57 protein-coding genes (1 of these 57 cut by a window edge) are annotated in these 54631 nt (G+C 71.9%); 30 read left to right on the top strand and 27 right to left on the bottom strand.

Annotation, left to right across the window (positions count from 1 at the left end; translation table 11 throughout):
• The 9 genes from ACIGXO_RS30940 to ACIGXO_RS30900 all read left to right on the top strand — a co-directional run.
• Window positions 1-955, top strand: the 3' portion of a protein-coding gene (locus ACIGXO_RS30940; protein ID WP_399793447.1) for a phytoene desaturase family protein. Its footprint begins 674 nt before the window's first position; 955 of the gene's 1629 nt are visible here — the last part of the coding sequence; its start codon lies beyond the left edge, outside the window; it ends in the stop codon at window positions 953-955.
• A gap of 158 nt (window positions 956-1113) precedes the next feature.
• On the top strand, window positions 1114-2235 hold the full coding sequence (locus ACIGXO_RS30935) for a Gfo/Idh/MocA family protein (protein WP_399793445.1): 1122 nt from the start codon (window positions 1114-1116) through the stop codon (window positions 2233-2235).
• A gap of 7 nt (window positions 2236-2242) precedes the next feature.
• The gene (locus tag ACIGXO_RS30930; protein WP_399793443.1) at window positions 2243-3190 is read left to right on the top strand and encodes a PmoA family protein; all 948 of its coding nucleotides are present in this window, start codon (window positions 2243-2245) and stop codon (window positions 3188-3190) included.
• A gap of 15 nt (window positions 3191-3205) precedes the next feature.
• The gene (locus ACIGXO_RS30925; protein WP_399793441.1) at window positions 3206-3952 is read left to right on the top strand and encodes a cupin; all 747 of its coding nucleotides are present in this window, start codon (window positions 3206-3208) and stop codon (window positions 3950-3952) included.
• 3 nt (window positions 3953-3955) lie between these two features.
• Window positions 3956-5230 carry an ABC transporter substrate-binding protein gene (locus tag ACIGXO_RS30920; protein WP_399793439.1) on the top strand — a complete coding sequence of 425 codons (1275 nt, stop codon included), beginning with the start codon at window positions 3956-3958 and terminating at the stop codon, window positions 5228-5230.
• Between the two features lie 11 nt (window positions 5231-5241).
• The gene (locus ACIGXO_RS30915; RefSeq protein WP_399793736.1) at window positions 5242-6198 is read left to right on the top strand and encodes a carbohydrate ABC transporter permease; all 957 of its coding nucleotides are present in this window, start codon (window positions 5242-5244) and stop codon (window positions 6196-6198) included.
• Entirely contained in the window at window positions 6198-7034 is an 837-nt protein-coding gene (locus ACIGXO_RS30910) for a carbohydrate ABC transporter permease (RefSeq protein ID WP_399793437.1), read from the top strand. Before ACIGXO_RS30915 ends, ACIGXO_RS30910 begins: the two co-directional genes overlap by 1 nt.
• Entirely contained in the window at window positions 7031-7699 is a 669-nt protein-coding gene (locus ACIGXO_RS30905) for a hypothetical protein (protein ID WP_399793435.1), read from the top strand. The genes ACIGXO_RS30910 and ACIGXO_RS30905 overlap by 4 nt, the downstream gene beginning before the upstream one ends.
• 111 nt (window positions 7700-7810) lie before the next feature.
• Window positions 7811-8857 (top strand): CDP-alcohol phosphatidyltransferase family protein, encoded by a 1047-nt coding sequence (locus ACIGXO_RS30900; RefSeq protein WP_399793433.1) that lies wholly within the window; start codon window positions 7811-7813, stop codon window positions 8855-8857.
• Window positions 8858-8873: 16 nt separating this feature from the next.
• On the opposite strand, the gene ACIGXO_RS30895 is transcribed toward ACIGXO_RS30900, so the two are convergent.
• From ACIGXO_RS30895 to ACIGXO_RS30885, 3 genes are all read right to left on the bottom strand, one after another.
• Complete coding sequence (locus ACIGXO_RS30895) at window positions 8874-9821, bottom strand: aldo/keto reductase (protein WP_399793431.1); 948 nt, start codon at window positions 9819-9821, stop codon at window positions 8874-8876.
• Between the two features lie 110 nt (window positions 9822-9931).
• The gene (locus ACIGXO_RS30890; protein ID WP_399793429.1) at window positions 9932-10717 is read right to left on the bottom strand and encodes an SDR family NAD(P)-dependent oxidoreductase; all 786 of its coding nucleotides are present in this window, start codon (window positions 10715-10717) and stop codon (window positions 9932-9934) included.
• Window positions 10718-10843: 126 nt separating this feature from the next.
• Window positions 10844-11668 (bottom strand): amidohydrolase family protein, encoded by an 825-nt coding sequence (locus tag ACIGXO_RS30885; RefSeq protein WP_399793427.1) that lies wholly within the window; start codon window positions 11666-11668, stop codon window positions 10844-10846.
• A gap of 197 nt (window positions 11669-11865) precedes the next feature.
• Between ACIGXO_RS30885 and ACIGXO_RS30880 the strand changes: the two genes are divergently transcribed.
• Genes ACIGXO_RS30880 through ACIGXO_RS30870 form a run of 3 tightly spaced genes read left to right on the top strand, consistent with a single transcriptional unit; the run spans window position 11866 to window position 14619 of the window.
• Window positions 11866-13227 carry a sugar porter family MFS transporter gene (locus ACIGXO_RS30880; protein ID WP_399793425.1) on the top strand — a complete coding sequence of 454 codons (1362 nt, stop codon included), beginning with the start codon at window positions 11866-11868 and terminating at the stop codon, window positions 13225-13227.
• 50 nt (window positions 13228-13277) lie between these two features.
• The gene (locus ACIGXO_RS30875) at window positions 13278-13805 is read left to right on the top strand and encodes a cupin domain-containing protein (protein WP_399793423.1); all 528 of its coding nucleotides are present in this window, start codon (window positions 13278-13280) and stop codon (window positions 13803-13805) included.
• Window positions 13806-13827: 22 nt separating this feature from the next.
• Complete coding sequence (locus ACIGXO_RS30870; protein ID WP_399793734.1) at window positions 13828-14619, top strand: SDR family NAD(P)-dependent oxidoreductase; 792 nt, start codon at window positions 13828-13830, stop codon at window positions 14617-14619.
• Here the strand turns inward: ACIGXO_RS30870 and ACIGXO_RS30865 are convergent.
• From ACIGXO_RS30865 to ACIGXO_RS30830, 8 genes are all read right to left on the bottom strand, one after another.
• On the bottom strand, window positions 14609-15577 hold the full coding sequence (locus ACIGXO_RS30865) for a LysR family transcriptional regulator (RefSeq protein WP_399793420.1): 969 nt from the start codon (window positions 15575-15577) through the stop codon (window positions 14609-14611). The genes ACIGXO_RS30870 and ACIGXO_RS30865 overlap by 11 nt on opposite strands.
• A 137-nt stretch (window positions 15578-15714) precedes the next feature.
• Window positions 15715-15966, bottom strand: a complete 252-nt coding sequence (locus ACIGXO_RS30860) for a hypothetical protein (protein ID WP_399793418.1) — start codon at window positions 15964-15966, stop codon at window positions 15715-15717.
• Window positions 15967-16161: 195 nt separating this feature from the next.
• Window positions 16162-17481 (bottom strand): SufS family cysteine desulfurase, encoded by a 1320-nt coding sequence (locus tag ACIGXO_RS30855; RefSeq protein WP_399793415.1) that lies wholly within the window; start codon window positions 17479-17481, stop codon window positions 16162-16164.
• The gene (locus ACIGXO_RS30850) at window positions 17468-18862 is read right to left on the bottom strand and encodes a family 2B encapsulin nanocompartment shell protein (RefSeq protein WP_399793412.1); all 1395 of its coding nucleotides are present in this window, start codon (window positions 18860-18862) and stop codon (window positions 17468-17470) included. Before ACIGXO_RS30850 ends, ACIGXO_RS30855 begins: the two co-directional genes overlap by 14 nt.
• Window positions 18863-19183: 321 nt before the next feature.
• Window positions 19184-21481 (bottom strand): glycoside hydrolase family 3 N-terminal domain-containing protein, encoded by a 2298-nt coding sequence (locus tag ACIGXO_RS30845; protein WP_399793409.1) that lies wholly within the window; start codon window positions 21479-21481, stop codon window positions 19184-19186.
• 117 nt (window positions 21482-21598) lie between these two features.
• Window positions 21599-23239, bottom strand: coding sequence for an MDR family MFS transporter (locus ACIGXO_RS30840; protein ID WP_399793407.1), 1641 nt, complete (start codon window positions 23237-23239; stop codon window positions 21599-21601).
• On the bottom strand, window positions 23236-24471 hold the full coding sequence (locus ACIGXO_RS30835) for a glycosyltransferase (protein ID WP_399793405.1): 1236 nt from the start codon (window positions 24469-24471) through the stop codon (window positions 23236-23238). Before ACIGXO_RS30835 ends, ACIGXO_RS30840 begins: the two co-directional genes overlap by 4 nt.
• A gap of 91 nt (window positions 24472-24562) precedes the next feature.
• Window positions 24563-25876, bottom strand: coding sequence for a UDP-glucose dehydrogenase family protein (locus tag ACIGXO_RS30830; RefSeq protein ID WP_399793403.1), 1314 nt, complete (start codon window positions 25874-25876; stop codon window positions 24563-24565).
• Window positions 25877-26032: 156 nt separating this feature from the next.
• On the opposite strand from ACIGXO_RS30830, the gene ACIGXO_RS30825 reads away from it, so the two are divergent.
• The 3 genes from ACIGXO_RS30825 (at window position 26033) to ACIGXO_RS30815 (ending at window position 28739) form a co-directional block, all read left to right on the top strand.
• Window positions 26033-26683, top strand: a complete 651-nt coding sequence (locus tag ACIGXO_RS30825; protein WP_399793400.1) for a TetR/AcrR family transcriptional regulator — start codon at window positions 26033-26035, stop codon at window positions 26681-26683.
• Window positions 26684-26847: 164 nt separating this feature from the next.
• A complete protein-coding gene (locus ACIGXO_RS30820; RefSeq protein WP_399793398.1) occupies window positions 26848-27981 on the top strand; it encodes an LLM class flavin-dependent oxidoreductase in 1134 nt (377 codons plus the stop codon).
• Window positions 27981-28739 carry a glucose 1-dehydrogenase gene (locus ACIGXO_RS30815; RefSeq protein WP_399793396.1) on the top strand — a complete coding sequence of 253 codons (759 nt, stop codon included), beginning with the start codon at window positions 27981-27983 and terminating at the stop codon, window positions 28737-28739. The genes ACIGXO_RS30820 and ACIGXO_RS30815 overlap by 1 nt, the downstream gene beginning before the upstream one ends.
• An 80-nt stretch (window positions 28740-28819) precedes the next feature.
• On the opposite strand, the gene ACIGXO_RS30810 is transcribed toward ACIGXO_RS30815, so the two are convergent.
• The 5 genes from ACIGXO_RS30810 to hsaA are packed head-to-tail and all read right to left on the bottom strand — an operon-like array spanning window position 28820 to window position 33968.
• Window positions 28820-30505: an FAD-dependent oxidoreductase gene (locus tag ACIGXO_RS30810; RefSeq protein ID WP_399793394.1), complete on the bottom strand. Its 1686-nt coding sequence runs from the start codon at window positions 30503-30505 to the stop codon at window positions 28820-28822.
• Window positions 30505-31005, bottom strand: coding sequence for a flavin reductase family protein (locus ACIGXO_RS30805; RefSeq protein WP_399793392.1), 501 nt, complete (start codon window positions 31003-31005; stop codon window positions 30505-30507). The genes ACIGXO_RS30810 and ACIGXO_RS30805 overlap by 1 nt, the downstream gene beginning before the upstream one ends.
• Window positions 30993-31886: a VOC family protein gene (locus ACIGXO_RS30800; protein ID WP_399793389.1), complete on the bottom strand. Its 894-nt coding sequence runs from the start codon at window positions 31884-31886 to the stop codon at window positions 30993-30995. The genes ACIGXO_RS30805 and ACIGXO_RS30800 overlap by 13 nt, the downstream gene beginning before the upstream one ends.
• Window positions 31887-31926: 40 nt before the next feature.
• Complete coding sequence (gene hsaD / locus ACIGXO_RS30795; RefSeq protein WP_399793387.1) at window positions 31927-32799, bottom strand: 4,5:9,10-diseco-3-hydroxy-5,9,17-trioxoandrosta-1(10),2-diene-4-oate hydrolase; 873 nt, start codon at window positions 32797-32799, stop codon at window positions 31927-31929.
• A complete protein-coding gene (hsaA, locus tag ACIGXO_RS30790; protein WP_399793385.1) occupies window positions 32799-33968 on the bottom strand; it encodes a 3-hydroxy-9,10-secoandrosta-1,3,5(10)-triene-9,17-dione monooxygenase oxygenase subunit in 1170 nt (389 codons plus the stop codon). The genes hsaD and hsaA overlap by 1 nt, the downstream gene beginning before the upstream one ends.
• Window positions 33969-34109: 141 nt before the next feature.
• Between hsaA and ACIGXO_RS30785 the strand changes: the two genes are divergently transcribed.
• The gene (locus tag ACIGXO_RS30785) at window positions 34110-34973 is read left to right on the top strand and encodes an IclR family transcriptional regulator (protein WP_399793383.1); all 864 of its coding nucleotides are present in this window, start codon (window positions 34110-34112) and stop codon (window positions 34971-34973) included.
• A 24-nt stretch (window positions 34974-34997) separates the two neighbouring features.
• Here the strand turns inward: ACIGXO_RS30785 and ACIGXO_RS30780 are convergent, their stop codons facing one another.
• The 5 genes from ACIGXO_RS30780 to ACIGXO_RS30760 form a co-directional block, all read right to left on the bottom strand.
• Window positions 34998-36014 carry a 2Fe-2S iron-sulfur cluster-binding protein gene (locus ACIGXO_RS30780; protein ID WP_399793381.1) on the bottom strand — a complete coding sequence of 339 codons (1017 nt, stop codon included), beginning with the start codon at window positions 36012-36014 and terminating at the stop codon, window positions 34998-35000.
• Window positions 36007-36249: a hypothetical protein gene (locus tag ACIGXO_RS30775; protein ID WP_399793379.1), complete on the bottom strand. Its 243-nt coding sequence runs from the start codon at window positions 36247-36249 to the stop codon at window positions 36007-36009. Before ACIGXO_RS30775 ends, ACIGXO_RS30780 begins: the two co-directional genes overlap by 8 nt.
• Before the next feature lies 1 nt (window position 36250).
• A complete protein-coding gene (locus tag ACIGXO_RS30770; protein WP_399793377.1) occupies window positions 36251-37399 on the bottom strand; it encodes a Rieske 2Fe-2S domain-containing protein in 1149 nt (382 codons plus the stop codon).
• Between the two features lie 132 nt (window positions 37400-37531).
• Complete coding sequence (locus ACIGXO_RS30765) at window positions 37532-38455, bottom strand: SDR family oxidoreductase (RefSeq protein ID WP_399793375.1); 924 nt, start codon at window positions 38453-38455, stop codon at window positions 37532-37534.
• Complete coding sequence (locus tag ACIGXO_RS30760; RefSeq protein ID WP_399793373.1) at window positions 38452-39261, bottom strand: SDR family oxidoreductase; 810 nt, start codon at window positions 39259-39261, stop codon at window positions 38452-38454. The genes ACIGXO_RS30765 and ACIGXO_RS30760 overlap by 4 nt, the downstream gene beginning before the upstream one ends.
• An 89-nt stretch (window positions 39262-39350) precedes the next feature.
• On the opposite strand from ACIGXO_RS30760, the gene ACIGXO_RS30755 reads away from it, so the two are divergent.
• From ACIGXO_RS30755 to ACIGXO_RS30715, 9 genes are read left to right on the top strand one after another with little or no spacing between them, the layout of a single operon-like run.
• Window positions 39351-40103 carry an enoyl-CoA hydratase family protein gene (locus ACIGXO_RS30755; protein ID WP_399793371.1) on the top strand — a complete coding sequence of 251 codons (753 nt, stop codon included), beginning with the start codon at window positions 39351-39353 and terminating at the stop codon, window positions 40101-40103.
• Window positions 40100-40966, top strand: a complete 867-nt coding sequence (locus tag ACIGXO_RS30750; RefSeq protein ID WP_399793368.1) for a CoA transferase subunit A — start codon at window positions 40100-40102, stop codon at window positions 40964-40966. Before ACIGXO_RS30755 ends, ACIGXO_RS30750 begins: the two co-directional genes overlap by 4 nt.
• Complete coding sequence (locus tag ACIGXO_RS30745; RefSeq protein WP_399793365.1) at window positions 40963-41739, top strand: CoA-transferase subunit beta; 777 nt, start codon at window positions 40963-40965, stop codon at window positions 41737-41739. The genes ACIGXO_RS30750 and ACIGXO_RS30745 overlap by 4 nt, the downstream gene beginning before the upstream one ends.
• Before the next feature lie 38 nt (window positions 41740-41777).
• A complete protein-coding gene (locus ACIGXO_RS30740) occupies window positions 41778-42827 on the top strand; it encodes an NAD(P)H-dependent flavin oxidoreductase (RefSeq protein ID WP_399793732.1) in 1050 nt (349 codons plus the stop codon).
• Between the two features lie 45 nt (window positions 42828-42872).
• Window positions 42873-43793, top strand: coding sequence for a tyrosine-protein phosphatase (locus tag ACIGXO_RS30735; RefSeq protein WP_399793363.1), 921 nt, complete (start codon window positions 42873-42875; stop codon window positions 43791-43793).
• Between the two features lie 13 nt (window positions 43794-43806).
• Window positions 43807-44724, top strand: a complete 918-nt coding sequence (locus tag ACIGXO_RS30730; protein WP_399793360.1) for a TIGR03619 family F420-dependent LLM class oxidoreductase — start codon at window positions 43807-43809, stop codon at window positions 44722-44724.
• On the top strand, window positions 44721-45065 hold the full coding sequence (locus ACIGXO_RS30725) for a hypothetical protein (protein WP_399793357.1): 345 nt from the start codon (window positions 44721-44723) through the stop codon (window positions 45063-45065). The genes ACIGXO_RS30730 and ACIGXO_RS30725 overlap by 4 nt, the downstream gene beginning before the upstream one ends.
• Entirely contained in the window at window positions 45062-45658 is a 597-nt protein-coding gene (locus tag ACIGXO_RS30720; protein ID WP_399793354.1) for a Dabb family protein, read from the top strand. Before ACIGXO_RS30725 ends, ACIGXO_RS30720 begins: the two co-directional genes overlap by 4 nt.
• Before the next feature lie 13 nt (window positions 45659-45671).
• Window positions 45672-46169: a GNAT family N-acetyltransferase gene (locus ACIGXO_RS30715; protein ID WP_399793351.1), complete on the top strand. Its 498-nt coding sequence runs from the start codon at window positions 45672-45674 to the stop codon at window positions 46167-46169.
• Here the strand turns inward: ACIGXO_RS30715 and ACIGXO_RS30710 are convergent, their stop codons facing one another.
• On the bottom strand, window positions 46170-46823 hold the full coding sequence (locus tag ACIGXO_RS30710; protein ID WP_399793348.1) for a 1,4-alpha-glucan branching protein: 654 nt from the start codon (window positions 46821-46823) through the stop codon (window positions 46170-46172).
• A 140-nt stretch (window positions 46824-46963) separates the two neighbouring features.
• Here ACIGXO_RS30710 and ACIGXO_RS30705 point away from each other — a divergent pair, with 140 nt between their 5' ends.
• Window positions 46964-47830: a GNAT family N-acetyltransferase gene (locus ACIGXO_RS30705; protein ID WP_399793345.1), complete on the top strand. Its 867-nt coding sequence runs from the start codon at window positions 46964-46966 to the stop codon at window positions 47828-47830.
• Here ACIGXO_RS30705 and ACIGXO_RS30700 read toward each other — a convergent pair.
• From ACIGXO_RS30700 to ACIGXO_RS30690, 3 genes are read right to left on the bottom strand one after another with little or no spacing between them, the layout of a single operon-like run.
• Entirely contained in the window at window positions 47817-48650 is an 834-nt protein-coding gene (locus tag ACIGXO_RS30700) for a rod shape-determining protein (RefSeq protein WP_399793730.1), read from the bottom strand. The genes ACIGXO_RS30705 and ACIGXO_RS30700 overlap by 14 nt on opposite strands.
• The gene (locus ACIGXO_RS30695; RefSeq protein WP_399793343.1) at window positions 48650-48922 is read right to left on the bottom strand and encodes a TraR/DksA family transcriptional regulator; all 273 of its coding nucleotides are present in this window, start codon (window positions 48920-48922) and stop codon (window positions 48650-48652) included. The genes ACIGXO_RS30700 and ACIGXO_RS30695 overlap by 1 nt, the downstream gene beginning before the upstream one ends.
• Before the next feature lie 47 nt (window positions 48923-48969).
• Window positions 48970-49308, bottom strand: a complete 339-nt coding sequence (locus ACIGXO_RS30690) for a TraR/DksA C4-type zinc finger protein (protein ID WP_399793340.1) — start codon at window positions 49306-49308, stop codon at window positions 48970-48972.
• Window positions 49309-49703: 395 nt separating this feature from the next.
• On the opposite strand from ACIGXO_RS30690, the gene ACIGXO_RS30685 reads away from it, so the two are divergent.
• The 3 genes from ACIGXO_RS30685 to ACIGXO_RS30675 all read left to right on the top strand — a co-directional run bounded on the left by ACIGXO_RS30685 (window position 49704) and on the right by ACIGXO_RS30675 (window position 52547).
• Window positions 49704-50666 carry a HAMP domain-containing sensor histidine kinase gene (locus ACIGXO_RS30685; RefSeq protein ID WP_399793728.1) on the top strand — a complete coding sequence of 321 codons (963 nt, stop codon included), beginning with the start codon at window positions 49704-49706 and terminating at the stop codon, window positions 50664-50666.
• Window positions 50659-51318 (top strand): response regulator, encoded by a 660-nt coding sequence (locus ACIGXO_RS30680; RefSeq protein WP_399793726.1) that lies wholly within the window; start codon window positions 50659-50661, stop codon window positions 51316-51318. The genes ACIGXO_RS30685 and ACIGXO_RS30680 overlap by 8 nt, the downstream gene beginning before the upstream one ends.
• Window positions 51319-51638: 320 nt before the next feature.
• Window positions 51639-52547: an aldo/keto reductase gene (locus ACIGXO_RS30675; RefSeq protein ID WP_399793338.1), complete on the top strand. Its 909-nt coding sequence runs from the start codon at window positions 51639-51641 to the stop codon at window positions 52545-52547.
• A gap of 14 nt (window positions 52548-52561) precedes the next feature.
• Here the strand turns inward: ACIGXO_RS30675 and ACIGXO_RS30670 are convergent, their stop codons facing one another.
• Complete coding sequence (locus tag ACIGXO_RS30670) at window positions 52562-53050, bottom strand: VOC family protein (RefSeq protein ID WP_399793336.1); 489 nt, start codon at window positions 53048-53050, stop codon at window positions 52562-52564.
• Window positions 53051-53561: 511 nt separating this feature from the next.
• On the opposite strand from ACIGXO_RS30670, the gene ACIGXO_RS30665 reads away from it, so the two are divergent.
• A complete protein-coding gene (locus ACIGXO_RS30665) occupies window positions 53562-53942 on the top strand; it encodes a nitrilase-related carbon-nitrogen hydrolase (protein WP_399793334.1) in 381 nt (126 codons plus the stop codon).
• Between the two features lie 437 nt (window positions 53943-54379).
• Here ACIGXO_RS30665 and ACIGXO_RS30660 read toward each other — a convergent pair.
• Window positions 54380-54631: adenosylhomocysteinase (locus ACIGXO_RS30660; protein ID WP_399793331.1), on the bottom strand; the 252-nt coding region annotated here is incomplete at its 5' end.

Genomic DNA, 54631 nt, shown 5'->3' with positions numbered 1-54631 from the left:
CGGCGGCTCCGGCGCGCTGACCGACGCGCTGGTCACCCGGCTGGCGGAGCGCGGCGTCGCCGTGCGCTGTGGGGAACGCGTGACCGAGGTCGTCGTGCGGCACGGCCGCGCCGTGGGGGTACGCACAACAGGCGGCGAAACGGTCACGGCCGGCCGGGCGGTGCTGGCGGACGTGCCGGCGCCGGATCTCTACCGCGAACTGGTCGGCGCCGGGCACCTGCCGGCGCGGATCTTCGACGATCTGCGCCGGTTCCAGTGGGACTTCGCGACGTTCAAGGTCGACTGGGCCCTGGCCGGTCCGGTGCCGTGGACCGCGCCGGAGGCCGCCCGGGCCGGCACCGTCCATCTCGCCGACGGGGTCGACGAGTTGACCCGGTTCGCCGCGCAGATCGCCATGGGGCTGGTGCCCGACCGGCCGTTCGCACTGTTCGGCCAGATGACGACGGCGGACGCCACCCGCTCGCCGGCCGGCACGGAGTCGGCGTGGGCGTACACCCATGTACCGCAGACCGTGCGCGGGGACGCGGGGCCCGACGATCTGACGGGGCGTTGGGATGCGGGCGAGCAGGAGGCGATGGCCGACCGTATCGAGGAGCAGGTGGAGCGGTTCGCGCCCGGCTTCCGCGGCCGCGTCCGGGCCCGCCGCATCCTCGCGCCGCCCACCCTGCAGGCCATGAACGGCAACCTGCACGGTGGCGCGCTCAACGGCGGTACCGCCAACATGCACCAGCAGCTGGTCTTCCGGCCGCTGCCCGGCACGGGCCGCCCGGAGACCCCGGTGCCCGGGCTCTACCTCGCCTCGGCGTCCGCCCACCCCGGCGGCGGGGTGCACGGCGCACCGGGCGCGAACGCGGCACGCGCCGCCCTGCGCGCGGGCGGCCCGGCCCGCTTCCTCGCCGCCGCACAGGGCGCGCTCGCCAAGCGGGGGCGCGGGGGCGAGAAGGGCCGCACGTAAGAGCCTGCGGCAAAGAGCCTGCGTCCAAGCCGTTCCAGCATTCGGTCACCGTTCGTCCCCCCGGACTTCCCTTGCTGCAGGGGTCTTGTCGTGATGCGCGGCGCGGGCCTAGTGTCGCCAGCCGGTAAGCGCTTTCTATCCGAAGGAGCTGTCCCTGCATGCCCGTTTCCGCCCCCGTCCGCGCCGCAGTCGTCGGCACCGGCGGCATCGTCACCGGCAGCCATCTGCCCGCCCTGCGCGAACTGCACGGCCGCGTACGGCTGGTGGCCGCCGTCGACACCGATCCCGCGCGGCTCACCGCCTTCCGCGAGCTGGCGGGCGACGAGGTGCACGGCTACGGCGACCTCGCCGAGATGCTCGCCGCCGAGCGCCCGGACCTCGTCCTCCTCGGCACCCCGCCCGCCCTGCACGCCGAGCAGGCGCGGGCCGCGCTGCGGGCCGGTGCCTGGGTGCTGTGCGAGAAGCCGCTGTGCCTCTCGCTCGCCGAGTACGACGCCATCGCGGCGGCGGAGGGCGCCGAAGAGGGCGGCCCGTACGCCTCCGTCGTCTTCCAGCACCGGTACGGTTCGGGCGCGGTGCACGCCCGCGAGCTGCTGCGCTCCGGGGAGCTGGGGCGGCCGCTGGTCGCGCACTGCCAGACCACCTGGTACCGGGACCGCGCGTACTACTCCGTTCCCTGGCGCGGCCGCTGGGCCACCGAGGGCGGCGGGCCGACCATGGGCCACGGCATCCACCAGATGGACCTGCTGCTGCATCTGCTCGGCGACTGGGCCGAGGTACGGGCGATGGCGGGCCGGCTGGTGCACGACGTGGAGAGCGAGGACGTCTCCACCGCGCTGGTCCGGTTCGCCGACGGCACCCTGGCCACCGTCGTGAACAGCGTGCTCAGCCCCGACGAGGTGAGCCGCATCCGCATCGACTGCGCGGACGCCACCGTCGAACTGACGCATCTGTACGGGCACTCCAACGACGACTGGGCGTACACCCCGGCCGTGCACGCCCGCGACGACGAGCGGCGCACCACCCACTGGCGCACCCCGGCCGCCGACGTGCCCAGCTCGCACGCCGCGCAGCTGGACGGCTTCCTGGACGCCATGGAGAAGGGCGTCCGCCCGCCCGGCAGCGGCACGGAAGCGCGCCGCACGCTGGAATTCCTCGCCGCGCTCTACAAGTCGGCGTTCACCGGACGGCCGGTCGGCGCGGGCGAGATCGGCCCGGACGACCCGTACTACCTCGCCATGCACGGCAACCACCCCGACTGGGCACCGAAGGAGCAGTGACCGCGGCATGAGCGCACCCACGAACGCAGGAACCCCGATCACCGTCACCCACACCCACGGCGAGCGCATCCGGGTCGCCGCCGGCGGCACCGAGCTGCTGTCGTACGTCTACGCCCCCGACCCGGTGGCCTTCGAGTCCCGCAAGCCGTACGTGCACCCGCTGCGCACCCTCGCGGGGCACACGGTCAGCGGCTACCGGCCCCACGACCACCGCTGGCACAAGGGCCTGCAGATGACCGCGAGCCATCTGTCGGGCCAGAACTTCTGGGGCGGCAACTCCTATGTGCACGGAGAGGGGTACCTGCCGCTCCACGAGCGCGTCGGTTCGATGCGCCACGACGGCTTCGACTCCTTCGAGGTGGCCGAGGACCGGCTGGACTTCACCGAAGCGCTCACCTGGGTCGAGAACGGCGGCCAGGAGTGGGCGCGCGAACGGCGCACGGTCGCGGTGCACTCGGTGGACGCCGAGGCCGGCGCATACGCGATCGACTGGTCGATCCGGCTGACCAACGTCCGTGATGAGGCGCTGCGCTTCGGGTCGCCGACGACGGCGGGGCGGGAGATGGCGGGCTACACCGGGCTGCAGTGGCGCGGCCCCCGGGCCTTCACCGGTGCGCAGGTGCTGACCCTGGCCGGCCCGAGCACCGACGAGGAGACGATGGGGCAGCCCGCCGCCGAGTACCCGTGGATCGCGGTCGTCGGCGAGCACGACGACGTGGACGGGCACGCCACCCTGGCCTTCGCGCACGCCCCGGAGAACGCGGATGCCGTGCACGCCTCGCACTGGTTCGTGCGCTCCGAGCCGATCCCGAGCGTCGCGTTCTCCTGGGCGTTCTTCGAGGAGTTCGCGCTCGAACCGGGCGAGACCTTCGCGTACCGGTACCGGGTGCTGGTGGCCGACGGGGCGTGGGACGTGCCCCGCATCGAGGCCCATCTGAAGTCGCTGGCCTGGTGAGGGAGGGAACTGATCATGGTCATGGACGCGCCGCTGCCGGGCGGCATCGGACTGTCGCACATCGGCGCCTATGAGTGGGAAGCCGCCGACGGCGTGTGCGGGGGCAGCCCGCATCTGCACCTCGCCTGCACGGAGGCGTACGTCGTCACCGGGGGCCGGGGCGCCGTACAGACGCTGAGCGTGGCGGACGGCTACCGCGAGACGCCGCTGGAGCCGGGCGTGATCGCGTGGTTCACGCCGGGGACGGTGCACCGCATGGTCAACGGCGCCGGGCTGCGGGTGACGGTGCTGATGCAGAACGGCGGGCTGCCGGAGGCGGGGGACGCGGTCTTCACCTTCCCGCCCGAGGTGCTGGCCGATCCGGCGGCGTACGCCGCTGCCGCCGCGCTGCCCGCGAAGGAGGGGCCCGAGGCAGAGGCCGGTGCGCGCAGGCGGCGGGACCTCGCCGTCGAGGGGTACCAGGCGTTGCGTACGGCGCTGGCTGATGGTGACGACGGGCCCTTGCGTGCTTTCCAGCAGGCGGCCGCCCGGCTCGTCGCCCCCAAGGTCGAGAGCTGGCAGGCGCGTTGGCGCGAGGGCGCGCTGGCCGCCGCCGAGCGGACGGGGCGGCAGCTGACCGCGCTCGCCGGGGGCGACGCGGCGCATCTGGCCGAGGGCGGGGTCCGGTCGGCGGGCCCGACCCGGCGCGGCGGATACGGCATGTGCGGCCGCCGCGACGAGTACGAACTGCCCGGCACGACGCTTCCGTACTACGGGGAGTGAGCCGTGCGGCGTCCGAGAACTCTCGCGGCCCTCGCGCTCGCGCTCTGCCTGGCCCTTACGGGCTGCGGCGGCGGTGGGGCCTCCACCGCCGCCGGCGGCAAGGTCACGCTCCGCTTCACGTGGTGGGGCAACGCGGACCGGGCAGCCCGCACCGAGAAGGCCGTCGCCGCCTTCGAGCGGGCGAATCCCGGCATCGACATCCAGACCTCCTACTCCACCTACGAGTCGTACAAGCAGAAGCTGGCCACGCAGGCGGCGGGCGGCGACGTCCCCGACCTCATCCAGCTGGACTACCGGCAGATCAGCCAGTACGCGGGCTCCGAGGTGCTGCTCGACCTGGGGACTCAGCGCAAGGCGCTGCCCACCGGCGACATGGACGCCGGGCTGCTGAAGACCGGGCAGGTGGACGGCGTGCAGTACGCGCTGCCGATGGGCGTCGGGACGCAGGCCATGGCGTACGACAAGGAAGCCTGGCGGAAGGCCGGGCTGCGCACCCCGAAGGCCGGCTGGACCTGGGAGGACTGGGCGAACGCGGTGCGGAAGCTGAAGGCCGCCGGGTACGAGCGGCCCATGACGGACCCGGGCTCGATGGAGGACTGGTTCGAGGTCTGGCTGCGCGGGCAGGGCAAGCGGCTGTACGGCGCCGACGGGCAGACCGCGTTCCGTGCGGCCGACCTCGCCCGCTTCTGGGCCTTCACCTCGAAGCTGCGCAAGGAGGGGCTGGTCAGCCGGGCCGAGGACACCACGCAGATGGCGGGCTCGGTCGAGGACTCGCCGATGGGCCGCAAGCGTGCGGTCGCGGAGTTCAACTGGGACGCCCCGTCTGCCGGTTACGAGGCCGTGTACGGGGACCGGCTGGCGCTCGCGCCGATGCCGGCGGGCCCGGACGGCACCCCGGGCCAGTACTTCAAGCCGTCGATGCTCCTCGGGATCGCCGCCGGCAGCGCGCACCCGCGCGAGGCGGCGAAGTTCATCGACTTCCTGCTCAACTCGGACAAGGCCGCCGACATCCTCGGCGTGGACCGCGGCACCCCGGTCAACAGCCGGCAGCGGACCCGCGTACTGCCGGAGGTCGCCGGCTTCCAGCAGCAGGTCGCCGGGCTCCAGGAAGCCCTGGAGGGCAGGCTGAAGGACCCGCCGGCCGCGCCGCCGCGCGGTGACAACGGCCTGCAGTCGACCTTCCAGCGCGACTACGACCAGGTGGCGTTCGAGCAGGCGTCCCCGCGCGAGGTCGCCGAGGACTTCCTCACCGAGGCACGGACGGAGCTGAGGCCGTGAGCACCCGAACGATGGACGAAGCGGCCGCGCTCCCCCGGCAGCGTCCGGCCCCCGTGGCGCAGCCGCGGAAGCGGCGGCCGAAGCGGGAGCGGGAGGGCGCCGCCTGGGTGTTCCTCTCCCCCTGGGTGCTGGGCGCCGCCGTCCTCACCCTCCTCCCGATGGCGGTCTCCCTCTACCTCTCCTTCACCGACTACAACCTCTTCGACCCGCCGTCCTGGGTGGGCCTGCGCAACTACAAACAGATGTTCACCGAGGACCCGCGGCTGCTCCGCTCGGTGGCGAACACCCTGCTGTACGTCCTGGTGGCCGTGCCCCTCCAGCTCGCCCTGGCGCTGGCGGTGGCGGTCGCGCTGAAGTCGATGAAGCGCGGCAAGGGCTTCTACCGCTCCGCCTTCTACGCCCCGTCGCTGCTCGGCGCCTCGATGAGCATCGCGCTGGTGTGGCGGGCGCTGTTCAACGACGGCGGCACCGTCGACAACGTCCTCGGGTCCCTGGGCCTGCACACCGGCGGCTGGGTCAACCGCCCCGGCTGGGCGCTGCTGTCCGTGGCGCTGCTGACGGTGTGGCAGTTCGGCGCGCCGATGGTCATCTTCCTGGCGGGGCTGCAGCAGATACCGAAGGAGCTGTACGAGGCGGCGTCGGTGGACGGCGCCGGGCGGTGGCAGCAGTTCGTCTCGATCACCCTGCCGATGCTGTCCCCGGTCCTCTTCTTCAATCTCGTCCTGCAGACCATCCAGGCGTTCCAGGTCTTCACCCCGGCGTTCGCGGTGAGCGCCGGCCGCGGCGGCCCCGCCGACTCCACCCTCTTCTACACGCTCTACCTCTACGACCGCGGCTTCACCGCCTCGCACATGGGCTACGCCTCCGCGATGGCGTGGGTCCTGCTGATCGCCATCGGCATCGTCACCGCGGTGCTCTTCCGCACCTCCCGCTCCTGGGTCTTCTACGCGAACGAGGAGGGCCGCTGATGACCGCCACCCGCTCCCGCATCGCCCTGCACGCCGGCTGTCTCCTCGTCCTGCTCGTCATGCTGTACCCGCTGGGCTGGCTGGTCGCGACGTCCTTCAAACCGGCCGACGAGGTCCTCGCCAGCCTCGCGCTGCTGCCCTCCCGGCTGGCCACGGAGAACTACACGACGGCCGCGGCCGGCATCGAGGGCGTCAGCCTGCTGAAGCTCTTCGGCAACTCGCTGACCATCTCGGTCGGCGCCGTGCTCGGCAACGTACTGAGCTGCTCGCTCGCCGCGTACGCCTTCGCGCGGCTGCGGTTCCGGATGCGCGGGCCGCTGTTCGCCTTCATGATCGCCACGATCATGCTGCCGCACCACGCGGTGCTGATCCCGCAGTACATCGTCTTCAACCAGCTCGGCATGGTGAACACCTTCTGGCCGATGGTGCTGCCGAAGTTCCTGGCCACCGACGCGTTCTTCGTCTTCCTCATCGTGCAGTTCATGCGCGGGCTGCCGCGCGAGCTGGAGGAGGCGGCGAAGATCGACGGCTGCGGGCCGTTCCGTACCTTCGCGCGGGTCGTGCTGCCGCTCACCAGGCCCGCGCTGATCACCACCGCGATCTTCACCTTCATCTGGACCTGGAACGACTTCTTCACCCAGCTGATCTACCTCTTCGAGCCGGACAAATACACGCTCACGCTCGCCCTGCGCACCTTCGTGGACACCTCCAGCCAGTCCGCCTACGGCCCGATGTTCGCCATGTCGGTCCTCGCGCTGCTCCCGATCGTGCTCTTCTTCCTCGCCTTCCAGCGCTTCCTGGTGGAGGGCATGGCGAACTCGGGGGTCAAGGGATGAGCGCCCCGACGGACACGGCGGCCGCGCGGCGGGAGCCCGGCGAGCTGTTCGGGCCGCGCTTCGCGTTCTTCGCCGATGTGCTCGCCATCGGGCTCGCCACGACGGTGGCCGCGCTGCCGCTGGTGACGGCGCCGGCCGCGCTGGCCACGGCGTGCACGCTGCTGCGGAGGCGGCAGTGGTACGACGAGCCGTGCACGGCCGGGCGGTACTTCGCCGCGCTGCGCGCCCGGCGGTGGCGCGCCGACCTGGCCGCGGGCGGCGTGCTGCTGGGGCTCGGCGCGCTGGTCGCGGCGGACGCGGCGCTGGCGGCCGCGGGGCTGCCGGGCGCGGGGCCGTTCGCGCTGTTCCTGGCGGCGGTGGGGGCGGTACTGGCGGTGACCGGGCTGCGGGCGTGTGCGCAGCCCGCCGCGGCGGAAAGCCTGCCGGACGGTGCGGCGGGCGGCTGGCGGGCCGCGGTACGGGCGAGCGCGGCGCGCACCGTGCAAGACCTCCCCGGCAGTCTCCTGGTGCTGCTGGCGCTGGCCACTGCCGCGGTGTGCGCGTGGACCGTACCGCCCCTGCTCTTCCTGCTGCCGGGGCCGTTGGCGGTGGCGCTGACGGCGGTCGAGGCGCGCCGGGCGGGCCCGTTCGCGACGGCGGACGCACCAAAGGCATCGACTCACTGATCACCTACGACCCTTATCCCCGGCAAAAGGTTGCCCCGGGCGAACCTTGTGCAATCACCAATTACTTCCTTAACTTCAGGTGAAGCCCGTATAAACACCAGGAAGACGAAGATGCGCAGAGACATACCGCCCCTCGCCGAGGTGCGTCGCCTTACCCAGAAGAAGCGGGACGCATGGTGGACCGTGCTGCTGGTCGACCCGGTCGCCACTCCTCTGGTGCGGCAGACCGCGATGCGCACGCGGATCACCCCGAACCAGATCACCTGGGGCGCGCTCCTCCTCGGCCTGGTCTCGGCGGCGTGTTTCACGCAGGGCGACTGGCGCTGGCTCGTCGCCGGTGCCGTGGTGTACCACCTGAGCTTCATCCTGGACTGCATGGACGGCAAGGTCGCCCGGCTCACCGGCCAGGGCTCCGTCTTCGGCGCCTGGCTGGACTACATCTTCGACCGCATCCGCGTGATGGCCTGCGCCGTCGCCCTGATGGGCGGTCAGTACCACCGCACCGGCGACACCTTCTACATCTGGCTCGCGGCGGGCGTGGTCGCGCTCGACGGCCTGCGGTACATCAACTCGCTGGAGATCTTCAAGACCCGGCACACGATGCGCAAGCAGATCAAGGCGCGCATCCGGGCGGCGCGGCGGGCCGAGGACACGGCGGAGGTCGCGTTCATGGAGGACCTGCTGCGCGACAACCCCGAGGCGGACATCGAGCAGGACATCCAGCAGAACCTCCAGCAGGACCGGGCGGAGGACGCCGCGACCACGCTGAGCTCGGAGAGCGCGCCGGTGCTGACCACGCTGAGCACGGAGAGCGCTCCGGTGCTGATGGCCGTTCCGGCGAAGAAGCGGCGGAAGAATGCCGACGTCATCGACCTGCAGCGGGAGTTCCGCAGCCGCTTCCCCGGCTATCTGCGGGCCCGCTCCTACCTGCTGCGGCACCGCGTCCGTACGCACCTCATCAGCGGCATCGAGTTCCAGATGGGCGTCTTCATCGTCGGGCCGCTCTTCGACGCGGTCATCCCCGTCACGGTCGTCTCCGCCGTCCTCCTGCTCGTCTTCGAGCTCGCCATCGTCTACAAGCTGCTCCTCTCCACCCGGGACTTCGCCCGTACTCTCGACTCCTTCGAGAACGCGAAGACACCGGCTGCGGCGGCCTGAGCGCCGGTACCGGTCCTCAGGGAACCGGTACGTACTCCGGGAGCAGTCCCTCCGCCCGGAGTTCCGCCCACATGTCCGGCGGTACGGGGCAGCGCAGGAGTCCGGCTGCGTCCCTCGCCTCGGCGGGTGAGCGGGGGCCGGTCAGGACGCTCGCGACGGCCGGGTGGCCGAAGGGGAAATGCAGGGCCGCGGCGCGCAGCGGTACGCCGTGCCGTTCCGTGACGGCCTTGAGGCGCAGGGCGCGCTCCAGTACGGGGCGCGCCGCGGGCGTGTAGTCGTAGGTCGCGCCGGGGCGCGGGTCGGCGAGCAGGCCGGAGTTGAGGACGCCGCCGATGACGACGCCACGGTGGCGCGCGGCGGCCTCGGGCAGGACCTCGTCCAGGCCCGAGGGGTCGAGCAGGGTGTAGCGGCCGGCGAGCAGGACCGCGTCGACGTCGGTGTCGCGGAGGAAGCGGGCGAGCATGGGGGTCTGGTTCATGCCCGCGCCGATCGCCCGGACCACGCCCTCGGCGCGGAGGCGTTCGAGCGCCGGGTACGCCTCGCCGAACGCCTGCTCCGCGTGGTCGTCAGGGTCGTGCAGATAGGCGATGTCGATACGTTCCAGGCCGAGCCGGTGCAGGCTCTCCTCGATACTGCGCCGGACGCCGTCCGCGCTGAAGTCCCAGACCCGGCTGTGGGTGGCCGGCACGGCGAACCCGTGGGCGAGGTCGTCGCCGCCCGGCCCGCCGGGGCGCAGCAGCCGGCCCACCTTGGTGGAGAGCACGTACGCGTCGCGCGGCCGCTCGCCCAGTGCCGCGCCCAACCGCCGTTCCGACAGGCCGAGTCCGTAGTGCGGCGCGGTGTCGAAGGTGCGGATGCCCTCGTCCCAGGCGGCGTCGACGGTGGCGGTGGCCTGGTCGCGGGAGATCGCCGTGTAGAGGTTGCCCAGCGCGGCGGCGCCGAAGGACAGGGCGGTGAGGGGCACTTGGCTGCGGCCGAGGGTGCGGCGGTGGCCGGCGGGGCCGGGTTGCGCCGCCCGTCCGGCCGGGCCGGGTGGCGCCGCGTTCCCCCTCCGCGCGTCCGGTGTGCCGCCGGTCACCGCTGCCCTTCCGGGCGCAGCCGCAGGCCCGCCATGCCGCCGTCCACGGCGAGCGAGGTGCCGGTGACCGAGGCGGCGGCGGGCGAGGCCAGGTACGCGATGGCGGCGGCGACCTCCTCGGCGGTGACCAGGCGGCCCATCGGCTGCCGGGCGTTGAGCGCGGCGCGCTCGGCCTCGGGGTCGTCGGCCGCGTCCAGCAGCCGCCCGACCCATGGGGTGTCGGCGGTGCCGGGGTTGACGCAGTTGACGCGGACGCCCTCGCGGACGTGGTCGGCGGCCATGGCGAGGGTGAGCGAGAGGACGGCGCCCTTGGAGGCCGAGTACAGCGCGCGCTGCGGCAGTCCGGCGGTGGCCGCGATGGAGCAGGTGTTGACGATCGCGGCGTGCGCGGACTCCCGGAGGTACGGGAGTGCCGCGCGGCTGGTGCGGACGATGCCGAGGACGTTGACGTCCAGGACGCGGTGCCACTCGGCGTCGGTGTTGTCCTCGACGGTGCCGGCCGCGCCGATGCCGGCGTTGTTGACCAGGATGTCGAGGCCGCCCAGGTCGCGGGCCGCGGCACCGACCGCCCCGCACACGGAATCGTCGTCGCTGACGTCGGCCCGGTAGCCGGTCAGCGGCTCCCCGGCGGTGTCGAGCTTGTCGGTCACGAGGTCCAGTACGGCCACCCGGGCGCCGCGCGCGGCGAGCAGCCGCGCGGCGGCCAGGCCGATGCCCGAGGCGCCGCCGGTGACCAGGGCCTTGAGGCCGTTCATGTCGTCGAGGCCGTCCATGTCGTTCATGCCCGCTCCTCCTGGAGTGCCTTCCGTCGACCGCTCTGCCGAGATACATCGGATGTATTGCTCCGCGACGTGAACATACGGTCCTGCGGAGCGGCGGCACAAGAGGTCATGCGATGTCAGCCGGTGTCACCCGGCGTCCAGGCCGTAGACGCGGCGGGCGGTGTCGCCCAGCACCGCCGCGCGCTCGGTCGCCGTACACGACCGCAGCAGGTCGTCGGTGAGGGCGTGCACCGCGGCGTAGCCGCCCGCGAGTTCGCACACCGGCCAGTCCGAGCCGAACAGGATCCGGTCGGCGCCGAAAGCGGCCAGTACGTGCTCGGCGTACGGCCGCAGCAGCCCGGCCGTCCAGGTGTGCCAGGGCGCCTCGGTGACCAGCCCGGACAGCTTGCACACGGTGTTCTCACAGGCCGCCATGGATGCGATCCAGGACGCCCAGGGCTCCCACTCCCCCGCCGCGATGCCCGGCTTCCCCGCGTGGTCGAGCACGAACGGCACCTCGTCCAGGCCGCGTACGCACTCCAGCGCGGCCTGCCGCTGCGGGGCCCGTACGAGCAGGTCGTAGACGAGCCCGCGGGCGCCGAGCGCGGCGAGCGAGCGCAGGACGTCGGCGCGGACCAGCCACCGCGGGTCGGGCTCGTCCTCGACCTGATGCCGTACGCCGACGAGCAACGGGGCGTCGGGCAGGGCGGGTTCGGGTGCGGTGAGGTCCGTCCAGCCGACGACGCCGGCGATCAGGCCACCGGAGGCGCGGGCCGTCGCGAGGAAGTCGGCGGTCTCCGCGGCGGTGGCCACGGTCTGCACGAGGACGGTCGCGGTCACGCCGTGCGCCGCCGCCTCCTTCCGGAGGTCGTCCAGGGCGTAGGCGCGGTGGATCGGCGCGTGGGCGTCCGGATCCAGCCAGGGGTACGCGCGGACGGCCGGATTCCAGAGGTGGTGGTGCGCATCGATCACTGGTCCTCCCGGAGCGGGCCGGCGCCGCGTACGGCCGGTGACCTCGTCCTGCGGATACAGGGATACCGGATACCTCCCGGGGAGCCCGGATGGCAATAGGTCGGACCTCTTGACGATGGATGGGGTGCACACCATTGTCGCCCTCGGACCCGGCCCGCCCGTGTCCTTCCCGTCCGCCACCCCCTCGGAGGTCACCCGTGGCACAGGTCCAGTCCCCGGCCGGAGCCGCCGCGCGGGGCGGCGAGAAGGTGCCCCGGCGGGTGCACTGGATCGCCGTACTCGGCGGCCTGTCCGGCCTGTTGTACGGCTACGACTCCGGAGCCATCTCCGGCGCGCTGCAACCGCTGACCGACCGGTTCGGCCTCGACGCCACGGGGCAGGGCCTGGTCACCAGCCTGCTGCTGCTCGGCGCGCTGCCCGCCATCGTCGGCGGCTCGCTCGCCGCCCGCCGCTGGGACCGCCGCCATCTGCTGATCCTGGCGGGCGTCGTCTTCGTCGTCGGCTCGGTCGCCTGCGGCCTGGCCCCCAACGCGGTCGCTTTGATGGTCTCCCGCTTCGTCCTCGGCTTCGCCGTCGGCATCGCGAACATGTTCGGCCTGATCTACCTCAGCGAGCTCGCGCCCAAGCATCTGCGCGGCCGCATCACCGCGCTCTACCAGCTCGCGGTCAACGTCGGCATCCTGCTGGCATACGGCGTCGGTGACGCACTGTCAGCAGCCGGCGCGTGGGAGTGGATGCTCGGCCTGGGCGCCGTGCCCGCCGTGGTCTTCCTGGCCGGCATGGTGCTCAGCCCGGCGGGCCCGCGCTGGCTGATGACGCACGGGCGCGAGGCGGAGGCCCGCGGCGTCCTGCGCCGGCTGCGCGCGGCACCGGAGACCGCGGAGGCGGAGATCACCGAGATCCGCGACAGCCTGGCCCAACAGCACGCGGGACTACGAGAGTTGGCGGGCACCTACCGTCCCGCGCTGCGCATCACCCTGATCCTGACCTTCTTCCAGGTCTTCACCGGCATCAACGCGGTGGTCTACTACGCGCCCGTCATCTTCTCCCACCTCACCGGCGGCAACGGCGCCCAGGCCGGCACGATCGCGAACTACGGCGTCGGCGCCGCGCTGGTCCTGTCCACCGCCGCGTCGCTGCCCTTCATCGAACGCCTGGGCAGGGTGAAGCTGCTGACCATCTCGCTGGCCGCGCAGGTCCCGCCCATGGTCGCGCTCGCCCTCTTCCCCGATGTCTCCGTCCTCGCCGTGCTCTGTGTGTTCGTGTACACCTTCGCGTTCGGCTTCGGGCTGGGGCCGGTGTTCTGGCTGTACTGCCCGGAGGTGCTGCCGCTGCGGGCCAGGGCGCTGGGCATGGGGGTGATCACCTTCACCCAGTACCTGCTCAACTTCGCCTTCGCGCTGGCCTTCCCGGACGTGCTGAAGGCGATCGGCAGCTCCGTCTTCGCCGTCTTCGCCGTGCTGTCCGCGCTCGCCGCGTGGTACGTCGCCCGGCGCGTCCCCGAGACCGCCGGCCGCTCCCTGGAGGAGATCGAGCGGTACTGGCAACGGCGCGCGTAGCCCGGCAAGCTGAGTACCGCACGACGCCGCGACGACGAGAGGGGCGAACCGTGCCGGGTACGGAGGGGACGACGGCGGCCGAGGTGGCCGAGCGGTACGGACTGCGGCCGCTGCCCGCCGAGGGCGGGCTGTTCCGCCGGACGTGGGCGGGGCCGCCGGACGCCACGGGCCGCCCGGCAGGCTCGGCGATCATGGTGCTGTTCACCACGGACGCCGGTGGCTTCTCCGCCCTGCACCGGCTGCCCCTGGACGAGATCTGGCACTTCTACCGGGGCGATCCGGTCGAACTGCTGCTCCTCGGGCCGGGCGACGCCGGACGGACCGTGCTCCTCGGCGGCACCGGCGAGGAGGTGCAGACCGTGGTGCCCGCGGGTACGTGGATGGGCGCCCGGGTGATCCCGGGCGGCAGCTGGTCGCTGTGCGGGACGACGATGGCGCCCGGCTTTCTGCCCTCCGACTACGAAGGCGGCGACGTGGACGTCCTGACCAGGCAGTACCCCGAGTACGCCGAGCGGATCAGGCAGTTGTGCCGGCCCGGTGCGCCGCTGCGGATGCCGGACGGGGCCGGCGATGAGTGAAGAGCGGACGAGTGACGAGCGGATGAGTGACGGGCAGCTGGGTGACGGGCAGCGGGCGGGCATCCTGGCCGGCCGGGTCGCCCTGGTCACCGGCGCCGGCGGGCTCATCGGCGGCGGGATCGCCCGGCGGCTCGCGCGGGCCGGGGCTGCCGTGGTGGCCCACTGGCACCGGAGCGAGGAGCAGGCCGCCGCCCTCGTCACGGAGATCACCGGGCAGGGCGGCAGCGCGCTGGCCCTGCGGGCCGACCTGACGCGGGAGGAGGAGTGCCGGGAACTGGTCGACGCGGCGGCCTCCTGGCGCGGCCGGCTGGACGTCCTCGTCAACAACGCCGGGATCCAGCCGGTCCAGCCGCTCGCGGAGATGACGGCGGCCGACTGGCGGCGGCTCTCCGAAGCCAATGTGACCAGCGCGTTCTGCTGTACTCAGGCGGCGGTCGGGGCGATGCGGCGCGGGGACGGCGGCTCGGTCGTGCACATCGCCTCGATCGAGGGCTCCCAGCCCGCGCCGGGGCATGCGCATTACAGTGCCGCCAAGGCCGCGCTGATCATGTTCGCCCGCTCGGCAGCCCTCGAGTACGGCCCCCTCGGCATCCGCGTCAACACCGTCTCCCCCGGCCTGATCGGCCGGCCGGGTCTGGAGGCGGACTGGCCGGAGGGCGTCGACCGGTGGACCCGCGCCGCGCCGCTGACCCGGCTCGGCCGCCCCGAGGACGTCGGCGACGCCTGCGTCTTCCTCGCCTCGGACGCGGCCTCCTGGATCACCGGTACCGACCTGGTCGTGGACGGCGGCGTCAGCGCCCGTCCTACGTGGTGACGCCTTCCTGACCCGCCTCGGGCCCGTTCTCCGGCCCGTTCTCCGGCTCGTCCAGGTCGCAGCCGTGATCGCAGATCAGGTCGATGACCGCGCGCAGCAGTTCGGAGTCGTCGTCCGCGCGCCAGACCAGGTGGAAGCGGTGCTCGGGGCCCGGCTCGCTGAGCGGCAGGACGGCGACGCCCGGGCAGGCGATGTTGGCGGGGTCGGAGACGTCGGCGGGGTGCGCGTGCACCAGCCCGGACGCCGTGCCGGCCGCCACCAGCGCGAGCAGCTGCTCCTGTTCGCGCAGCCGGTGGTGCTGCCAGAGCGGGGCCACGCCGTGGTCGGCGAAGAACCGTACGGTCGCGTCGTGCACGCCGGGCGCGGTGTCCCGCTCGTTGATGAGGAACGGCATGCCCTCGAACGCGCCGAGCGGCACCGGGACCTGCTTGGTCAGCGGCCCGGGCGCGGGCACCGCCACATGGTCGTCGCGGTACCTCCCGACGATCAGGGAGGACGTGCCGTGCGGCGGCAGCGGGTCGCGGACCAGCGCCAAGCCGAGGTCGCCCTGTACGAGGGCGTCCAGTGCCTGAAGGCTCCACATGGGGACGGACACCACGGCCACGTCGGCCCGTGCGCGCGCCACCTTGCCGATCAGTACGTCGACGAGGCGGGCCGCGCCCGGGGCGCAGCCGATGCGCAGCTCGCCCAGCCGGGCGGCGCGCAGGGCGCGCGCGGTGTCCCCGATCTCGGCGGCCGAGGCGAGTGTGCGGCGCGCGGCGGGCAGCAGTTCGCCGCCCGCTGCGGCGAGCTCCACATGGCTGCTCGTCCGGTCGAAGAGGACGAGGCCCAGCTCCCGCTCCAGGTCGCGGATGCGACGGCGGACGGCGGCGGGCGCGACGTGCAGCCGGGCCGCGGCGCGGCCGTAGTGCAACTCCTCGGCCACCAGGGCGAAGTACTCCAGATCACGCAGTTCCATGTCTCGCTCCCCACCTTGTACACGGCGGGCCCCGCTCTGCCGGAGCAGAGCGGGGCTGGGCCGTCTCCGCAAAGCGGACACAACCTGGTGCTCGGCAGGCCCCCGCGCAAGAGGCCCGGCCGGCTGGAAGCGCCGAATCAGTCGTCGCTGTCGTCATCGTCGGCGCTGTTGTCGGCGCCGGTCTCCACGAGCATGGTGTGGGTCTCCGCGCCCGCGGTCGACGCACCGTGGTGCTCGCTGGCGGAGCCGCTCTGGTAACCGGAGTCGGTGGACGCAATCTTGGTGTTCAGGAACTCGGGGTCGTCGGCCACGGCCGTGCCGCCGGCCGCCAGGATCAGGGCTGCCACGGGAACGACGACGGCGGTCAGGCGCTTCGCAGTGCGGTTCATCTTCGGTTCCTCCATTGGTTGCACAGGGGCGAGGCGGCTTCCTCCGCCGCCCGGCAGTCGATGAGTAACCACACGTCACAGCTGTCACACACTCCGTCACCTGAATGGAAGTGACGGAGTGGCGCGGAGGGCTCCGAGGTGCCTGCGACCGGACCGTCGCCGGACCCGTGGCCGGACCCGTGGCCGGCCCGTCGGTCAGGACTGCCGCATGTTCCGCAGCGAAGCGACCAGGGTGTCCACCTCCCGCGGCGTGTTGTAGAGCGCGAAGGAGGCACGGACCGCGCTCTCCAGACCGTAGTGGCGCAGCGCGGGCTGGGCGCAGTGGTGGCCGGCCCGGACGGCGATGCCGTCGCGGTCCAGGCACTCGGCGACCGCCGCCGGGTCGAATCCCGCGAGCGTGAAGGTGAGGACGGAGATCCGCTCGGGCGCCGCGCCGATGAGTTCCAGTCCGGGGACGCCGGCCAGGGCTGCTACGGCGTACTCCGTCAGGGCCTTCTCGTAGGCGGTGACGGCGGTGCGGTCCTGGGAGGTCAGCCAGTCGATCGCGGCGCGCAGGCCGACGGCGCCGGCGATGTTGCCGGTGCCCGCCTCCAGCAGGTGCGGTACGGGGGCGAAGGTGGTCCGGCCGAAGTCGACGGAGTCGATCATGTTGCCGCCGCCCTGCCACGGCCGCATGCCCGCGAGCACTTCCGACTTGCCGTACAGCGCGCCGATCCCGGTGGGGCCGAAGAGCTTGTGCCCCGAGAAGACGTAGAAGTCGGCGTCCAGCGCCTGGACGTCCACCGGGAAGTGCGCGACCGCCTGGGCGCCGTCGACCAGCACCTTGGCGCCGTACCGGTGTGCCAGCGCCGTCATCTCCCGTACGGGCGGGACGGTGCCGAGCACGTTGGACGCGTGGCTGAGCGCCACCAATTGGGTGCGGAAGGAGAGCAGGTCGGCGAAAGCGTTCTGGTCGATCTGCCCGTCCGGGCCGAGCGGTACGGGCACCACCCGGGCGTGCCGCTCCTTGGCGATCAGCTGCCACGGCACGATGTTGGAGTGGTGTTCGAGGACCGGTACGAGGATCTCGTCGCCGGCGCCGAGGTTGGCCCGGCCCCAGGTCTGGGCGACCAGGTTGACCGCCTCGGTCGTGCCGCGGACGAAGACGACGCTGTCCGGGGACGGGGCGCCGAGGAACGAGGCGACGGCGGCGCGGCTCTCCTCGTACGCCTCGGTGGCCTCGCGGGCCATGGTGTGGGCGCCGCGGTGGATGTTGGAGTTGGCGGAGGCGTAGAAGGCGGCGAGCGCCTCGATGACCTGGCGCGGCTTCTGGGTGGTGGCGCCGTTGTCGAGCCAGACCAGCGGGTGGCCGTTGACCGTCCGGTGCAGGACCGGGAAGTCGCGCCGCACGGTCTCGGGGTCGAAGCCGCGTCCGGGGCTCGCGGGGCTCTTGGCGGGGCCGGCGCCCGGGAGGGGGCTCGGGCCCCGCAGCGCGTCCAGGCCCGTCAGCGCCTCCAGCGTCTCAGGAGTAGTCATAGTACTTGGACACCTCGACGTTCTGGAGCACGGCGATGGCGTCCTCGACCAGGACCGCGGTGTTGAAGTAGGCGGTCATCAGATAGGAGGTGATCGCCTTCTTGTCGGTGCCCATGTTCCGCATGGACAGGCCGGGTTCGACCTCGTCGGGCACCTCGGAGGGGCGCAGCCCCACCACGCCCTGCTCGGCCTCGCCCGCCCTGATGAGCAGGATCTCGGTGGTGCCGGCCGCCGCGCTGGAGCCGTTGCGGAAGCCGACCTTGTCGGACGGCAGCAGCGGCACGCCGCGCCAGGTCAGCAGGGGGCTGCCGAAGCGGGTGTCCATCACCGGGGGCACCCCCCGGCGGGTACATTCCCGGCCGAACGCGGCGATGGCCTTCGGGTGGGCGATGAAGTAACCGGGCTGCTTCCAGACCTTGGTGAGGAGTTCGTCGAGGTCGTCGGGGGTGGGCGCGCCGGTGCGCGACTGGACCCGCTGGCCCGGGGTGACGTTGTGGAACAGGCCGAAGTCGGGGTGGTTCAGCATCAGGGCTTCCTGGCGCTCGCGCAGCGCCTGGATGGTCAGGTCGGCCTGCGCCCGTACCTGGTCGTTGGGTTCGTTGTAGAGGTCGGAGACGCGGGTGTGCACTCGCAGCACGGTCTGGGCGACGGTCATGTGGTACTCGCGCGGCGTGTCCTCGTACTCGACGTAGGTGCCGGGCAGTTCGGGCTCGCCCACGTGGCCGCCGGCGAGCTGGATGGGGGCCTCCTTGCCGGCGAGGGGCGCGCCGCCCTCGCTGTACGCGGTGACCGCGGCGCACAGCGCTTCGTCGCGGTCCGACAGGCGGCCGAGGACGGCGCGCTCGACGCACAGCGCGACGCCGGGGGTGAGGGCCTTGACCTGGTACGGCGTGCGCTCGCCGCGGGTCCAGGAGTCCAGGTCGAAGAACTGGCCGTCGCCGACCACTTCGAGGACGGTCTCCTCGCCGTAGCGGGTGGTCACGCGCTTCTCCGCGCGGCCGTGCGCCAGCACCCACAGCCGGTCGGTGGACTCGCCCTCCTGGACGAGTAACTGGCCCGCGTCGAAGCTGACTTCGGTGAACGCCTGGGCCAGTTCGCCGAGCAGCGCCGGGTCCGCCTCGCGCAGGTAGGGGATCTCCCGCAGGTCCTCGCTGACCACGCGGCGGGTGCCCTCGTGGTCGGTGTCGACGGTGATCCGGTCGTCGCCGAGCAGGAACGTACGGCGCCGGTTGACGCGGAAGACGCCGGAGTCGACGTCCACCCAGGGCAGCGCGCGGAGCAGGTAGCGCGGGGTGATGCCGCGCATCTGCGGCGCGGTCTTCGTGGTGGTCGCGAGTTGCCGTGCGGCATCCGGGCTGAGGGTGAGGCGGTGGTCGCTCATGGGGACTCCTGGCAGTCGGTGAGGGGTTGGCCCCGTACGGACGTCCCGGACGCGGTGGAGCGGCGGCCGGAACGAGAGTGATCGTCACGGTGGGCACTTATCGACCACAAGAAGGCGTTGCACTTGAGCAGTCCGGAATCAATCCGACCATTTCTTGTGGTAATTAGTCCCGAATACAACCACTTCGCGTGTCAAGAACGCGCGACCAGCGTCCCTGCCTCCGGCGTCCGCAGCGCCTGCCCCCTCACCCGCCTTCCGGACGCCGCTGTCCGATTCCCGGATACGACGCGATTCGTCCGTACGACCGTTCGGGGCGCCCCGTCAGCTCACCGTGAGCCCGGCCTTCGCGGTGGCGGCCGAGCTGGTGCCCACGTAGAGGTCGAACGCGCCGGGCTCCACCGTGAAGTGGCCGTGGCTGTCGTTCGTCCAGAAGCCCAGGTCCTCGGCGCCCAGACGGAAGCGCACCGTGGTGTGCTTCCCCGGCTCCAGGGTCACCCGGCGGAAGCCGCGGAGTCTGCGGACCGGCTGGGTGAGGGAGGCGGCGCGGTCGTGGACGTAGAGCTGTACGACCTCGTCGCCGGCCCGCTTCCCGGTGTTGCGCACCTCGACCGACACCTCCAGGGTGTCGCCCTTGCGCAGCGCGTCGGCGGACACACTCGACCGGCTGAGCTTCGGCTCGCCGAGCGTGAAGTCGGTGTAGCTGAGCCCGAAGCCGAACGGGAACTGCGGGCCGTCGGGCAGGTCCAGGTACTTGGAGGTGTACTTGTTGTCCGGGTCGTACGGGCGGCCCGTGGATTCGTGGTTGTAGTGGATCGGGATCTGGCCGACCGTACGGGGGAAGGAGACCGGGAGCTTGCCGCCCGGGTTCACGGTGCCGAAGAGGACGTCCGCGACGGCGTGGCCGGCCTCGGTGCCGGGGTGCCAGGCTTCCAGTACGGCGGGGGCCTGCGCGAGCCAGTCGCCCACGGTCAGCGGGCGGCCGTTGACGAGTACCACCACGAAGGGCTTGCCGGTGGCCGCGACCGCCTCGATGAGCTTCTCCTGCGCGCCCGGCAGCGAGATGTCGCTGCGTGCCGCGGCCTCGCCGCTGATCGCCGGGGGCTCGCCGACCACGATCACGGTCACGTCGGCGGCCTTGGCGGCGGCGACCGCCTCGCCGATGCCGCCGGTGTCCTTGCCTGCCGCGTCGACGCCCTTCGCGTACGTGACCTTCGCCTGCGGCGCTGCCTTCTTGACCGCGTCCAGCACCTTGACCGCCGGGAACTTCTTCTCGGCGGCCGGGATCACCCAGGTGCCGAGGAGGTCGGCGGAGTCGGCGAAGGGCCCGACGACCGCGATCGAGGACGCCTTGGCGGACAGCGGCAGTACCGACTTCTCGTTCTTGAGCAGCACCATGGAGCGGGCCGCTGCCGTGCGGGCCGCCTTGCGGGCGTCCGCCGACGGCGCCGTGATCTCGTCCTTCTCCTCGACGTAGGGGTGGTCGAAGAGGCCCAGCTGGAACTTCAGCTGCAGTACCCGGTACACCGCGTCGTCCAGCCGCCCCTGTTCGATCTTTCCGGCACGCAGCAGCTTCTTGCCGTTCTCGACGAAGTGGGTGCTGGTCATCTCCATGTCGACGCCCGCGTTCAGCGACAGCCGTGCCGCGTCGGCGCCGTCCTCGGCGAAGCCGTGCGCGATCAGCTCCTGCACCCCGCTGAAGTCGCTGACCACCAGCCCGTCGAAGCCCCACTCCTGCTTGAGGATGTCGGTGAGGGTGTGCGGGTTGGCGTGCGCGGGGACGCCGCTGATGGTGTTGAAGGACGCCATGACGGTCGCCACGCCGGCGTCCAGGGCGGCCTTGAACGGCGGCAGGTAGAGGTTGCGCAGCCGGGATTCGGAGACGTCGACCGTGTTGTAGTCGCGGCCGCCCTCCGCGCCGCCGTACGCGACGAAGTGCTTGGCGCAGGCCGCCAGCCGGTCCTTGGCCTTGAGACCCTCGGCGTTCTCGCCCTGGTAGCCGCGTACCTTGGCGGCGGCGAACGCCGAGGCGAGGTACGGGTCCTCGCCGCTGCCCTCCGCGATCCGGCCCCAGCGCGGCTCGTGGGTGACGTCCATCATGGGCGCGAAGGTCCAGTGCACGCCGTTCGAGCGGGCTTCCTTGGCGGAGACCTCGGCGTCCGACGCGGTGACCTCGGGGTCGAAGCCGGCCGCCTGGGCGAGCGGAATGGGGAAGTTGGTCCACATGCCGTGGATCACGTCGAGCCCGAAGACCAGCGGGATGCCGAGCCGGGACTCCTCGACGGCGATCTTCTGCAGGGCGTTGGTGGTCTTGGCGCCGAAGATGGAGAAGACCGAGCCGAGCATGCCCTTGCGCGCGGCGTCCTCGACCGCCTTGGTCTCGCCGCCGCCGGGGCCGGTGTCCCAGGTCCACGGCAGCTGCTGGAGCTGGCCGAATTTCTCGTCGACCGTCATCCGGCCCAGCAGTTGCTTGATCTTCTGATCGTACGGACCGGAAGCACGGGGACCGCTTCGTGCGGCCGGTGCGGCGGCCGCCTGCCCGCTCCCCACCTCCAGGAGCCCGCCGGCAATGGCCGTGGCACTGGCCGCACTCAGAAGCGTGCGTCGTCGCATCCCCTGCATGAGTTCACCTCTTCGGCAATGGGAGGCATCATTGCCTGCCCCGAATTCAGAAGGTGAATGGACGTTAAGTTTTCCCTGACTGACGGGTCAAGAGGCGCGACACCGCTCCCGCAGGTGTCACTCGTCCGAGAGCCTGAGGTTCGGCACTCGCCACGCCGCGACGACGAAGGCCAGCAGGGTCACGGCCGCGCCCGCCAGGAAGACAATGCGCATGGCGGCGACATAGCCCTCCAGGAAGGGCAGTGCCAGGCGCGGGTCCAGGGTGTGCAGGAAGGCGGAGTCCTCCAGGTTCAGGCCGCCGCGCGGGCGCAGCACTCCGCTCAGTGCCCCTGCGTTGCCGGGCTCTTCGGCGAGCCGACGCAGGGCCGGGTGGCGGAACGCCTCGTCGAGCCGTTCGCCGATCCGCGAGCCGGCCAGGGAGAAGAGGACCGAGAGGAACGCGGCGGCGCCGACCGTGCCGCCGTTGGAGCGGAAGAAGTTCACCGAGGCGGTCGCGGCGCCCATGTCCGTACGCGGCACCTCCGACTGGGCCAGTGTGGTCATGGTCTGCATGGCCGCGCCCAGCCCCGCGCCCATGAAGAGCATGCCGATCGAGACGTACCACAGCGGGCTGTCGACACTGAGCGTCGCGTAGACGAGCATGGCCGCGGTGAAGCAGCCGATGCCCGTCACGAGGTGGACCTTGAGCCGGCCGGTGCGGGCGATCAGCCGGCCGACCGTCAGCGTGACGGCGACGTTGGCGACCGTGGTGGGCAGCATCGCCAGCCCCGCCGCCATCGGGCTCATGCCCTGGGCGAGTTGGAGGTACAGCGGCAGCGTGGTCATCGCGCCGAACATGCCGATGCCCACGATGAAGTGCAGCAGGGTGCCGAGGCGGAAGCTGCGGACCCGGAAGAGGCGCAGCGGCAGCAGCGCCGCCTCGCCCATGCGCCGCTCGATGAGGACGAAGCCCACAAGGCCCACGGCGCCGGTCGCGTACAGGGCGAGCGCGGCCGGCGAGGCCCAGCCCCAGCCGCGGCCCTGCTCGGCGACGACGAGGAGGGGGACGACGCCGACGGCGAGGGCGAGCGCGCCGCCGTAGTCCAGCCGGTGCCGTACGGGGCGGTGCGGCACGCGGCGCAGCACGCGTGTGATCACGGCCAGGGCCACCGCCGCCAGCGGCACGTTCACCAGGAAGATCCAGCGCCAGCCGGTGATGCCGAGCAGCGTGCCGCTGCCCGCGAACACGCCGCCGACCACCGGCCCGATGATGCTGGACCCGGCGAAGACCGCCATGAACCAGCCCTGGTACCGGCCGCGTTCGCGCGGCGAGGTGATGTCCGCGATCACGGTCATGGCCAGCGACATCAGACCGCCGCCGCCGAGGCCCTGGAGCGCGCGGAACGCGGCGAGCTGGTGGATGGACGCGGCGCAGCCGCACAGCAGCGACCCAGTGGCGAAGAGCAGGATCGCGACCAGGTAGACGGGGCGGCGGCCGTGGATGTCGGAGAGCTTGCCGTACAGCGGCGTGGCGATGGTGCCGGTGACGAGGTACGCGGTGGTCACCCATGCCTGCGCGGTGAGTCCGTGCAGGTCGTCGGCGATGGTGCGGAGGGCTGAGGAGACCACGGTCTGGTCGAGGGCGCCGAGGAACATGCCGAGCATCAGGCCGGACATGACGATGACGACCTCGCGGTGGGACAGCCGCGCGGGCGGCCCGGCCTCGGCCGGACCGCCCGCGGGCCGCTCCTCCTTGCGGAGCGCGTCGGAGGAGGTCACGCGCGCGCTCCGGCGAGCCTCTCCAGATCGGCCACCGCGTGCGCGATCTCCGGCAGCGCCAGCATCTGCAGCCGCGCGCGGCGCGCGGTGGCGGCGGCGCCGGAGTCGGCCAGTACCTGCCGGCAGACCGCGGCGATGCCGTCCGGGGTCGGGTCCGTGATCCGGCGGCCCAGGCCCAGCTCCTCGACGCGCTGCGCGTTGGGGTGCTGGTCGCCGAACTGCGGGAGGACCGCCAGCGGCGTGGCGGTGCGCAGCGCCTCGCGGATGCTGTTGAAGCCGCCGTGGGTGAGGAAGAGGTCCACGCACTCCAGGAGCAGCGGTTGCGGCAGCCGCTCGATGACGTGGACGTGCGGCGGCAGCCCCGTGGTGTCCACCGGCACGCCGGAGGTGGCGACGATCACCGTGCACTCGTCCAGCTTCGCCGCGGCCTCGACGATGCTCTGCAGCGTCTTGGCGGCGTCGGGCATCTCGAAGGGCATGTCCGGCAGCTGCTCCCCCTGCTCTTGCCGCTTCCGCATCATGGGCAGGGCCGTGCCGATGGCGGCCCACACCAGCGGCCGGTCGGTGGGCAGTGCGGCGACCCACGGGGGCAGTACGGAGTCGCGGTCCACGTTCACCGTCTGGCGGTATGCCAAGGGGCCCGGCAGGTGACGGGCGAAGGAGAAGTCCGCCGGTACGTAGTCGATGCGCCCGTGCCGGACGATCGAGCGCGGGTCCTCCTGGGTGGGCAGCCCGAGTTCGGCGCGCAGGGCGTTCAGGCCGGGTTGGATCTCCGCGGGGTCGAGGACGTTGCTCGCGCCCGAGGGCGTGGGCAGCTGCGGAATGTCCAGCTCCTCGGCGATCAGGCAGGAGCTGAGGTCCATGCCGTCGCGCAGGATGAGATGCGGGCGGAATTCCAGTACCACGGGGCGCAGGCACTCGCGGAGCCCCCTGGCCATCGGGCCGGACACGATCCGCATCATGAAGCGCACCATGGCGGCCTGCTGCTCTTCCGGGCCGAGCTCGGCGGCGTCCGCGGTGCCGGCCGGGTCCTGGGCCTGGTCGGCGAACGCCCGCGGCGAGAATTCCGGCAGGCAGGTCATGACGTGCAGGTCGTCGTGGCGGAAGAGCGGCGCGAGCTCCTCGTTGGTCGCGACGCGCACGTCGTGTCCCGCTGCCGCGAGGGCCCGCAGCAGGGGCAGCTGGGCGCGGCCGTGCGAGGGACTGCCAAGTGTGGTGCACAAGACTCGCATGAAAGGGGCCTTTCGGTTCGGTCTGTCGTGGGGGGTGGGGCGCCGGCCCCTGGCCGGTGGTCAGCCGGCCATCGTGCAGCTGGGCCGGGGGTCAGCCGGCCATCGTGTACGGGCTGCCGATGCTCTGCCGGACAAGTCCGGCACGCTCCAGCCGCCCCTGGTCGAGCAGGTTGCGGAAGTCGTGGACGAGGCGGCCGTCGAGGCGGGCGGCGACCTCGTCCCAGTCCAGTTCGAGGAAGTCCGGCCATTCGGTGAGGACGAGGACGGCCTCGGCTCCCTCGGCCGCCTTCACCGGGTCGTCCACGAGGGTGACCAGGTCGCTCAGGTCCGGCCGGGTCTCGCTCAGCGCGGGGTCGTAGGCGTACAGCTCGGCGCCGCGCTCCCGCAGCTGCCGGGCGATGGCCAGCGCGGGCGAGTCCCGCAGGTCGGCGGTGCCGGCCTTGAACACCAGGCCGTACAGGGCCAGTCGTACGCCGTCGAGCGAGCCGTCGCCGCGCGAGGACTGGGCCGCGACGCGCTCCACGAGGCGGGCCTGGTGTTCGACGTTGGTCTCGATGGTGGCGCGCAGCAGCGGGAAGTCGATCCCGGCGGCCTCGCAGACGGACAGCAGCGCGTGGGTGTCCTTGGGGAGGCAGGAGCCGCCCCAGCCGGGGCCCGGCTGGAGGAACGCGGCACCGATGCGCGGGTCGTGGCCGATGCCCGCCGTGACGTCGCCGATGTCCGCGCCGAAGCGCTCGCACAGCGTCGCCAGGTTGTTGGCGAAGGACAGCTTCATGGCGAGGAAGAAGTTGGCCGCGTACTTGGTGAGTTCGGCGCTGGCGGCGTCGGTGACGACCAGCGGCGCCGCGAGGTCGGTGTACAGCTCCGCCACCCGCCGCGCGGCCTCGGCCTCCGCTCCCCCGACCACGATCCGGTCCGGGTGCAGGAAGTCGTGCACGGCGCGCCCCTCGCGGAGGAACTCCGGGTTGCTCACCACGGAGACGTCCGGCCGGCCGAGCAGCGCGGCGACCCGGTCCGCCGTGCCGACCGGCACCGTGGACTTGTTGACCACGACGGCGCCGTGCGGCAGTTCGGTACGGATCTCCCCGGCGACGGCCTCGACGGCGGCCAGGTCGGCGGCGCCGCCCGCGCCCATGGGCGTCGGGAGGCAGAGGAAGACCACGTCAGCGTCGCGCACGGCGGCCGCGGTGTCCCCCACGAATTCCAGCAGGGCCGTTTCCAGCCCCTCCTGGACGAGTTCGGGCAGGCCCGGCTCCAGGATGTCGACCTCGGCTCTGCGGAGCCGCTCGACCTTGCCCGGGTCCGCGTCCGCGCACACCACCCGGTGCCCGAGTGAGGCCAGGCAGGCGCCGGTGGTCAGGCCCACATAACCGGTACCGATGACGGCAACGCGTCTCTCAGTCACTGATAATCACCTATTCGAATGATCGTCGGCGGCCCGACCTTATGGCGGGCTCCAACGAGGGGTCAACGATCGATGACAACAACCGATGACTTCCGGACACGCTCCGGATCCTGGACCATGTGCTGCTGAACGACGAGCCGAAGAAGGTACGAACGCGTGGACGGATCGACAGCGAAGGCGAAGGACGACACCGCCGAGCGGCCCGCACGGGCGCGCAAACACGACGCGGCGGGCACCCGCAGCGCCCTGATGGAGGCCGCGGCGCTGCGCTTCGGCAGGTACGGCTACGACGGCGCCAGCATCCGGGACATCGCCGGGGACGCGGGGGTCGACGCCGCCCTCGTGTACCGCTATTTCGGTTCAAAGGAAGCCCTGTTCGCGTCGGTGGCCACGGATCCCGCGATATTCGACCCGCTGCTGGAGGTGCCGCTCGACGAGGTCGCCGCGTGGGTCTGCGACTTCGTCACCAACGGCCCGCCGGACGAGGAGGTACCGCACCCGGTGCTGTCCGTACTCCGCTCCTCCAGCCGCGAGGACGCCCTCCGGCTCTTCCGCGACAAGATCGCCGAGGTGTTCTCCGGCCGGTTCGCCGAGCGTCTGGAGGGCCCCGACGCGGAGCTGCGCGCCGAGCTGCTCGCCGCCTGGATCCTCGGCACGAGCCTGATGCGCAAGGCGTTCCGCACGCCGGCCCTGGACGCGGCCCCGGCCGCCGCCCTGGAGACGCAACTCCGCGCGGGCCTCGCCGCCCTCCTGCAGCCGGACCAGCGCGACTGCGGCTGCACGTGCAGCTGTCCCTGCGGGCTCTGAGCCCGCCCCTCTCCCCCGCCCCGACGGGCCACGGCCGCTCCAACGGCCGTGGCCCGTCGGCGTTTTCGGCTCCACGCACCGCCTTCCCTCTCTTCCTGGGTTCTGATAGGAGTATTTCTAATAGAACTAGTCGGAACAGAAACAGTCGAGCGAAGGAGCCCGTCGTGAAGTTCTCGATGATCTTCGAGGCGCAGATGGCCGACCCGTCTCCCGCATCCGAGCGGCAGGTGATCCATGACTGCGTCGAACAGGCCGTGTACGCCGAGGAGATGGGATTCGACCGGATCTGGGCGGTCGAGCACCACTCGCTGACGCAGTACGCGCACATGAGCGCGTCCGAGGTCTTCCTGTCCTGGGTGGCCGCGAAGACCTCCCGGATCCGGATCGGCCACGGCGTGGTGACCATGCCGTTCGGCTACCAGCACCCGGTACGGGTCGCCGAGCGGTCCGCCATGCTCGACGTGCTCTCCGGCGGCCGCGTCGACATCGGCTCCGGACGCGGCGCCACCAAGCAGGAGATGTCCATGTTCGGCGTCCGGCCCGAGGACACCTACCCGCAGATGGAGGAGGCCCTGCGCATCGTCAGCAACGCCTGGCGCGAGGAGACTTTCGCCTGGCACGGGTCCCTCGACATCGGCCCCGGCGCCGTGCTCCCCCGCCCCGTGCAGGCCCCGCACCCGCCGCTGTTCATGGCGTGCAGCAAGCACGACACCCTCAAGCTCGCCGCCGAACTGGGCGTCGGCGCCCTCGTGCTGGGCTTCGCCGGCGCCGACGACATCCGCGAGATGCGCAAGGTGTACGACGAGGCCATCTCCGTACGCGGCACCGAGCGCTTCGTCTCCACCGAGGTCAACGACCACTTCTCCGCGCTGTGCCCGACGATCGTGCTGGACGACGCCGACGCCGCCTACCGGATCGGCACCCGCGGCCAGCGGTTCTTCGCCGAGTCCATCGCGCACTGGTACGGGAACGGCCCGAAGCCGACCGTGGCGTACGACGGCGACGAGGACCACGTCGCCGCGATGGGGCGCCGCCGCGACGAGCTCGTCGCCAAGCTGCACGAGGCGGACATCCCGGCCCGCCCCGCCGACACCGGCACCTACAACGCCGAGCACGCCTACGGCACCGCCGAGACCGCCGTCGACTACGTCGAGCAGCTGCGCAGGATCGGCGTCGACGAGGTGATGTGCCTGATCCAGATGGGTACCGTGCCGCAGGACGTGTGCATGGAGACCATCCGGCAGTGGGGCGAGACGGTCATCCCGCACTTCCGCGCCCTGGAAGGGAACGCGGGCTGATGGCATCGGAGACGGCGGGACGGCTGGCCGGCAAGGTCGTCCTCATCACCGGCGCCGGACGCGGCCAAGGCGCCGCCGAGGCGCGGCTGTTCGCGGAGCACGGGGCGCGCGTCGTCCTCACGGACGTACAGGAGGACGCGGGCCGCGAGGTCGCCTCGGGCCTCGGGAAACAGGCGCTGTTCGTCCCGCACGACGTGACCGACGCGGCGGGCTGGCAGCGCGTCACCGAGGCCGCGCTCGGCACCTTCGGCCGGATCGACGCGCTGGTGAACAACGCCGCGCTGTGGCGCACCGCGCCCATCGAGGAGGAGAGCGAGGCGAACCTGCAGCGGCTGCTCCAGGTCAACCTCGTCGGGCCGTTCCTCGGCCTCCAGGCGGTGGTGCCGCCGATGCGGGCGACGGGCCACGGCGGGTCGGTGGTGAACATCTCCTCCACGGCCGGGCTGGTCGGCATCCAGGGGCACGCCTCGTACGGGGCGACGAAGTTCGGGCTGCGCGGGCTCACCAAGTCCGCGGCGCTCGACCTCGCCCGGCACCGCATCCGCGTCAACTCCGTGCACCCCGGCATGGTGGACACCCCGATGGTCGCGGGCGCGCTCGGCGCGGATGCCGGGGAGCGCGAGTGGCCGAACGTGCCGCTGCGCCGGATGGGCCGCCCGGAGGAGGTCGCGGAGCTGGTGCTGTACCTGGTGTCGGACGCGTCGGCGTACGTCACGGGCGCGGAGTTCGCCATCGACGGCGGGCTGACCGCTCAGTAAGGCGCACGCACGGAGCAGAAGCCCGCCGGTCCGGTACCGGCGGGCTTCCTCATGTGCTGTACGGAATGTGCCGTACGGGATCAGCTCCCGTCGAGTGCCTTCGCGATGGCGTTGACCGCGATCCAGCTGAACGTCATCGCCGGGCCGATGGTCGCGCCCGGCCCCGGGTACGTCTCGCCCATCACCGCGGCCGAGGCGTTCCCGGAGGCGTACAGCCCCTCGATGACCGAGCCGTCCTCGCGCAGCACGCGGGCCGTCGCGTCGGTGACCGGGCCGCCCTTGGTGCCGATGTCGCCGGGGTGGACGGGGACGGCGTAGAAGGGCGGCTTGGTCAGCGGGGCGAGGTTGGGCGCGGGCAGGGTGGGGTCGCCGTAGTAGCGGTCGTACACGCTGTCGCCGCGCCCGAAGTCCTCGTCGCGGCCCGCGCGCGCGAAGCCGTTGAAGCGGTCGAGGGTCGCCCGCAGCCGGCCGGCCGGCATGCCCGTTTGCGCGGCCAGCTCCTCGACCGTGCCGGCCCGCTTCACGAAGCCGCTCGCCGTCCACTTCTTCGGGAACGGCTGTCCCGGCAGCAGCCCCATGAAGACGTACCGGGCCTTGGAGGTGGCGTCGAGGATCAGCCAGGACGGCACGGTGGAGGCGCCGGGCCGGTCGTGCGCGTACATCGCGTCGACGAACTCGTGGTACGGCGCGGCCTCGTTGGCGTACCGTGCGCCGGACTGGTCGACGATCACCATGCCGGGGATGCCGCGGTCCGCGACCAGGAAGAACGGCTTCTCGCCGGGGGCCACCACGGACGGCGCGCCCCACACCTTGTCCATCAGGTCGGTCGCCGCGCCCGCCGCGACGGCCGCTTCGAGGGCGTCCCCGGTCTGCCCCTCGGCCGCCGACGACCAGGCGCTGGAGGTGGGCGCCGGGAGGTACTTCTCGCGCAGCCGGCTGCTGTGCGAGAAGCCGCCGGAGGCCAGCACGACGCCGCCGGCGGCCCGTACGGTGACCTCCTTGCCGGCCCGGTCGAGCCGGACGCCGGTGACCCGGCCGTCCTCGGTGACCAGGCCGGTGAGCGGCGCGGAGAGCCACAGGTCGCCGCCCAGCCGGTCCATCGAGTACCGCATCCGCGCGATCAGCGCCTCACCGAGCGCCAGCGGCCGGCGGCCGGTGGCCAGGTCCGCGAGCGCGCGCAGCCCGAGCTTCACCGAGGTGCGCTTGCCGGCCCAGGTGCGCGCGGCCATGTTGAGGTGCCGGAAGTCGCGGGAGGTGATGGTGAGCCCGTACGTGGGCAGGCCCGCGCGGCGCATGGTGGCGCGCAGTTCGGGGCGCAGCTTCCTGAAGTCGAAGACCTCGGGTTCGACGGACCGGCCCTGTGCGAGGCCGCCGAGCCGCTCCGGGTAGTAGTCGCTGTAGCCGGGCGTGTAGACGAAGCGGACGGCGGTGCGGTCGTGGAACTCGCGGACCATGGCCGGGCCGTGCGCGAGGTAGGCGTCCTTGCGCACGGCCGGCACTCTGTCGCCGACGGTCGCGTCGAGGTAGGCGCGGGCCTTCTCGACGGTGTCGCCGAGGCCCGCGGCGTCGAGGTGGAAGTTGCCCGGTACCCAGATGGCGCCGCCGGAGAGCGCGGTCGAGCCGCCGTACCGGTCGGTCTTCTCGGCGACGAGGACGGTGAGCCCGCGCAGCCGGGCGGTGAGGGCCGCGGCCATTCCGGCGGCGCCGGAGCCGATCACCACAACGTCGTAGGTGTGGTCCCAGGAAGGCGTGCGGTGCTCCGGCATCAGAAGGCCCCCACTGCGTAGCGGCTGCGGAAGTAGAGGAGCGGGCGGCCGTCCTCGCGCGCGTCCAGGGCGAGGACCTCGGCGGTGACCAGGTGGTGGTCGCCGGCCTCGTGCACGGTGCTCAGCGCGCACTCGATGTGCGCCAGGGCGCCGTCGATGCGTACGGTGCCGTGCTCCCCTTCGGTCCAGGGCACTCCGGCGAACTTGTCGGGGCCGCTGCGGCCGAGCGCGGCGCAGATCTCCCGCTGGTGCCCGGCGAGGATGTTGACGCAGAACCGGCCGGTCCGTTCGATCCTCGGCCAGCTGGTGGACGCCTTGCCGACGGCCAGCATGACCAGCGGCGGGTCGAGGGAGAGGGAGGCGAAGGACTGGCAGGCGAAGCCGGCCGGGCGGCCGTCGTCGTCCAGCCCCGCGACGACGGTGATGCCGGTCGCGAACCGTCCGAGGACGTCCCGGAATCCGGCCGGGTCAACCGCCGTACGCCCGATCAGCCGTTCCACCGGTGCCCCCAGAAGCTGTCCGCGGTGATCTCCTTGGCGACCCAGGTGGCGGGGTCGACGATCAGCCCGTCCCAGCCGTACTCGACCTGGAAGCCGCCGGGCGCCTGGGCGTAGAAGGACACCATCCGGTCGTTGGTGTGCCGGCCGAGGGTCGAGGCGATGGGAATGCCCGCGTCGTGCATGCGGTCCAGACCGCGCCCCACGTCGTCAAGTGTCTCCAGCTCGACCATGAAGTGCACGATGCCGGGCGGCAGTTCACCCGGGTACAGACCGAGGCTGTGGTGACGCCGGTTGGGGCTGAGGAAGTGCATCAGATGGAAGTCCCGCTGCTCCTTGGCGGTGGGGACGGCCTGCGGTGGCAGCTTCATGGAGTCGCGCAGCTGGAGGCCGAGCACGTTCTCGTAGAAGTCCAGGGCCGCTTCGATGTCGGGGACGGGCAGGACGACGTGTCCCAGGCCGAGGTCACCCGTCACGAACCGGTTGCCGTACGGGGTGCCGAGCGGCGTGTGGTCCTGCGCCTGGCCCCAGAAGATCTCCAGGGGGTTGCCGCCGGGGTCGGTGCAGTGGATCAGGCCCTGGACGCGGCGCTCGGCGAGTACGGCGTCGTCGGCGTGCTTGACGGCGATGCCCGCCGCCTCGAGCTCGCGTGCTGCCGCCGCGAGCGCGGTGGCGTTCGCGACCTCCCAGCCGGCCGCCTGCAGCCGGTCGGCGGTGGAGCGGACGATGGCGAGGCGGTGGGCGCGGTCGTCGATGCGCAGGTACAGGGTGTCCTCGTCGGTGCCGGTGGCCTCCACCATGCCGAGGATGTCCAGCGCGTACGTACGCCACTCCTCGAACTTGGTGGTCTCCACGCGCAGGTATCCGAGAGCGCGGATGTCCATGATCGGTCTCCTTCGGAGCGTCAGTGCGAGAAGCTGCTGTTCAATCGGAAAAGAAGGCAACGGCGAGGCGGTTGAACTCGTCGGCCTGCTCGGTCTGCGCCCAGTGGCCGCAGTGCGGGAAGACGTGCAGCCGGGCGTCGGGGATGGTCTTGAGGGCCACCAGCGCGCCGTCGAGCGGGTTGGTGCGGTCCTCGCGGCCCCAGGTGAGCAGGACCGGCTGGGTGATGCGGTGGGCCTCGCGCCAGAGCATCCAGTCCTCGGCCCAGGCGGGGTTGGCGAAGGCGGCCGCCATCCGGGCGTTGCCGAGCTTCGTCCCGGGGTCGGTGGCCGAGGCCCAGCGCTCCTCGACCAGTTCGTCGGTGACGATGGACTGGTCGTACGCCATGACGCTCAGGAACGCGCGCAGCTGTTCCTTGGTCGGCTCGGGTGCGGCCTGGAACTCGAAGAGCCGCTTGATGCCTTCGGTCGGGTCGGGCGCGAAGAGGTTGAGGGAGACGCCGCCGGGGCCCATCAGCAGCAGCTTGCGGACCTTGTCCGGGTGGTTCAGGGCCATGCGGACGGAGGTGCCGCCGCCGAGCGAGTTGCCGATGAAGTGCGCCTGTGCGATGCCGAGTTCGTCCATCAGGGCCGCGACGGCGCCGGCGCTGTAGCTGAAGTAGTCCCTGTCCGGCTCGGGCTTGGCGGAGCGGCCGAAGCAGGGCTGGTCGATCAGGAGGGTGCGGAAGGTGCGGGCGAAGACGGGCAGGTTGGCGCCGAAGTTGCTCCAGCCGGAGGCACCGGGGCCGCCACCGTGCAGCATGATCACGACCGGAGCTTCGGCCGGGCCCGCCTCGTGGAAGTGCAGCTCGATGCCGCCCGCCTTGACCGTACGGGACGTCGAGTCGTACGTGAGCGCCATCATCTGATCCCCCATCAGAGCATCGTGTCCTGGATGTCGAGGCCGAGCGCCGCCTGCCCGAAGAGGACCAGCGCGCGCTCGGGGTCGTTCGCGGCGTGCCCGCGGCCGGTGTGCGCGTCGCGCCAGGCGCGCTGGACCGGGTTGGGGCCGTTGCGCATCGCGCCGCCGCCGGCGTTCTCCACCAGCAGGTCCACCGCCGCCACCGCGCGTTCCGTGGCGAGCACCTGGTCGCGGCGGACGCGGGCGCGCAGCTCCGCCGACGGGTCCTCGCCGCGCTCCGCGCCCGCGTACAGCTCGGTCATGTTGCGGCGCAGCTGCAGCCAGCAGGCGTCGATGTCGCTGGCGGCGCGGGCGATGCGGACCTGCGCGAACGGGTCCTCGGCGACCTTCTGGCCGTAGGAGACCCGGATGCGTTCCCTGGTGGCCGCCGCGTACGCCTCGTACGCGCCCTCGGCGATGCCGACGATCGGGGTGGAGATGGTGGTGGTGAAGACCGAGGCGTACGGCAGCCGGTACAGCGGCTCGGGGTTCAGCTCCTGGCCCGGCGTCCGCAACGCGCTGACCGGGCCGAAGCTCAGCGCCCGGTAATCGGGCACGAAGGCGTCCTTGATGACGATGTCGTTGCTGCCGGTGCCGCGCAGGCCCACGGTGTCCCAGACCCGGTCGATCGTGTACTGGGTCCGGGGCACGAGGAAGGTGCGCATGTCGACCGGCGCGCCGTCCTCGCCGAGGACCAGGCCGCCGAGCAGCGCCCAGTCGGCGTGGTCGCAGCCGGAGGAGAAGTGCCAGCGGCCGGAGATCCGGAAGCCGCCGTCGGCCACGGTGACCTCGCCGGTCGGGGCGTAGGAGGAGGCGATCCGGGTGGTGCGGTCCACGCCCCAGACCTCCTCCTGCGCCCGTGGGTCGTACAGGCCGACGTGCCAGGGGTGGACGCCGACCACGGAGGCGACCCAGCCGGTGGAACCGCACGCCTTGGCGATCTCCTTGACGGCTTCGTAGAAGAGCACCGGGTCCGCCGCGTAGCCGCCGTACGCCCTGGGCTGCAGCAGCCGGAAGAATCCGGTGCCCTCGATGTCCTTGACCGAGGCGTCGGGCACCCGGCACAGCTCCTCGGCCTCGGCGGCGCGTTCGCGGAGCACGGGAGCCAGCTCCCGGACGGCGGCGAGGACCTCGTGTTCGCTCATGGGCGTCCCCTCTCGGGTCGTGACGTGCGAAGGTGCCGTGAACGTACGCCTGACTATTTCTTTTCGAAATAGTGGGTTCCCGCTGAGCGGGAAGCGTGGCACGCTCTCGGCATCCCTCCCCGCTCCTCGCAGGAGTCGCCGATGACCGTGCAGTCCGCGCAGTCCCCGCCCTCACTCCTGGAGAAGGCCGCGCTGGTCCTGGGCGCCTTCCAGGGCGCCACGCCCCGGCTGACGCTCACCGAGGTGGTACGCCGCTCCGGGCTGCCCCGCTCCTCCGTGCACCGCATCCTCGACCAGTTGGTACAGCTGGGCTGGCTGGACCGCGACGGCCGGGACTACCGCCTGGGGATGCGGATGCTGGAGCTGGGCGCGATGGCCGCGCACCACAACCGGCTGCGCCGGGCCGCGCTGCCGCACCTGCACGCGCTGCACGAGAAGACCGGGCACGTCGTGCACCTCGCCGTCCTCGACGGGCCCGAAGTGGTGTACCTGGAACGGCTCGGCGGCATCGCGGACGCGTCGGTGCCGTCCCGGATCGGCGGCCGGCAGCCGGCGTACTGCACGGCCACCGGCAAGGCGATCCTGGCGTTCGGGGAGGAGGCCCTGGTCTCGGAGGTGCTGCGGGCCGGGCTGCGGCCGCGTACGGCGTACACCCTCACCCGCCCCGGCCCGTTCCGCGCGGAGCTGGCGCGCATCCGCGAGCGCGGCGTGGCCTTCGACCGGGAGGAGAGCTTCCGCGGCGTGGCGTGCGTGGCGGCGCCGCTGCGGGGCGCCGGACGCGCCATCGCCGCCGTCTCGGTGTGCGGCAACGGCCTCCACCGCGACCTGGAGCGGCTGGCCCCGGTGGTGCGGGCGACGACGCGGGCGATCTGGGCATCGCTGTACGGTCCGGGGCGGGCGGCGGCCGTCCCCCGTACGACCGCCGCCCCGGCCCCGGAACCGGCCCTGGAACCAGCGCAGATGGACACGATGATGTCGTGGATGCGGTTCGCGGAATGGATGTGAGCCCTTGCGCGCCGGGCCGCGCGGTCAGGAGTAACTGACCTCGACCTCGTCGGTGAGGGGGACGGCCTGACAGGCCAGCACGTACCCCTCGGCGAGGTCCTGTTCGTCCAGTACGTCGTTGCTGAGCATCTTCGCCTCACCGGACACGATCCGGCAGGCGCACGCGCCGCAGGAGCCCTCGCGGCAGGAGTACGGAGCGTCGACGCCCGCCGCGAGCAGCGCGTCGAGCAGCGGCGTGCGGGCCGGCCAGCGGACCGTACGGGTCTCGCCGTCGAGCTCCACCTCCGCGGTGGCGCCGCCCTCTTCCGCCGCCGGGACGTCGGGCGCGTCGAACACGTCCGCGCCGAGCGAGAAGAACCGCTCCCGGTGGACGCGGCGGCCGCCCAGCGCCTCCTCGACCGCGTCCATCAGCGGCGCGGGCCCGCACACATACGCATCCCGCCCCGCGTACGGCGCGAGCACGGCCGCCAGCCGGTCCGCGGCGGGCAGCCCCTGGACCGACTCCAGCCAGTGCAGCACGACCAGCCGGTCGGGGTAATCCTCGGTCAGCTCGCGCAGTTCGGCGCGGAAGATGACCGAGGACTCGTCGCGGTTGGCGTACAGCAGCGCGACCTTGCCCCGCCCGCTGACCAGCGCCGACTTGGCGATGGACAGGACGGGCGTGATGCCGCTGCCGCCCGCGCCGAGCAGCAGGTCGCGGTCCAGGGAGTCCGGCGTGAAGGTGCCGGCCGGCGGCAATACCTCCAGCTCGTCGCCGGCGGCCACGTGGTCGCAGATCCAGTGGGAGCCGTACCCGCCGGCCACCCGCTTGACGGTGATCTTCAAGGGCTCGCCGGTCTCCGGTGAGCTGGACAGGGAGTAGCAGCGGGCGGCGGCCGGTTCGCCGTCCGCGCCCGGCAGCCTCACCGTGAGGAACTGCCCGGGGCGGTAGGCGAACCGGTCACCGCTCCCCGTTGGCGGCAGGAGGACGAGCGACCGGGCTTCGGCCGTCTCCTCGATCACTTCGAGGACCCGCACCCGGTACGTACGCGGCTCAGGCATCGGCGGCCTCCAGCGTGGTGACGCGCAGGGTTCCCTCGGCCGCGGCCCGGTCGATGCTGTCGCGCAGCGCCGCGCAGGTCCGGATCCGCGCCGCGGTCGCCCCCACGGCCACCAGGGCGCCGAACTCCGGACAGACGGCCGCCGCTTCGGCCGTCCACTGCACGGAGGTGTGGGCGGGGCTGAACTTCTCGCACAGGACCTGATTGCCGCAGGCCGCGCACTCCACCGGCTGCATGTCAGGCCCCGGCCCCCGTCCCCGCCGCCCGGCGGGCCAGGTTCTCGTCGACCTCGGCGCGCCATGCCTTGTTGGCCCGCTCGGTGTCGATCTCGAACTCGAACCGCCGCGTCATCTCCTCCGGCACGTCGGCCGCGTCCCGGTAGAACTGCTCGTACCAGCGGCGCAGCTGGTAGACCGGGCCGTCCTCCTCGGTCAGCAGCGGATTGTCGATCCGGGTCTTGTGCCGCCAGATCTCGACGTCCTGCTCGAAGCCGGCCGCGAGGCCCTGGGAGGTGAGCCGCGCGGTCTCGGCGGCCTCCGCGTCGGTCATGCCGGGCAGCTTCTTCACGATCGCGCCGTACTGCAGCACAAAGCTGTTCGCGTCGACCGGGTAGTGGCAGTTGATCAGCACCATCTCCATTTCGAGACCACCGGCGCCGGGCACCGGGGACCAGAGGCGGTCGATCATGTAGGAGGGGCCGTAGTACGAGGCGTCGGAGCGCAGCGGGGCGTTGAGGGCGCCGAGGTCCACGTCCTCGCGCGGGGTGCTCTCCATGTACTGGGTGGCGATGTGCCCCTCGAAGACGTTCTTGAAGTACGTCGGGAAGGAGTAGTGCACGTAGTAGAAGTGCGCCATGTCGACGATGTTGTCGACGATCTCCCGGCAGTTGGCGCCCTCCACCCGGAGGGTGTGCCAGGTCCAGTCGCTCCACTCGTCGCTGAACGCGCCCTCGATGCGCGGAATGGTCACCTCGGGGGGCGGCGGGTTGCCCTCGGGGTCGTGCCAGACGAACAGCTGGCCGTTCTCCTCCAGCGTGGTCCACGCGCGGGTACGGGCGCGCGGCGGCACGCGGCGGGCGTACGGCACGCCCGCGCACCGGCCGTTGCCCGCCCAGCGCCAGTCGTGGAACGGGCAGGCCACGGTGTCACCCTTGACGGAGCCGTGCGCCAGATTGCCGCCCATGTGCGGGCAGTAGGCGTTGAGTACGTGCAGCGCCTTGTCGTCCGCGCCCTGGAAGACCACCAGCTTGGTGCCGAACGCCTCGATCTCGTGCGGCTCGCCGTCCTTGAATCCGTCGGCGAGGCCGAGGCAGTGCCAGCCGCGGGCGAAACGGGCGGGCGGGCGGCCCGCGTCGATGACGCGGACCTGGTCGTGGAGAGCAGTCATCTTGTCTGGACCTCCTGCGGGCACGGGGCTGTCCGGGGAGGCTAGGGCGGCCCCGGGCCGGTGCGGGAGGGCGAATTCCCGGTGAGCGGGAAAGCGGCCGCGGCGGGCTCGCGAGCGCTGGAAAAGCCGGGGTCACCGCGCCCCGTACACCGGCTGCGGCGGCTCGGCGGCCGCGAGCAGCTTCCGCGCGGTCTCGCCCGCCTCGGCCGGGGTCCAGCGGGCGCCCTTGTCGGCGGTGGGGCCGGGGCGCCAGCCCTCCATGACGGTGATCCGCCCGCCCTCCGCCTCGAAGACCCGGCCGCTCACCCCGTCGGAGGCGGCGGAGGCCAGCCAGACGACGAGCGGGGAGACGTTCTCGGGGGCCATCGCGTCGAATTCGCCCTCTCCCGGCGCCGCCATCGTCCCGGCGAAGGTCTCCTCGGTCATCCGCGTGCGGGCCGCCGGGGCGATCGCGTTGACCTGGACGCCGTACCGGGCGAGCTCGGCGGCGGCGACGAGCGTGAGGCCGACGATGCCGGCCTTGGCGGCGGAGTAATTGCCCTGGCCGACGCTGCCGAGCAGCCCCGCGCCCGAGCTGGTGTTGATGACCCGGGCCTCGGGGGTGCGGCCGGCCTTCGCCTCCGCGCGCCAGTGCGCCGCCGCGTGCTTCAGCAGCAGAAAGTGGCCCTTGAGATGGACGCGCAGTACGTCGTCCCAGTCGTCCTCGTCGAGGTTGACGAGCATCCGGTCGCGGAGGAAGCCCGCGTTGTTGACCAGCGCGTCGAGCCGCCCGTACGTGCCGAGCGCGGTGCTGATCAGCGAGGCCGCGCCGGCCGCGGTGGCGATGTCGCCGCCGTGCGCGACGGCCTCGCCGCCGGCGGCGCGGATCTCGTCGACGACCTGCTGGGCGGGCCCGGCAGCGGCCGCGCCGCTGCCGTCCAGGCCGACACCGAGGTCGTTGACGACGACCTTGGCGCCCTCGGCGGCGAGGGCGAGGGCGTGCGCGCGGCCCAGTCCGCGGCCGGCTCCGGTGACGACGGCGACGCGGTCCGCGCAGAGCCCGGTGGTTCCGTTCATGACGCGTGGTTCCCTTCCGTGTGGTTGACGGTGTGATTGACGGTGGCGGCGTCGAGGAACGCCGGGCGCTCCCCTCCCCCGTGGACGAGCAGGCTCGCGCCGCTCACGTACGCGGCGCGGCCCGAGGCGAGGAAGACGCAGGCGTCGCCGATCTCGTCGGGTTCGGCGAGCCTGCCGAGCGGTACGGTGCGGCCGACGGCGGCGAGCCCGGCCTCGTCCCCGTAGTGCAGGTGGGACAGCTCGGTGCGGACCATGCCGAGGGTCACGGTGTTGACGCGTACCTTCGGGGCCCATTCCACGGCCATCGAGCGGGCCAGGTTCTCCAGGCCCGCCTTGGCGGCTCCGTAGGCCGCGGTGCCCGGTGACGGGCGGGTGCCGCTGACACTGCCGATCATGGTGATCGAGCCGCCCGTGGGCCCCTCGCGCAGCAGGTCGTAGGCGGCGAGCGAGGCGTTCAGCGGGGCGAGCAGGTTGAGTTCGACGACCCGCGCCGCGTGCCGGCTGCCACCGTCGGCGAGCATGCGGTACGGAGTGCCGCCCGCGTTGTTGACGAGCGTGTCCAGCCGCCCGTACTCGCTCCGTACCGCCTCGAAGAACGCGCCGACCGCGTCCGGGGCCCGGAGGTCCACGGCGTGGAAACGAGCGGTGCGGCCCGCCGCTTCGACGGGCCGGTCGGGGGGCCGTCGTGCGCAGGTCACCACCTCGGCCCCGGCTTCCAGCAGGGCGCGCGCGATGCCCGCGCCGACGCCCCGCGTGCCGCCCGTGACGACGGCGACGTGTTCCGACAGATCGATGATCGCTGGCATTGAGCACCTCCCGCGGCGCGCCGTCCGCTGCTACCTTGCCTGCAACACGCGCCTAACAAACGTTTGGTGGAAAGGTAGCTGATCTGCTCATGGGTGTCTCCACCTCCGCGCCCGAAGAGGGCGTCGCGGTCGTCACCGTGGACTTCCCACCGGTGAACGCCCTCCCGGTGAACGGCTGGTACGAACTGGCCGCCGCACTCCGCGCCGTCGGCGCCGACCCCAAGGTGCGCTGCGTCGTCCTCGCCGCCGCCGGCCGCGGCTTCAACGCCGGCGTGGACATCAAGGAGATGCAGCGCACGCCCGGCCACGACGCGCTCATCGGCGCCAACCGCGGCTGTTACGAGGCGTTCGCCGCCGTGTACGACTGCGAAGTCCCGGTGATCGCCGCGGTACAGGGCTTCTGCCTGGGCGGCGGCATCGGCCTGGCCGGCAACGCGGACGCGATCGTGGCGAGCGACGACGCGGCCTTCGGCCTGCCCGAGCTGGACCGGGGCGCCCTGGGCGCGGCCACCCATCTCGCCCGGCTGGTCCCGCAGCACCTGATGCGGACGCTGTACTACACCTCACGCACCGTCACGGCCGAGGAGCTGCGGCAGCACGGCTCCGTGTGGCGAGTCGTCCCCCGCGCACAACTCATGGCCGCCGCACAGGAGTTGGCGAGCGAGATCGCCGCCAAGGACGGCACCCTGCTGCGCCTCGCCAAGGCCGCCATCAACGGCATCGACCCGGTCGACGTACGCCGCAGCTACCGCTTCGAGCAGGGCTTCACCTTCGAGGCCAACCTCAGCGGCATCGCGGACCGCGTACGCGACACCTTCGGCGAACGGGAGCAGCGCTCATGAGCAGGGACAAGACGATGACCGCCGAGGAGGTGGTCGGCCGCCTCGACAGCGGGATGACGCTCGGCATCGGCGGCTGGGGCTCGCGGCGCAAGCCGATGGCCCTGGTGCGGGCGCTGCTGCGGTCCGACGTCACCGATCTGACCGTGGTGTCGTACGGCGGCCCGGACGTCGGACTGCTCGCCGCCGCCGGGAAGATCCGCCGGCTCGTCACCGCCTTCGGCACGCTGGATTCCGTACCGCTGGAGCCGCACTTCTGCGCGGCCCGGCAGCGCGGCGGCCTCGAACTGACCGAGCTGGACGAGGCGATGGTGATGTGGGGGCTGACCGCCGCCGCGCACCGGCTGCCGTTCATGCCGATCCGGGCGGGCCTCGGCTCCGACGTCATGACGGTCAATCCGTCCCTGCGCACGGTCACTTCACCGTACGAGGACGGCGAGGAGCTGGTCGCCGTCCCCGCCCTGCGGCTGGACGCCGCGCTCGTCCACCTCAACCGGGCCGACGCCCAGGGCAACGGCCAGTACCTGGGCCCCGATCCGTACTTCGACGACCTGTTCTGCCAGGCCGCCGACGCCGCGTATGTCTCCTGCGAGCGCGTGGTGGACACGGCCGAGCTGCTCAAGGACCAGGGGCCGCAATCGCTGCTGGTCAAGCGGGCATTCGTGACCGGTGTCGTCGAGACGCCGAACGGCGCGCACTTCACTTCCTGCACCCCCGACCACGGCCGCGACGAGGCGTTCCAGCGGGCTTACGTCCGGGCGGCCAAGGACCCGGAGGAGTGGCGGGCGTTCGCCGAACGGTTCCTGTCCGGCGACGAGCACAGCTATCAGGCCGCGGTCGCGGCGTTCCACGAGGAGTCCGCATGAACACAACGACCACGACGACCACGGCGACTCGCGCCGAATACTGCGTGGTGGCCTGCGCCGAGGCGTGGCGCGGCGCGGGGGAGATCCTGGCGAGCCCCATGGGCACGATCCCCTCGATCGGCGCCCGGCTGGCCAGGCTCACCTTCTCCCCCGACCTGCTGCTCACGGACGGCGAGGCACTGCTGATGGGCGATGTACCGGCGCTCGGGGCACCGTCCGGGGTGACCGAGGGCTGGCTGCCGTACCGCCAGCACCTGGCGCTCGTCGCGAGCGGGCGGCGGCACGTCATGATGGGCGCGAGCCAGCTCGACCGGCACGGCAACCAGAACATCTCCTGCATCGGCGCCTGGGACCGGCCGAAGCGCCAGTTGCTGGGAGTGCGGGGAGCGCCCGTCAACACCCTTAATAATCCGACGAGTTACTGGGTGCCGCGACACTCGACGCGGGTGTTCGTCGAGAAGGTCGACATGGTCTCCGGCGTCGGGTACGACCGCGCCGCCGCGGCCGGTCCCTCCGCCACCCGGTACCACCGCATCCCGCGGGTCATCAGCGACCTAGGCGTCTTCGACTTCGAGACCCCGGACCGCACGATGCGGCTGCGCTCGCTGCACCCCGGCGTCACGGCCGGACAGGTGCGGGAGGCCACCGGCTTCGCGCTGACGGTCCCCGACGACGTGCCGTACACCCGCGAGCCCACCGCCGAGGAGCTGCGGCTGATCCGCGAGGTGATCGACCCGAACGGTCTGCGCGAGCGCGAGGTGCCCGCGCCGTGACGGACATCAGTACGGGAAGTATCGAGAGGATCGAGAGGATCGAGACCGCGTTGACGAAGCTCGTCGGCGTCCGCCACCCCCTCGTGCAGACCGGTATGGGCTGGGTGGCCGGTCCCCGTCTGGTCTCGGCCGCCGCCAACGCGGGCGCGCTGGGCATCCTCGCCTCCGCCACCATGACCACCGACCGCCTCCGCGCGGCCGTCCGCGAGGTCACGTCCCGTACGGACGCGCCCTTCGGGGTCAATCTGCGCGCGGACGCGGGCGATGCGGCCGAGCGCGTACGCATCATCATCGACGAGGGCGTACGGGTCGCCTCGTTCGCGCTCGCGCCGTCCCGGGAGCTGATCGCGCGGCTGAAGGACGCCGGGGTGGTGGTCATCCCGTCCATCGGGGCCCGGCGGCACGCGGAGAAGGTCGCGTCGTGGGGCGCCGACGCGGTGATCGTGCAGGGCGGTGAGGGCGGCGGCCACACCGGGGAGGTCGCCACGAGCGTACTGCTGCCGCAGGTCGTGGACGCGGTGGACATCCCCGTCATCGCGGCGGGCGGCTTCCGCGACGGACGCGGGCTGGTGGCGGCGCTGGCGTACGGCGCCGCCGGGATCGCCATGGGCACCCGCTTCCTCCTCACCTCCGACAGCACCGTGCCCGACGCGGTGAAGGCCCGCTATCTGGCGGCCACCGTCAAGGACATCACCGTCACCACCGCCGTCGACGGCCTCCCGCACCGGATGCTGCGCAGCGAGCTGGTCGACGCGCTGGAACGCTCGGGCCGGGTCGCCTCGCTGGTACGGGCGGTACGCCACGCCGCGGCCTTCCGGCGCGACTCCGGCATGAGCTGGGCACAGATCGTGCGGGACGGCCTCGCGATGAAGCACGGCAAGGAGCTGACCTGGAGTCAGGTCCTGCTCGCCGCCAACACCCCCATGCTGCTCAAGGGCTCGATGGTGGACGGCCGTACGGACCTGGGCGTGATGGCGTCCGGCCAGGTCGCCGGCCTGATCGACGACCTGCCGTCGTGCGCGGAACTGGTCACCCGCGTCATGTCCGAAGCACACAGCACCCTCCAGGCACTGCCCCGCACGGACTGAATTCCCCCTCACCGGAACGCCCCTTCCATCCAAGGGAGTTGACCCATGCGCGCTGCCCGCATGCGCCACACGACCGGAGTCGCGCTCTCCGCCGTAGTCCTCTGCTGCCTCCCGGCGTCCGCCGTGGCCGACGCCCCGCCCAGGATCGCTGCCGCACCCGCTCACGAGACCGCACACCTCCGCCACATCCCCCTCAAAGGCGCGGTCAACGTCCGCGACCTGGGCGGTTACCGTACGGAGAGAGGCCGTCATGTGCGCTACGGCCAGGTCTTCCGGGCCGACTCGCTCAGCAAACTCACCGAAGCGGATGTCGCGAAACTCTCCGGACTGGGCCTGCGCACGGTAGTCGATTTCCGCGTCCCCCTGGAGGTGGAACGCGACGGCGCTGACCGCCTTCCGGCCGGCCTCACCGCAGCCTCCCGGCCCGTGGACGACCTCGGCCTGTACGCCCGCACGATGGAGGCCATCGGTTCCAAGGACCCCGTCAAGCAGCGGGAAATGCTCGGCGACGGCAAGGCCGAAAAGCTGATGCGTGCCATCTACCGGAATTTCGTCACCAGCACCGAGAACCGCCGCCAGTTCGCCACGGTCCTGCGGGACATCGCCCGGCACGGTCGATCCCCGCTGCTCTTCCACTGCACGTCGGGCAAGGACCGCACGGGCTGGCTGAGCTACCTCCTGCTCCACGCCGTCGGTGTCCCGGCCACCACCGCGACCGACGACTTCCTGCTCTCCAACACCTTCCGCGCCGAGGCCGACCGAAAGACCCGCGAACAGCTCGGGCAGGCCGGTCTGATGGAGAATCCGGACCTGCTCATCCCCCTCCAGGAAGTCCGCGAGGACTACCTTCAAGCGGCTCTCGACCAGGCCGAGCAGGACTACGGCGGCCTCGACGGCTACCTGACCGACGGCCTCGGCCTGACCCCGTCGACCCTGGCCGGGCTCCGCGCCCGGCTGCTGAAGTGAGCGAGGCACCGGCATGCTCCGACTGGGAATGATGGCACCGTTCACCGACGGCCTGATCACCTCGGGCGGCTTCCTCCGCGACCTCGCGGGCACGCTGGAGGAGTGCGGCGTCGAGTCGCTGTGGACGGTCGAGCACGTCGCCGTCGCCGACCGGTACGAACCGCTCTATCCGTACTCCTCCGACGGCCGGATACCGGGCAGTTCCGGGTCCGTCCCCATGCCCGACCCGCTGGAGACCATCGCCTTCCTCGCCGGTGCGTCGGACACCCTGCGCTTCGGCACCGCGATGATGGTCGCCCCGCTGCACAGCCCGGTGGTCCTGGCCAAGCGGGCCGCGACGATCGACCGGCACTCCGCCGGCCGGCTGCTGCTGGGCCTCGGCATCGGCTGGCAGAAGGAGGAGTACGCCGCCGTCGGTGTCCCCTACCGGGACCGGGGGCGGCGGCTGGAGGAGTGCGTCGGCGCGCTGCGCGCGCTGTGGGGCGGCGGCCCCGCCTCGTACGAGGGACGGCACGTCTCCTTCGAGGGCCTGCACTCGCTGCCCCGGCCCGCGAGCGGGTCGGTGCCCATTGTCCTCGGCGGGAACAGCGATCCCGCCGTCCGCCGGGCGGGCCGCATCGGCGACGGCTGGTTCCCGTACACGATCACCCCGGAGGACTTCGCCCGCCAGGCGGATCTGCTGCGCGAGGCCGCGCGGCAGGCGGGGCGGCCGGAAGACGCCGTGGAGATCACGGTATGGCCGGGCTCCTGCGACCGCGCACGCGCGTCGGATCCGTCCTGGGTACGCGGCTTCACCGACGCGGGCGCGACCCGCCTCGTCATCGCGCCCCATATCCGCGGCGCGGACGGGCTGTCGGGCCCGCGCGGCCTGGCCGCCCTGCGCGACCAGATCGACCGCTACCGCACCGAGGTCCTGGAGAAGCTGTCATGAGCGAACCTGTCATGAAGGGGGTTCAGATCATCGACCTCGTCATCCTCCCGGCCGACAAGGCCGAGCCGTGGCTGCGACGCTGGCGCGCCGACTACCTCCCGGGCGCCCTCGGCCGCGACATGGTCGCGGAACGCCTCTGGCGCACCTGGACGGGCCCGGACACGGTGGCGATCCGGATCCTGTGGTCGGTACGGGACAGCGGCGCATTCTTCGCCGCACGCGTCGCGTCCGCCGGCGATCCGCAGGTCACCGAATTCTGGGCGCACACCGATGCGCTCGCCCTGGACCGCGACCGCCAGGTACTGGAACCCCTCGGTTTCGAGGAAGGGACGACGTCATGACCCGCTGGGTGGCACTGCTCCCGGCCGAAGGAGCCGAGGCGTACAACAAGGCGGACAAGCTCCCCGGTGTGTCGGCGTGCTCGGCGGCGCCCGATCTCCCCGGCAGCTTCGGCGGCCGCGGCGCCACCTGGGACATGACCGCGGACCGTTCCCCCGCCGCCCTCGCCGCCGAACTCGGGGTGCCGGCACCGCTCGACGCGGTCGCGCTCACCCCCGTACGCAGCCGGTTCGTCCCCCTGTCCGGCCCGCGAGTAAAACGCACGCTGCTCCTCGCCGTACGCCCCGGCACACCCACCGGCCCCGTCGAGCGCCTGGAGGCCGACCTCCTCGCCATGCCCGCCCACATCTCCACCATCCGCTCCTGGTCACTGAGCCGCGTGGACCGGTCCCTCACACCCTCCCGCTGGACGCACGTCTGGGAGCAGGAGTACGCGGACATCGAGGGCCTGACCGGCGAGTATCTCGGTCACCCCTTCCACTGGACCTGCGTGGACCGGTGGTTCGACGGCGAAATCCCGGGCGCCGGAATCGTGGAGCCGCACCTGGCCCACGTCTTCCGCTGGAGCCCGGTGCCGGTCCTGCCCTCCCCTTGAATAAGGTCGGGCAATGCCCGAGCTGAAGCGGCTGCATGCCGACCATGCCCCGGCGGTCCTGGCCTTCGAGCTGGCGAACCGCGCCTACTTCGCGGCCTCGGTCCCCGACCGCGGCGATGACTTCTTCGACCACTTCCCCGACCGTTACCACGCCTTGCTGGCTGAGCAAGAGGCCGGCATCTGCGCCTTCTACCTGCTCGTCGCCGAGGACGACTCGGTACTCGGCAGGTTCAACCTCATCGACATCGAAGGCCACACCGCGACCCTCGGCTACCGGGTCGCGCAGCACGTCGCCGGCCAGGGCGTGGCGACCGCGACCGTTCAGGAGCTGTGCGGGCTGGCGGCGGCCCGGCACGGACTGCGCACGCTGCGGGCGGCCGCGGCCCACCGGAATGCCGCGTCCCAAAGAGTGCTGACCAAAGCCGGGTTCGTCCCCATAGGCCCCGCCGACCCGGCTCACCTCGGGGGCAAGCCGGGCACCTGGTATCGGCGCGACCTCATACCCCGGTGATCAGGCGTCGAGCAACGTCATCAGGACGGCGCGCGGGCGCGTGCCGTCCGGCCCCTGCCAGCCGGTCGCGACATGGCCAAGAGCTCCCTGGCGCGGCGCCGGCGGATTCTCGTCGACGGGGATGAGGACGCGGTGGACGTGCAGGACGCCGCCGGGTACGGGAAGGCGGGTACCGTTCCGGTCGTCGGTGGGCTCGGGGGCGAAGCCGTCCAGGCCGAACGGGGCGCCGGTGTGGGAGCGGGTCACCTCGTGGTCGGGGGTATCCGTGATGCTCTGCGCCATCGCCGGTGCGCTGCCTTCGATCAGCGACAGCAGCTCGGTGACGAGCACCGGGTCGTGGCAGCCGTCGTACGCCCAGCGCTTGCCCAGTACCCCGTGCTCGGCCGTGCCGATGAGGGCGTGTTCGGCCCCCTCCAACGGCGCCGCGCGGTAAGTGAGCGGTATCAAGTAGGCCGTCCGCTCCAGCCCCTTCCTGTCGGTGGCCACCATGAACTCGATGCCGACCTCGCCCTCCGGGTCGTCCAGCCGGAAGCCACCCGACTTCTCCAGCACGGGGGCGTCCGGGCCGCCCCGGTACCAAGGGCGGGTGGGCAGCCAGTCGGTGAGCAGCTCGAGCTTGGTCGGCTTGAGGGTGGTGTGGTGGATCAGCGCCATGCCGGTGGTCGCCTCCTGTCGCGGACCTGAATTTCCCTCAGCCTTCCACACCTCGCTGCGCCAGCAGTCACCACGGGCGCCGTAAGTCGCGCCTGACACAGAACCGTTGAGCACTCCCACAGCATGCGGGATCATGCAGCATGCGCCCGGATGACTCGTATCTCACCACCGACGTCGACGACTTTCTCGCCCGAGCCGGAGGCTTCCTGCGCTCGCGGCCCGGCCTGCACGTCATGCAGCTGACGTGGGCCGAGAGAGTGCGCAAGCGTGGGGCGGAGGCGTTCGGTACCGAAGCCCCCGTCTTCGGCCTGCTGGAGCGAGCGGGCGAGGTGTGCGCCACCTTCTACCGCCTCCCGTTCCGCGGCCTGGGCCTCTCCCCGCTCACACCCGAGCAGGCCGAGTCCCTCGCCGCCCACCTGGCCGCGCTCGGGCACCCCCTTCCCTCCGTCAGTGCGGACCACAGCACAGCCACCGCTTTCGCCGAGGCATGGCAGCGGCACACCGGCGCGACGCCCGAGCTCCGCGACACACGGCTCCGTCTCTACCGCCTCGGCACGCTCGCCCCGCCGGAGCCGATGCCGGCGGGTCGGGGCCGCATCCTGGGCGAGCAGGACCTTGAGCAAGTGATGTTCTGGTGCGGCGAGTTCGCCAAGGCCGTCGGGGAGGAAGTCTCCATAACCGCCGACTCCTGGGCCGGCACGCGCTTCGCCGACAAGCGCTACACGCTCTGGGAAACCCCGGACGGCACGCCCGTCTCCGTCGCCGGAATGAACCCGCTGATCGGCGGCCAGATCCAGGTGGACATCGTCTACACCCCGGCCCACCTGCGCGGTCGCCGCTACGCGGGCGCCGTGACAGCGGAGGTCAGCCGCGCCGCACTGGCCGCAGGCGCGAGGGACGTCGTCCTGTTCGCGGACCTGTCCAACCCCGCCAGCAACGCCCTCTACCAGCGCCTCGGTTATCGCACGCTCACCGACTGGGCGGCGTACGACTTCACATCCAGCTGACCGCTCGCCCAGTTGACCAGACGAGCTGTTCCTGATCCAGCCGGGCCAAGGGCTGACCGGCTTCCAGGAGTTTGGCGGCGCCGCGGACCGCGGCGGTGTGCGGTCCGGGCACAGGCTCGACGGGGGCGTTCAGCTGTCCGGTGAGGTGGTAGGCGATGTCGGGGCGCAGGGCGCCGCCGCCGGCCAGGAGCGCGCCACGCTCCAGGGCAAGGAGCATGTGGGAGGTACGGTCCTGCTCCAGCATCGTCGTCACCATCGTGGTGACAGCGCCGGTGATCTGCCGGAGTGTCGTGGAGTCGTCCAGGTCGCTGGTGCCCAGGGCGGTGCGGCGGGCGTCGACGACCGCGCCGTCGGCAAGGAGGACGACCTCGGTGAGGTGGGCGCCGAGGTCCACGACGAGCAGCGGGCGGGTCAGGTCGGCGGCTGCGGCCAGAGCCACCGCCCGCGCGGTGGGAATGGTCAGTACGGCCCATGGCCGCAGGACCTCGACCGCGGTACGAGCTGCGGTCCGGTACGCGACTCCGCCCAGCACGGGTGCGGTCAGTACGACCAGGGGACGGCCGAAACGGGGCAGGCGGTGGTCGAGCAGGCGATCGAGCATCCGGGCGGTTCCCGGAGTGTCGACGATGGTGCCGCGCTGGATGGGGTACACGGCGCCGGTGCCGGGGAAGGTCACGGTGGGCACGTCGATGATCGTTCCCCGGTCGGACATCCAGGCCCGGGTGCGGACGCTGCCCAGGTCGAGAGCGATGCCGCAGCGCCGTCCCCACAGCGGCCGGGGGCGGCGCCGGGCGACGGTCGCACGAAGGCGTCTGGTGATCACCGGCCCGCCTCCCTGACGTGCCGGCAGCGAGCGCGGTAGCGGGCCTGCGGCACGATCAGCAGGAACTCGCGGTCGATGGGCCGTCGGCACCGGTGGCAGAGGCCGTAGCGGCCCTGGTCCATGCGTGCCAAGGCCGCTTCCACGCCGGCGATCTGCCGCAGCTGGTCCTGGCGGAACCGGCGCTGCTCGTGCAGGTCCGCGCGGAGCGCGGCGAGTTCCTCCGCCGCCAGAGTCGTGTCGCGGTCACTGATGATCGGTTGGTTCACCACTTCACCCCCTGGGGCAGGGCGACGAACGGGCATGGGGCCGACGGGCGTCAGGCGCTGTTGCGCCGGCAGCCGACGCAGAACCTGGTGTAGGGCAGGATTTCCAGGCGCTCGGCCGGCACGGGCTTGGAGCAGCTCAGGCAGGTCCCGTAGCTGCCGTCCCGCACGCGGGTGAAGGCGGCCTCGATCTCGTTGAGGACCCGCTGAATGGCGTCCTTCTGTGCGTCCTTCTGCGCGGACATCAGCTGGTCCTCGGTGTCGTGGTCGACCTCGTCGATGGCCCTCAGCTGCGTCAGCCGGGCGTTGCGTTCGTGTTCGAGACGTTGCCGGGCCTCGTGGGCGGTCAGCCGCTCGGGACGGGGCTCGGTCCGGGGCGTGTCGAGCGACATGGTGCGTCCTTTTCTTTGAAGTCCGACGGCAGGCGGGACACCCCGCAGTGCGCGGTGCGCAGTGCGGCCCAGGTGGCGGCCGGAGATCACAGCCGGGGTCCGTACCCCCACCATCGGCGATGCGGCGCGCCGGGCCCATCGGGCGCAGTACCCATTCACGGCGGGGCGCAGGTCCCATCCGCCGTGACATCGACACGGCGCGCACACGGAAATGGAGTGGGCAGAAATGGGCATCACTGCCCATCGACTGAGCAGCGGCCGGCCGTCAGGCTTGCTTGCGGCAGCCGCAGGCGAGACCGCCGGTCGCCACTCGAGCCGGGGCTCATGCCCGGGCTCGCGGTAACGGACACTAGAGGCACATCGCGTCACGAGGAAAGAGGAAAGGTGTGACTCCGGTGTCCCTGTTCTGGCGGATCTTCGGGCTCAACGCCGTGGTGCTGGGTACGGCCACGGCGCTGCTGCTGTGGGCTCCGGTGACCGTCTCCGTGCCGGTCGTCCTGACAGAGGCGATCATCCTCTTGAGCGGCCTGGCCGTCATGCTGGTCGCCAACGCGGTCCTGCTGCGGCTCGGGCTGGCTCCTCTGGACCGGCTCACGCGGCTGATGAAAACCGTCGACCTGCTGCGCCCGGGCCAGCGGCTGCCGGCGCACGGCACCGGCGAGATCGCGGAACTGATCCGTACCTTCAATGCCATGCTCGACCGGCTGGAGAACGAACGGGCCGCCAGCAGCGCCCGGGTCCTGCTGGCGCAGGAGGACGAACGGCGCCGCATCGCCCAGGAACTTCATGACGAGGTCGGCCAGAGCATGACGGCGATCCTGCTGGGACTGAAGCGGTCCGCGGACAAGGCGGACGTTCCCCTGCGGGACGAGTTGCAGCAGGCGCAGGAAATCACCCGGGAGAGCCTGGACGAGGTCCGCCGCCTGGTGCGTCGGCTCCGGCCGGACGTACTGGAGGATCTCGGGCTGATCAGCGCCCTGACCGCACTCACCACCGAGTTCGCCACCCACACCGGACTGCGCGTGCTGCGCCGCTTCACCACGGATCTTCCCGCGCTGGATCAGGAGACGGAACTGGTGCTCTACCGCGTGGCGCAGGAGAGCCTGACCAACGCGGCCCGGCATGCCGAGGCGGACCGCGTGGAGGTGAGCCTGCACCACACCGATGACACTGTGCGGTTGACCGTCAGCGACGACGGCCGCGGGACGGGGGTCGCGTGCGAGGGTGCGGGAATCCGCGGTATGCGCGAGCGGGCACTGCTCGTCGACGCCACGCTGGACATCACCTCCCGGCCGCTGGCCGGCACCCACGTCCGGCTGACCGTGCCCGTTCGCAGGAAGAGTCGTGACCATGCCTGACGCAGCCAGGATCCGTATCCTCCTCGCCGACGACCATGCGCTGGTACGCCGCGGTGTACGGCTCATCCTCGACGACGAACCCGACCTGGAGGTCGTCGCCGAAGCCGGTGACGGCGCCGAGGCCATCGCCCTGGCTCGTACCCACGACGTCGACCTGGCCGTACTGGACGTCGCCATGCCCCGCCTGACCGGCCTGCAGGCCGCCCGCGAGCTCGTCAGGCTGAAGCCGGGCCTGCGCGTCCTGATGCTGACGATGCACGACAACGAGCAGTACTTCTTCCAGGCGCTGAAGGCCGGCGCCAGCGGCTACGTCCTGAAGTCCGTGGCCGACCGCGACCTGATCGCCGCCTGCCGGGCCGCCATGCGGGACGAGCCGTTTCTCTACCCGGGCGCGGTCACCGCCCTCATCCGCAACTACCTCGATCGCGTCCACCACGGCGAGGAAGTCCCCGACCAGGTGCTGACCGCTCGCGAAGAGGAGGTGCTCAAGCTCGTGGCCGAGGGCCACTCCTCCAAGGAGATCGCCGAACTCCTCTTCCTCAGCGTCAAGACGGTCCACCGGCACCGGGCGAACATCCTCCACAAACTCGGCCTGCGCGACCGCCTGGAACTCACCCGCTACGCCATCCGAGCCGGCCTCATCGAACCTTGAGCCGGGGCCGGGGGAGCACGGTGCCGGCGCGGGGGTCTGTTAAAATACTCACCACTCTCTGAGCCTTCTCGCCGCGGACGCACCACCGCCGAGAAGGCTTTTTTCATGTCCAGGGACGGCTTGCTCCCAGCAGGTGGACCGCTGTCGAGGTGCCGGCCTCGTCCAGCGCGCCGGGCAAGCAGCGCGCTCTCATCCGCTTCCCCGTAAAGGAGACTCATGCCGGACGTATGTGTACGCCTCGCGACTGTGCCGGGCCAGGCGGGACTGCCGCCCCACCCGTGGATTTCCTTCGCCGGCTCTGTGAAGGCCGGTGGCTGATCATGACCTCACGAAAGGGCGGCCAGACAGCCGCGGGAACCTGGAAGCTCGGTGACCTGACCGTCAGGCGGATCGGGTTCGGCGCGATGCGGCTGACGGGCAGTACCCCCTTCGGCCTGGCCGAGCCGAGCGACCGCCAACGATCGCTCAGCGTGCTCCGGCGCGCGATCGAACTCGGCGTCAACCACATCGACACCGCCGCGTTCTACTTCTCCGCACTGCGCTCCGCCAACGAGCTGATCAACCGAGCACTGGCGCCATACCCGGAAGACCTGGTCATCACCACCAAGGTCTGGCCCGGCCGGGACCCGTCCGGCAAGTGGTGGTGGGCCACGCCGGAGCAGTTGCGCGGCCAGGTGGAGGAAAACCTCCGCCAGCTCGGCCGTGACCACCTGGACATCGTCAACCTGCGCATCCCGCCGAGTCGCAGAACGGGCTCGATCGCCGAGCATTTCGGGGCGTTGGCCGAGCTGCGCGATGCCGGCCTCATACGCCATCTCGGTATATCCAACGCCACACCCGAGCACCTGGCCGAGGCGCAGGCCATCGCGCCGGTCGTCTGCGTGCAGAACCCCTACGGCATCGGCGCGCCGGACAAGGAGCAGGGCTTCCTGCGAGCCTGCGGCGAGCTCGGCGTCGCCTTCGTACCGTTCTTCGCGATCGCCGGTGCCGGACGCGAGGCAGGCGCGAGCGCCGAGGACAGCGAAGCGGTGCGCGCCGTCGCACGCGCGCATGGTGCGTCGACGGCACAGGTCCGCCTGGCGTGGACGCTGCAGCAGGGGCCGCATGTACTGGCCATCCCGGGTACCGGCGATCCGGACCATCTCGTGGAGAACATCGCTGCCGGTGCCCTGCGGCTCACGGACGACGACATGGCGCATCTCCAGCTCCACCATCGGGACGGCGAGTAAGCGACGCCCTCGCGTCACTCGGGCCGATGACAGACCGCCTCGACGTTGTTCCCGTCGGGGTCGCGGACAAAGACTCCGTAGTAGGACTCGTGGTAGTCCGGCCAGAGCCGGGGCGCATGCAGGACCTCGGCGCCTGTCGCGAGGGCCGCTTCGTAGAAGGCGTCCACGCCGGCTCGGTCGGCCGCGGCGAACGCGATGTGCAGTTCGCGTGTGGGCGCCGGGTCGGTCGCGGGGACCAGCCACAAGGGATGGCCCTCGACCCCGTAACTGATGTTCGCGCCGAACTGCTTCTTGCGCTCGCCACCCAGCGGCGCGAGTACGGCGTCGTAGAAAGCGGCGCTGGCGGCAATGTCGTTCACCTGAACGGCGATGTGATCCAACATGCGCCAACCCTCCAGCACCGCAGGGGAGTTCGTCACGCGCTTTTCGTGGCCGAGCCGGCCCATGGTGCCCTCGTAGTCGCGGGTGCGCCAGCCACGTCTCCGCAGCCGCGAGGTGCTCATCCCTCAGGTCTCCCCCGGCCTGTTGTAGGGCCGTACGGACGAAGGAGCAAGCCTTCTTCAATGGCCGGGGCGGTCACGATGTGCGTGGCGTCTGGTGGCATTTGCCGAGCGTGGAGCCTCGCCGTCGCGGCACGCTCGCCCCGTGTCTGACGGCATGTCCTGCATTGATCCCGTACGCGATGTCCCGCAGGACGTTCCACGCATACCGAAGCGACATCCTCATCTGAGCATCTCCAAGCAGCCTCGAACTGCCGAGCAGGGTGGGTTGCCTTACCGAACTATACCGACCTGTATGGCTACTGGCTACCCGATGACAGATGGTCACCACTGCGCAAGGAACGGAATCAGACGGGCACAGAGGGGCACCCCGTGCGCTCAACGATGGTTCGAGACTGCGGGTGATATGAGAGCGGGCGGGAGTCGCGTTACCCGGAGCCCGACTCCTCGATCATGTGACTGCCGGCAGCGCCTCGGCGGGGTGCCGACCCGGCGGCCGGGCATCCTCGGTTCCATGAAGATCGCGACTGCCCAGTGCACCTGTGTTCCTGCTGCCGTGTCCGCGAACGTGGAGCACATGGCTGCTCTGATCGCCGAGGCGCGTATGCGGGAGGCCGAGTCGGTGGTGTTTCCCGAGCCGGCACTGACCGGGTACGAGCTCGCAGCCGTACTCCGGGCGGGCGGTGTCGCCGGCGTCGTCAACTGTGCTGCGGCCACCGACGAGGACCGGCCCGCCATCGAGACGCCGGTCTTCGGGGCCGACGGCGAAATGATCACTACGTATCGCAAGCAGTATCTCTTCGAGCACGAGCGGGACGTATTCGTAGCAGGCCAAGTTGAAGCAGTTCAGGGCTGGGGCCGACTCAGGCCACGCGCTGTCCGACCTCGGCGGTGACCAGCATGGGCCTGTCAGCAGCGGCCTCTGCGAGAAGGGCTCCGTCCGGCGCCCACAATGCGGAGCGGCCACCAGTGCGCTGGCCAGAGGCACCTCGCACCCATCGACAGTGCCTCGGAAGGCCAGCTCGGTGAAGTGGTTGTCGAAGCACGTGACCAGAGCGAAACGAAGCCCTCCGAGGCCGGCCGCCGCCTGATCTCATGCGCTGACGGGTGGGGACCTACTGTCGCTCTTCTCCGGGATCACATGCCGGATGGCCCGACGTTGTCCGGCAGTTGGCGCGGCCTGCCGACCCCAACCGTGGCATGCGGCTCAGTGGTTCCGTCGGGGCGACCCGCGAAGGGGGCTGCTGACGAGGCTACGCAAGGGCCCGGACGGGCCAGGCCCCCGCCCTGGGGACGGGGGCCTGGATCAAGCGGTGGCGCAGCCGGTGGCTGTCAGTAGCGGTAGTGGTCGGGCTTGTACGGGCCCTCGACCTCGACGCCGATGTAGGCGGCCTGCTCCGGGCGGAGCTCGGTGAGCTTGACGCCCAGCGAGTCCAGGTGGAGCCGGGCGACCTTCTCGTCCAGGTGCTTGGGCAGCACGTACACGTCCGTCGGGTACTGCTCGGGCTTGGTGAACAGCTCGATCTGGGCCAGCGTCTGGTCCGCGAAGGAGTTGGACATCACGAACGAGGGGTGACCGGTGGC

The sequence above is a fragment of the Streptomyces sp. NPDC053542 genome, assembly GCF_044544685.1.
In the GTDB taxonomy this organism is placed as follows: Bacteria; Actinomycetota; Actinomycetes; order Streptomycetales; family Streptomycetaceae; genus Streptomyces.
This window is presented reverse-complemented; position numbering and strand designations above follow the sequence as displayed.

Coding starts and splice junctions, on each gene's coding strand:
- ACIGXO_RS30785 (WP_399793383.1), top strand. CDS start 34,110: ATGACCGTGCAGTCCGCGCAGTCCCCGCCCTCACTCCTGGAGAAGGCC.
- hsaD (WP_399793387.1), bottom strand. CDS start 32,799: ATGGGGGATCAGATGATGGCGCTCACGTACGACTCGACGTCCCGTACG.
- ACIGXO_RS30925 (WP_399793441.1), top strand. CDS start 3,206: ATGGTCATGGACGCGCCGCTGCCGGGCGGCATCGGACTGTCGCACATC.
- ACIGXO_RS30800 (WP_399793389.1), bottom strand. CDS start 31,886: ATGGACATCCGCGCTCTCGGATACCTGCGCGTGGAGACCACCAAGTTC.
- ACIGXO_RS30690 (WP_399793340.1), bottom strand. CDS start 49,308: ATGTCGCTCGACACGCCCCGGACCGAGCCCCGTCCCGAGCGGCTGACC.
- ACIGXO_RS30755 (WP_399793371.1), top strand. CDS start 39,351: ATGGGTGTCTCCACCTCCGCGCCCGAAGAGGGCGTCGCGGTCGTCACC.
- ACIGXO_RS30705 (WP_399793345.1), top strand. CDS start 46,964: ATGCGCCCGGATGACTCGTATCTCACCACCGACGTCGACGACTTTCTC.
- ACIGXO_RS30905 (WP_399793435.1), top strand. CDS start 7,031: ATGAGCGCCCCGACGGACACGGCGGCCGCGCGGCGGGAGCCCGGCGAG.
- ACIGXO_RS30930 (WP_399793443.1), top strand. CDS start 2,243: ATGAGCGCACCCACGAACGCAGGAACCCCGATCACCGTCACCCACACC.
- ACIGXO_RS30890 (WP_399793429.1), bottom strand. CDS start 10,717: ATGAACGACATGGACGGCCTCGACGACATGAACGGCCTCAAGGCCCTG.
- ACIGXO_RS30680 (WP_399793726.1), top strand. CDS start 50,659: ATGCCTGACGCAGCCAGGATCCGTATCCTCCTCGCCGACGACCATGCG.
- ACIGXO_RS30715 (WP_399793351.1), top strand. CDS start 45,672: ATGCCCGAGCTGAAGCGGCTGCATGCCGACCATGCCCCGGCGGTCCTG.
- ACIGXO_RS30665 (WP_399793334.1), top strand. CDS start 53,562: ATGAAGATCGCGACTGCCCAGTGCACCTGTGTTCCTGCTGCCGTGTCC.
- ACIGXO_RS30750 (WP_399793368.1), top strand. CDS start 40,100: ATGAGCAGGGACAAGACGATGACCGCCGAGGAGGTGGTCGGCCGCCTC.
- ACIGXO_RS30670 (WP_399793336.1), bottom strand. CDS start 53,050: ATGAGCACCTCGCGGCTGCGGAGACGTGGCTGGCGCACCCGCGACTAC.
- ACIGXO_RS30735 (WP_399793363.1), top strand. CDS start 42,873: ATGCGCGCTGCCCGCATGCGCCACACGACCGGAGTCGCGCTCTCCGCC.
- ACIGXO_RS30910 (WP_399793437.1), top strand. CDS start 6,198: ATGACCGCCACCCGCTCCCGCATCGCCCTGCACGCCGGCTGTCTCCTC.
- ACIGXO_RS30855 (WP_399793415.1), bottom strand. CDS start 17,481: ATGACTACTCCTGAGACGCTGGAGGCGCTGACGGGCCTGGACGCGCTG.
- hsaA (WP_399793385.1), bottom strand. CDS start 33,968: ATGAGCGAACACGAGGTCCTCGCCGCCGTCCGGGAGCTGGCTCCCGTG.
- ACIGXO_RS30835 (WP_399793405.1), bottom strand. CDS start 24,471: ATGCGAGTCTTGTGCACCACACTTGGCAGTCCCTCGCACGGCCGCGCC.
- ACIGXO_RS30860 (WP_399793418.1), bottom strand. CDS start 15,966: ATGAACCGCACTGCGAAGCGCCTGACCGCCGTCGTCGTTCCCGTGGCA.
- ACIGXO_RS30865 (WP_399793420.1), bottom strand. CDS start 15,577: ATGGAACTGCGTGATCTGGAGTACTTCGCCCTGGTGGCCGAGGAGTTG.
- ACIGXO_RS30850 (WP_399793412.1), bottom strand. CDS start 18,862: ATGAGCGACCACCGCCTCACCCTCAGCCCGGATGCCGCACGGCAACTC.
- ACIGXO_RS30810 (WP_399793394.1), bottom strand. CDS start 30,505: ATGCCGGAGCACCGCACGCCTTCCTGGGACCACACCTACGACGTTGTG.
- ACIGXO_RS30675 (WP_399793338.1), top strand. CDS start 51,639: ATGACCTCACGAAAGGGCGGCCAGACAGCCGCGGGAACCTGGAAGCTC.
- ACIGXO_RS30815 (WP_399793396.1), top strand. CDS start 27,981: ATGGCATCGGAGACGGCGGGACGGCTGGCCGGCAAGGTCGTCCTCATC.
- ACIGXO_RS30745 (WP_399793365.1), top strand. CDS start 40,963: ATGAACACAACGACCACGACGACCACGGCGACTCGCGCCGAATACTGC.
- ACIGXO_RS30870 (WP_399793734.1), top strand. CDS start 13,828: ATGAGTGACGGGCAGCTGGGTGACGGGCAGCGGGCGGGCATCCTGGCC.
- ACIGXO_RS30765 (WP_399793375.1), bottom strand. CDS start 38,455: ATGAACGGAACCACCGGGCTCTGCGCGGACCGCGTCGCCGTCGTCACC.
- ACIGXO_RS30720 (WP_399793354.1), top strand. CDS start 45,062: ATGACCCGCTGGGTGGCACTGCTCCCGGCCGAAGGAGCCGAGGCGTAC.
- ACIGXO_RS30935 (WP_399793445.1), top strand. CDS start 1,114: ATGCCCGTTTCCGCCCCCGTCCGCGCCGCAGTCGTCGGCACCGGCGGC.
- ACIGXO_RS30780 (WP_399793381.1), bottom strand. CDS start 36,014: ATGCCTGAGCCGCGTACGTACCGGGTGCGGGTCCTCGAAGTGATCGAG.
- ACIGXO_RS30725 (WP_399793357.1), top strand. CDS start 44,721: ATGAGCGAACCTGTCATGAAGGGGGTTCAGATCATCGACCTCGTCATC.
- ACIGXO_RS30770 (WP_399793377.1), bottom strand. CDS start 37,399: ATGACTGCTCTCCACGACCAGGTCCGCGTCATCGACGCGGGCCGCCCG.
- ACIGXO_RS30760 (WP_399793373.1), bottom strand. CDS start 39,261: ATGCCAGCGATCATCGATCTGTCGGAACACGTCGCCGTCGTCACGGGC.
- ACIGXO_RS30915 (WP_399793736.1), top strand. CDS start 5,242: ATGGACGAAGCGGCCGCGCTCCCCCGGCAGCGTCCGGCCCCCGTGGCG.
- ACIGXO_RS30710 (WP_399793348.1), bottom strand. CDS start 46,823: ATGGCGCTGATCCACCACACCACCCTCAAGCCGACCAAGCTCGAGCTG.
- ACIGXO_RS30900 (WP_399793433.1), top strand. CDS start 7,811: ATGCGCAGAGACATACCGCCCCTCGCCGAGGTGCGTCGCCTTACCCAG.
- ACIGXO_RS30775 (WP_399793379.1), bottom strand. CDS start 36,249: ATGCAGCCGGTGGAGTGCGCGGCCTGCGGCAATCAGGTCCTGTGCGAG.
- ACIGXO_RS30730 (WP_399793360.1), top strand. CDS start 43,807: ATGCTCCGACTGGGAATGATGGCACCGTTCACCGACGGCCTGATCACC.
- ACIGXO_RS30845 (WP_399793409.1), bottom strand. CDS start 21,481: ATGCAGGGGATGCGACGACGCACGCTTCTGAGTGCGGCCAGTGCCACG.